Genomic DNA, 57671 nt, shown 5'->3' with positions numbered 1-57671 from the left:
TCTTGATGTAGAGGCTATTGCTGATTTTCACGAATGCGAGCCAGCACGTGCCTTAGTCCATACTCCTGAATTTCAGATACGGCTGGAAGGATTACGCGCAACCGATCTGGTCGATTACACTGGTGTTGCTGCACTTAAGCTCCCCATGCTGGAAATGTTGTACCATTATTTCTGTGAGCAGCATTTAGCGAACGGTAGTGAGCGTGCCACCGCATTTCGAGCCTTCCAAGCGCGCGAAGGGGATAGACTATACCGCCATACCCTGTTTGAGGCATTGCAAGAGCATTTCCATAACCAAGATCCCGCTATATGGGGTTGGCCGGTATGGCCGGAACCCTATCGCTATGCGGAATCGGCAGAGGTGCGTGAATTTGAAAGTCAACATCGGAAGCGCATCGAGTTTTTCACCTACCTGCAATGGCAAGCTGATTTGCAACTTGGGGCCGCAGGAGCGCGCTCGCTCGAATTGGAGCTTGGAGTAGGTCTCTATCTTGATCTTGCGATCTCTGTAGACAATGGTGGAGCAGAAGCCTGGTCGAATCAAACACTTTATGCCATTGGTGTAGGGGTTGGCGCGCCACCTGAGCTCCACAATCAACTTGGCCAGGACTGGGGACTGCCGCCTTTTGTACCAGACCGCTTGCGTGAAGCAGCTTATGCGCCTTTCATTGCGACACTGCGGAATAACATGCGGCATGCCGGTGCTTTGCGCCTTGATCATGTCATGGGATTAATGCGGCAATACTGGGTACCTGCTGGGGTTCCCCCTACCGAAGGTGCGTATGTGCGCTACCCTTTCGCCGATTTACTCGGTATCTTGGCGTTGGAAAGTCAGCGTAACGAATGTTTGGTAGTCGGCGAAGATCTTGGCACCGTCCCGGAAGAAGTGCGTACTGCCTTATCGCCTATGAATGTTCTTTCCTACCGGTTACTGCTATTGGAAAAAGAAGCCGATGGTAGTTTCGTTGCGCCCATGAATTATCCCGAACAAGCACTTGCAGCGATTTCCACTCATGATTTACCTACCCTGCCGGGCTTTTGGCAAGGGCGGGATATCATCCAGCGCACGGAATTGCAACTGTTCAGTTCCAATGAGGCTCGTCGCAGCGCGGTGATTACACGCGCCCAGGAACGTGCTCATCTTTTACTGATGCTAGAAGAAGCTGGATTGCTGCCGGAAGACGCGACGGTTAATCCGCTGTTATTATCTAGTGCAACATCGGAATTTATCCAGGCAGTCTATACCTATCTAGCCCAAAGTCCAGCCAAGATAATGATGGTACAGCTCGAAGATATCCTGGAAGTGTTGGATCAAATCAATATCCCTTCTACTACCACGCAGCATCCCAATTGGCGGCGTAAATTACCTCTTCAACTCGAAGTATGGGGGGCTGATCGCAGGGTGCTCGCGCTGGCTGCAGCAATGCGGCAGGAACGTCCTCATACCCGTTCTGCGCCTATACCGAAACGACGCTTACGTATCCCGCTTGCTACTTACCGCCTTCAGCTCAACCGGAATTTCACCTTTTCACAAGCGGCGCAACTAGTACCCTATCTAGCAATGCTTGGCATCAGTCATGTCTATTGTTCTCCCTATCTCAAAGCACGTCCCGGCAGTAACCATGGCTACGATATCGTGGATCACAACGCATTGAATCCGGAAATTGGTACCAAGGAAGAATTTGAAGCTTTTTGTACCGCTTTGCATGCGCATGGCATGGGACAAGTTCTCGATCTGGTGCCTAATCACATGGGAATAATGGGGTCGGACAACCAATGGTGGCTGGATGTGCTGGAAAGTGGCCCTGCCTCGTTCTACGCCCCTTTTTTTGATATCGACTGGCAACCCCTCAAAGAAGAACTACGCGGCAAGGTATTATTGCCTATTCTCGGACGCTCATATGGCGATACACTAGAAAGTGGTGAAATAAAACTCAGCTTTGACGAGGAATGTGGTAGCTTCAGTGTATGGTATTACCAGCACCGCCTGCCCATCGCTCCGCGTGAATATTCCCGGCTGTTGCGGCATCGCCTGCCTTTGCTGGAAGCACAATTGCGGCCAGATAGTCCGGATTTGCAGGAAATCGCCAGCCTGATTACAGCTTTCGACAATTTGCCACCACAGGAGGCCACGACACCCGATAAGATCCTGGAACGACACCGAGACCAGGAGTTGTTCAAACGTCGCCTGGCAGCATTGGTCAGTGTTTCCACGCCTATCAAGCAGATGGTACTGGATACGGTCAATGACTACAATGGTAATGTGGGCGATTTCGAATCATTTACTCTCTTGCATGAATTGCTGGAAGCACAGCCATGGCGTCTTGCTAACTGGCGTGTTGCTTCTGATGAAATCAACTATCGCCGTTTCTTTGACATCAATGATCTCGCTGGCTTGCGTATGGAAGACAGTTATGTATTTGATGCAACCCATCAGTTAGCGCTGGAATTAATTGCCGATGGCAAGGTGGATGGCTTGCGCATTGATCATCCAGATGGATTATATGATCCACTGCAGTATTTTCAACGACTGCAGGACCATGTCGCTGTACGGTCTTTACCGATGGAAGGAGAAAAGGCCATTTACATAGTGGTAGAAAAAATTCTTGCCGATCATGAACCATTGCGTGAAGATTGGGCTATTCATGGTACTACCGGCTATGACTTTTGCAATCTGGTCAATGGGCTGTTTATTGATCTTCGAGCTAAAACAATGCTGGAGCGCGCTTACCGTCTATTTACTCATACATGGCCTGATTTCGAAAGACTCGTCTACCGCAGCAAGCATAAGATCATGACACATGCTATGGCGAGTGAATTAAACGTCATGGCAGGACAATTGAGCCGTATTTGCGAATTACGCCCACATACACGTGATTTTACCACTAACAGCCTGCGCAATGCGCTTGCTGAAGTGATCGCCCGGCTTCCGGTCTATCGGACGTATGTGCGCGACGGGCAGGCTACAATGTTGGACCGCCGCTATGTGGAATGGGCGGTGGCTCAAGCGAAGAAATTCACACAAGTGCTGGATACCAGTATTTTTGATTTTCTCAGCTCCGTTCTCTTGTTGGATGCAGCGACTGACAAAGGCCCATCTTATGTCGCTGCTATTACTGCATTTGCCATGAAGTTTCAGCAGTTTTCCAGCCCGGTGATGGCGAAAGGATATGAAGATACTGCATTCTATCTATACCATCGCCTGGTTTCGCTTAATGAGGTAGGCGGTGATCCACGTATTTTCGGTCATTCTGTCAAGGCATTTCATGCTGAGAACGCCAAAAGGCTGGAACGCTGGCCCTATTCCATGCTCAATACTTCCACCCATGATAACAAGCGTAGCGAAGATGTGCGTGCCCGCATCAATGTATTGTCAGAAATACCGAGCCAATGGCTGGAGCAAGTGCGGCGATGGCAGCATCTCAACAAAAGCAAAAAGCTGCTGATCGATCGTGAGGAGATACCGAGTGCTAATGATGAATACTTGCTTTACCAAACATTGATTGGTATCTGGCCATTTGGAGAATTGGCTGAAGCTGAGCATGAAACTTTGCTAGCACGCATTGAAGCTTATATGCTCAAGGCAGTGCGTGAAGCAAAAGAGTATACTAGCTGGATCAATCCTAATACGTCTTATGAGGATGGCCTATCAGCTTTTATCAGGAAGATAATGGATCTGTCGAAAAAAAATACTTTCCTGGCTGATTTTCTTCCTTTCCAGCAGCGTGTGGCTTACTGGGGGATATTTAATTCACTCTCGCAGACCCTGCTCAAATTGACTTCACCAGGGGTGCCAGACATTTATCAGGGTAATGAGTTATGGGATTTAAGTCTGGTCGATCCAGACAATCGCCGACCTGTGGATTACGTTCAACGCCAACATCTGCTAAAAGAACTGGAAGTCTTTGAGACTGTGCCTCAAGATGCACTGGCCAAGCAAGTCCGACAGTTGCTTGATCACATTACGGATGGTCGTGCTAAGTTATTTTTAACCTGGCGATTGCTGCATAGCCGCAAGCAATGGCCACATGTTTTCCAGAATGGTGCATATGTACCCCTCACGACGACAGGGTCGCGCAAGGATCACCTGTGCGCTTTTGCTCGCCATGCCGATGACATTATGCTGATAGTGGTGGCTCCACGCTGGTTTTCCCGACTCATGCCTACAGCATCTGAACAGGTCCCTCTGAGCAATACTACGTGGAGTGCAACAACAGTGGAAGTGCCCATTCTTACCGCCGGAGCGCAGGGTGTGAATGTATTGACTGGTGAAACTGTGACAGTGGCTCAAACAAATGGCCTACCCGAGCTATTCGCTTCTGCGTTATTCACATCATTTCCGGTGGCGCTATTACAATTTCGGCCTCCAGAAGATTGAATTTAGGAATGGGGCTATCGTAAAGACTTCCCAATTTTGCACTATCTGTCTCGTAAAGCTTCCGCTAATTTTGCGATTTCCTTGGCTGACATTGCTGGATTCTTCTATCAATTTCTTTGAATTTTACGACAAACCCATTAAGTGCAAGCAAACCTCATTTTCTCTTGACATATCAATACGACCGGTCATATTATAAATATATGCCTAAAGTGACGAAAAAAGAGCTCAAGCGAGAAAATTTGTTAAATCAGGGGGTAGCCATGCTCATGGGGCATGGCTATCATGGTACGGGGCTACAGGAAATCCTTGATGCGGCAAGTATTCCTAAAGGTTCTTTTTATAGTTACTTTGGCAGCAAAGAAAATTTTGGTGCGGAAGTCATTCAGCATTATGTCGAGCCCTTTATTGCGCAATTAGCGGCACATTTACAACAATCCGAGATTGACGCGTTGAGCGCGATACGGCGTTATTTTGATGAACTCATCATAGAACTTGAAAAAAATGAGTTTAAAGGCGGCTGTTTACTAGGTAATTTGATGGGGGAAATAGGCGATACCAGTGAAATTTGCCGGAAATCTCTTCAGTCTGCCGTTGGACGTTATCGGGATTTATTGCAATCTGGGCTGGCTAAAGCGCAGCAACAGGGCACGGTAAGATCAGACAAATCGGCTGAAGAGATGGCGGATTTACTTATAAATACTTGGCAGGGAGCTTTACTGAGGATGAAAATAGAGAAATCATCTGTTCCAGTTAAGCAATGCTGCAAAGATCTGTTGGAAGGGTTTTTCAAACCTTAATTTTTTTGTGACAAAATAAGACGACCGGTCACATATTAAATATTTATTTTATAGGGGATAAAAAATGCCGAAATATATTATCGAACGTGACATTCCTGGCGCTAGCGCTCTTACGCCACAGGAACTTCAGACTATTTCTCAGAAATCCTGCAGCATTCTGAACAAGATGGGCCCACAAATTCAATGGCTGGAAAGCTACGTAACGGACAATAAAGTCTATTGCATCTACATCGCGCCTGACGAAGCTACCATCAGAGCACATGCTAATCAGGGTGAATTTCCCGCGAACCATATTTCTCGAATCAAAGACGTGATTGATCCGACCACTGCCGAGAATTAATTCCAAAGAGCACAGAAAAAAACTTATTAAGGAGGAGATCATGTTCATGCAACGCTATGCCATCAATCTAATAATAATGGATCTGACCTTAGCCGCTGTCGGTGTTTCTGGTGCATTCGCAGCGGCTGACGAAGCGGTTTCGGCCAAAAATTGTGCAGCTGCCATAGAATCTAGCGCGGGTCACAAGCATGATGTGCAATCCGGCATGATGGCTAAGTCAGGTCCGGATGATCAGCGTGCGCCAAGCTTGCTGAATCTGGGTTCTCACACATTTCCGGTCAGTACCCGCAACAAATTAGCGCAACAGTACATTGACCAGGGACTTAATCTTGCCTACGGATTCAACCATGCGGAAGCACATCGCGCCTTCCAGGAAGCGGCGCGGCTCGATCCCGCGCTCGCCATGGCTTATTGGGGCCAGGCACTGGTGCTGGGTCCCAATATCAATGCGCCGATGAATCCAAAAGATGAAGCACCGGCGCTGGAACTCATCCAGAAGGCTGTAGCAAGCAAGGCAGCAGCATCAGCGCGGGAACGGGCGCTTATCGAAGCGCTCGAAAAACGCTATACAGGAAAGCCTGAGCAGCGAGCAGCAAATGACCAAGCCTATGCGGATGCGATGCGGGAAGTGCATCAGCGTTTTTCGGACGATGATGATATTGCAACGCTTTATATCGAATCGATGATGAACATCCATCCATGGGATTATTGGATGCGTGATGGTTATTCACAAAAAGGGATGACTGAAATCGTTACACTCACTGAGGAAGTGATACGGCGCAATCCGCAGCATCCAGGTGCGCTGCATATGTATATCCACCTCATCGAGCCGACGAGTACGCCGGAACGGGCAGAAAAGGCGGCCGATACGCTGCTGACGCTGATGCCCGCCGCGGGGCACATGATACATATGTCTTCACACATCTATCTGCGCGTGGGCCGGTATGCCGATGCGATGAAAAGCAATCAACTGGCCATCGCTGCGGATGAGAATTATATCGCGCAGAGCCGCGCGCAGGGAATTTATCCGATGGTCTATTATCCGCATAACATCCATTTCCTGTCGTTTGCTGCAACGATGGATGGGCAAAGCAGAATTGCGATCGAATCGGCCCGGGAAGCAGCTAGCAGAATAGACGATGCTATACTAAAAGATTTGCCACTGACAGCACTATTCCGTATGCAACCATACTGGGCACTGGCAAGATTCGGACGCTGGCAGGAGGTCCTTGCCGAGCCTGCGCCGCCATCCACTAACGCATTTTTGAAAGGAAGCTGGCATTATGTACGCGGTCTCGCATTTGTCGGCACAGGACAATTGCAACAAGCCGGGCAAGAGCTGGAGACGCTGCGCGAGATTATGCATGATCCATCGCTGGATGGCCCGCTGCTATCGAAAAATACCCCGCGCACCATCTTGCGCACTGCACCCGAAGTGCTCGCCGGTGAAATTGCCGCTGCGCGCGGCCAATTCGATCAAGCCATCGCGCACCTTGAACGGGCGGTACGTTTTGAAGATGCCCTGGTGTACACGGAGCCATTGGAATTCCATTTTCCGCCAAGGCTGGCGCTGGGTGCTGTTTTGCTGGAATCAGGGCACCCGGACGAGGCGGAAACAGTGTATTGGGATGACCTGAGGAGAAATCGCAACAATGGCTGGGCACTTTATGGACTGATGCAGGCGCTGTACGCGCAGAAGAAAGACGATCAGGCAGCGCTCCTCGAAACACGTTTCAAAAAGGCTTGGGCACGTGCCGATGTGGAGCTCAGCGCATCCCGCTTCGGACGTCAGGCGGAAACGAGGTAAAACCTATCCACATTTCCAATTCTTCTACCGTGTAGCGTCTCCTTTTGGGGTAGCTGATTAACGTGAGTTCGGGATAAGAAAAGCAGCATAAGGAATCTGACTTCCTTATGATGAAATGGTTTTCAAAAAGATTTTCCTCATGAGAGGAGTCAGATTACGATGGATACTATACTATTGATTTTTTGTGCAATTGACGATTTTTGTAAAGAGTTTGAGCCGAGGTGGGAGCAACGCTTGTCGGGGTCATCGCTGAAACGGCGTCGTCGCCGGGGGGAGCTGTGTCTAAGTGAAGTCATGACTATCAGTGGGGTTTCATCTATCCGGTTACCGGACGTTTAAACACTATTACCTGAATGACCTGTTGAAGTATCAGCGGCCCCATTTTCCAGGGTTGGTGAGCTACCACCACTTTGTGGAGTTGATGCAAGGTAGCCTGGTGCCTTTGTGCTGTTTTCTAACCAGCCGCTTTGGGCAATATAGTGGCATCAGCTTCATTGATTCGACCAAGATCAGTGTGTGCCACAACCAGCGTATTTGGTCGCATAAAGTAATGGCAGAGTTTGCTGCCCAGGGAAAGACCAGCGTGGGTTGGTTTTATGGATTCAAGCTGCACCTGGTCATCAATGACCAGGGAGAATTGCCAAGGGTAAAAATCACGGCGGGCAGTGTGGATGACCGTGATCCGGTACCGGAATTGGCGCGCTCCTTGTCTGGGAAACTCTTTGGTGATCGGGGTTACATCTCGCAAATCGAGCATTCCCGTCATCGCAGTCCAGTTAACTTCTTTGTTAATCTGATAGCCGGGCTGGTGGCTTACACCTTTCGCGAGAAGAAGCTCTCCCTTAATATCAGACTCCCTCAAGCTCTTCCAGCTGTGGTAGCGTGATCCTTATGTCGAACTCACGTTAATTAATTTTGCCTTCATCAGATCTGACCAGATCATCTCTAAAATTAGTTATTCCAAAAAACGCTTTCTCAACCACAAAGCTGCGAATTAAGCATGTTGCTAACCACTAGCTAATTGAAACTGATTTTGTCAGCTTCTTCTTGCTGTATTATTTATACTGTCTGAGGCTCGCCTTCGCGTCATGTCTGATTTAGAAATGGAATAAGCTATAACGAAGCCGGAGTCAGTTTTCTTAATGAAAGAGTTAGCCGTCACGTTTGAGTACCTCTGCGACCCGGGCTTGAAGAACAGGAATAAGTTCCTGCTCGAACCACGGATTGCGCTTAAACCACAGATTGTTGCGTGGACTTGGATGAGGCAGGGGAACAATATCAGGCCAGTCTTTCCGCCAAGCGCGAACAGTCTCGGTTAACGATGCACCTGTATTTGGCAGGTGATAAGCCTGGGCATATTGTCCTAATACCAGCGTCAGTTTGAGGTTTTGTAAGTGTGACAGCAATGCTGCTCGCCACTTTAGCGCACATTCGGGCCGGGGAGGTAGATCGCCTGATTTACCCGTGCCAGGAAAGCAGAAACCCATAGGCAGGATAGCTACCTGCCTGGCATCATAAAATATCTCGCGCGAGACACCCAACCAAGCACGTAATCGATCACCGCTTGGATCATTGAACGGAATACCCGTTTCATGAACCTTCCTGCCTGGCGCTTGGCTTGCTAGTAGAATACGGGCTGACTCATGTATCTGGAAAACCGGACGTGGACCGAGCGGTAAGTGTTCGGCGCAAAGAGTGCAGGCATGCGCCTCATTAATCAGTGATATAAGGGAAGTCATGCAATATGAGCTAGGAATAATGGAGCTATCACCGTTTTTTCTATTATTATAAAATATTGCCCATCCGCAAAATTGCTCAAGTGAATGAACAAAAAGTATAGCTGGGCTCACAGTCCTGATGCTTTCGTCCAGCCGCAATAGACCCACAGCACAAAATACTCAGCATATTATTTTACTAAAGAGAAAAAATGATCAGTTTTATCGAACAAAGATGATGATACATGTCCAACTTCTAATTCCATTTCTAAATCAGAAGCGACTTGGTCGGCTTCACTTTGCCGTATGATGGATACTATCTGCGATTCACCTTTGCATCATGTTTGATTTATAAAGGGATAGTGATTTAACAATATGCGCGTAAAAATTTTTTTATCAAATAGAGTCTAATCATTAGAATCTAATTCTGTGCAGGAATTCATAATGAAGCAAAAGCAGATATTGAGAGCGGTTATCCCCCTATTGCTACTGCCGTTGTTATCCGGTTGCTGGACTTTGGTCGCGGCGGGCGCGGGTGCTTACGGGGGATATAAAATGAGAGAGAATGGCTACACTTTACAAAACCCGATTACTAAAGAAAAGGGTAGGAAATCAAGTCAGTAAGATATTAGATCTTGCTACGGTCAAGCAGATCGCGATTAGGTGGGCGCATTCATGAAACGGTGCAGTTCTATCATCCTCGACGGCATAAGAAATTTTCACCCGTCCTATTTTGCCATGGTGATGGCGACCGGCATCGTGTCGATTGCATTTGAAGCGATGGCTTTTACCGGTATTGCGAGAACACTGTTTGCACTGAATCTGGTTTTTTATCTGATTTTGTGCACCCTTCTAACCATACGAATAGTGTTTTTCCTACCAGATGTGCTGACAGATCTCAGGGCTTTACGGCGTGCCGTGCCTTTTCTGACGTTTGTGGTTGGCACCAATACCATTGGTATGCAGCTTGTTACCTTTCACCAAGCGACAGAATTAGCCATGTGGTTATGGCTGGTCGCACTGATTGGTTGGGTCGTATGCCTCTATTTCATTCTTCTTGGTTTTATCCTGATGCGAGGGAAACCGTTGCATGAAATCGTAAATGGCGCAACCTTACTGATTGTCGTCAGCACAGTATCAGTATCCCTGCTAGGCGTTCGTCTTCTGGAGGCAACGGGTAGTCATGCGGGCTATGCTTATTTTATGGCAGGGAGTGTCTGGGTACTGGCTTTTGTCTTTTATTTGATGATTGTGACGTTGTTAATTTACCGATTGTTTTTCCAACGATTTGAACCTGCCGAATGGGACGCCCCTTACTGGATTTGCATGGGAGCCACGGCCATCATTACCTTGGGAGGTGCCGAGTTTGTCTTGCGCATGCCAGGCTTATCAGCCTGGCAAGGCATCTGGTTGGTTATTTTGTGGATCACGGTGTTTGCCTGGATGATCGGAACGATGTGGATTCCTTATCTACTGGTCATGGATATCCTGAAATTCACTCGTGTGAACATCGCAGATTCAGCACCGCTATGGATAAAAACTTTTCCATGGGCCAGACTCGCATTTGGCGGACAGTGTCATGTCTACGATCCCCCCTGCTGGAGCAGAGTTTTCCCCATGGGGATGTATACCGCCAGCACCCTCTCTCTGGTAAAAGTGACCAGCTTTGGCTCATTGGCGATTATTTCGCAATACTGGGGCTGGTTTGCACTGCTCATCTGGTCGCTGACATTGATAGGCATGCTGCGTACTGTTTTCGCTGCCATTAACCTTGTGACGATTTCTACACGTTGAGATGAATTCATGTAATCTACTTTTTGGTTCGCGGATGAGTAGAGTGCTTTCGTTAATATTATTGCTTCTGCTAACTCCATTTCTAATCAAACCTGACATTATCAGCTTCTCCTTATCATAATATTTATATTGTCTAAGGCTCGTCTTCGCTTCATGTTTAATTTAGCATCGGTAGGATGCACTAAGTGAAACGTATTGCACCTGCTATTTTTCATACAGCGCACTCGCAATAATGTGCTGCATGGGCATTCAAGCGGAACCCAGGTAGAACAAAAAATCAGATGTTGTAATCAAATAAATTTGTAAAGGCATAACAATATTCATATGCCAAACCTCATCATGTCTACTCGAATCCATGTTTTATCACAGAGTGTCTGATACTTTGTGTTGTTACTACGACCCCAATGGTCGCTGTTGATAAGGAGGAGAAATCATGAAATTCCACACTTTTTGCTTTGTATTCGCTGCGATACTTGCATCTGCGCCCGCATTGAGCGGCTCGAACAATCATTCAAATAACGACAATCAGCTTCCTAAATCACTTGAGCAGAAGGTCAAGAATTTTCGGGCCGATCTTGAGGCAAGAGGGTATCAAGTCGCTCAGGGAAACTGGCATTTGTTTACGATTGAAGATTGCAAGTTTCCACTCGAAACGATCGGAATCTGTATGGGGAACAATCCTGCAGCCCCTTACGTCATCCCCACGCTTCCGCTTTGGCCAGATGAATTCGTGGACGATACGATGAAAGACCTGCTCGGGCCGACCCGGGGCGACACTTGGTGGACATACCGCCTCGACAAGCGCGAGGCACTGGTGGTGCTGGCACAGCTCCCACCACCCGGGAGGTATTTTTCATTAGAGACCTATGCCTTTACGCGCGAAGGGGAAATCAATACTGACGATGAGATCTATCAGTCCGTGCAAGCTGATCCTTTCATGCAGAGTATCCTCTTCAAGAAGTCGCCAAATTCGTCCCGCTTGCTGACGTTCGCGAGTATCGGTGACAACAACAATGTCGTCATTGAGCAGCAGTCCGGAGCGGCCTTTGATCAGCAGCGCTTCTTCATTATCACGCCGGATAAGGTAATGAAGCGCAAGCTAACTCAGGCGCTTTTGCGGGCGGGTGTGCCGGATCGCAACCAGGTATTCACCGAACCCGTCTCGCCTGATGTCGTCCGGTTGGGGCTTGCCGCTGAAGCGGATGACCTGATGATTATCGCCCGGTATGCGCATCCGGAGGACGAGGTGGCCGGTGATCAATGGCGCCAGCAACTTCCGCTCGCTGTGTTCCGGGTGAGGGATCCCGACACAGCGCGCGCGACCGAGCCCTTCCCGTTTCCTGTCCGGGACGAGCGAATCGCTCAATCCGAGCTGGAGCTGGAAGGCGATGTCAAAGAACTGGTCGCTGCGGTCAAGCAGCGCTGGGGCCAGCCCAATGCCAAGGTTGGAGAGTTCGAGAGTTTGCTACTTAAGGTGGATCTCCTCGGTGAGCACTGCCTCCCCCGTCCCATGAACTGCCTCGGCGACAACTCGGACACCGACTACCAGATCAGCCCGACGGCGCGCCTTGACTCGGGCGAGGTCCTTGCCGTCGTAGGCATTCTCGGCACGGCCACCGGCAATGCCACCTACGTGAGCCTGTCGCCCAATTGGATACCTCCCCTCGAGGGCGTCTTGGACGTGTCGGATGTCGATCTTGAGGGAAGTGCATCGGCCTTTGCTGGAATGGTTAACCATACCGGGAAGCTCTATGTCCACTACTTCGCGCGCGAGTGTACGGATCTGCCGAATTGCCACGAAATTACCAGGGATATGATTCCGCAAGATGGTGAACTCAAGCTCATCCAACGGAACTATGTCGTGCCGGGATCGACCCGGGGCCCCGATCCCACGTTGCTTGTGAACCCGTCACTGATCATTTTTGACGGAGCATCACGGCCTAAGAGCCAGGCAGATAAAAAATAGCGCAAAGACGCTGACTCATTTCTGTCGTTTTGGCGAGATTCTTTCTCACTGATCAGGTGATGAGTTTTGGTCAGTACTTGCGAGACGCTCTGTGAGTGAGCAGAAAGGAAGGGGGGCGTTGAGGAGCGGCTACCCTTGATTGCCTGGGCTTGCACGTTCCCACCCTTCTTTCTTACCCGGCACAATCACAAAAAGTGGATGCGGGTTGGCCCTGAGAACGTTCAGAAACTGCTTCAACCAGGTCGGATCGCGGGTTTCAAGTTTCTCCTTGAGGTGCAGCCATTCAACATCGAGTTGGCCCTCGGTCACAGGAATTCGTTCTACTGGGCCGGAATGGCCAATGAGTTTGGCGTTGAAGCGGTAATCCCGCCGGGCGGCTTCCGTATGCACTTCTCGCAGATACACCGCAATAGCCATCGCCGGGTTCGGTGCAGCCTTGAAGCGGGCCAGCTGCGGATGGTGCTGATACCCCACCGTGCGGCCGAGCAGCACTGCTTGAGCAAGCAGCGCTTCGCGCCAAAGTGCGGTCAGCCCACGTGCGTCCAGATATAATGGATGAAGCGTCCACAATCTCACACGGTTGCTCCAATCGCAATCTCATTTGCCAGCATTTCGGCCTGCTTGAGCACGGTCTCAGTTGCCAGTTTCTGTATGTCCGGCGGGTAGCCATACTGGCGCAATATATGCTTGACGATCATCTTCAGCTTGGCTTTTACGTTCTCCTTGATCGTCCAATCGATAGATAAGTTGGCCTTTACTCTTTCGAATAACACCACCGCCAGTTCGCGTAATTTGTCCACCGCTTTCCAGAGCTGCTTTTCGATGAGTTCTTCTTGGCTGACTTTTTGATTTTTCTTGCTGGCCATACTGTTTTTTTAATACTGGGCTATATCTTTTGAGCAGTTTGAGAAACTAACGGACATGGCGACATCATTTTACCCCAAACTGAATACATCTTTGAGCTCTGCATTGCTTAGCGTGCCGATCCATTTTTCTCCGATACCCACGGTCAAGTCAGCCAGATTGCGTTTGGATCGGATCATGTCGTTGATGCGTTCTTCGAAGGTGCCGCGGGTGATGAGGCGATGCACTTGCACATTCTGTTGCTGACCGATACGGTAAGCTCGATCGGTAGCCTGCGCCTCAACCGCGGGATTCCACCAGAGATCAAAGTGAATGACATTGACGGCTGCTGTCAGATTGAGTCCGGTCCCACCTGCCTTTAACGACAGCAGAAAAACGCGCTCGGTGCGGTCGTGCTGGAAGCGCTCGACCATACTATCACGCATTTTTCGCGTAACGCCGCCATGCAGGAATTGGGGCTCACGCCCGAAGCGAGCTTTGATCCATGCCACCAGCAATTCTCCTGCTTCGCGAAATTGCGTAAACACCAGTACTTTTTCATGAGCGGTATAGATGGGTTCGAGCAGATCGAGAAACAGTTCTGCCTTACCGGATAAACTTGCCTCGCTCTCTCCCGTTTTAAGATATTGTGCGGGGTGATTGCAGATTTGCTTTAAGGCCAGGATCATCTGCAGAATCAATCCCTCACGTTTGAACGTGTTTGATTCTCCGTTGATCACCTGCAAGGCTTCCCGCACCACGGTTTCATACAATGCCGTCTGTTTCTTGGTCAGCTCGCAGTATTGATTTTGTTCGATCTTGTCAGGCAAATCGCTGATAATGCTTTTATCCGATTTAAGCCGCCGCAGCAGAAAAGGGCTGGTGACGCGCTTGAAACGCTGCACTACCTGGTGATCATGATGGCTCTGGATCGGGACGGCAAACTCTTTGGTGAAATGGGTAAGGTTACCCAGAAAGCCGCGATTGGCAAAATCCATGATACTCCAGTATTCGGCCAGCCGGTTTTCCACCGGCGTACCGGTCAAGGCAACAAAGCTAGCAGCAGGAATAGATTTAACGGCTTTGGTTTGTGCAGCAGCCGCATTTTTGATGTTTTGCGCTTCATCGATAATGACGATGCGCCAGGAAAATTTCTTGAGTTTGGCTTGATCCGTGCGTACCATGCCGTAGGTGGTCAGTAGCACATCTGCCCGTTCGTTTGCCAATGTGCGCTCTGTGCCATGGAAAATATCTACTGTCAGGGTTGGAGCAAAACGCGCGATTTCCTTGGTCCAGTTGGTAAGCAGGCTGGTCGGTACTATGACCAGCGCCTTTGCCTCATTCAAGTTTCCTTCTTCTTTGAGTTTCAGCAAAGTGGTGATCATTTGCAGCGTCTTGCCCAAACCCATGTCATCAGCGATAACGCTGCCAAATCCAACACGAATGTTGCGATATAACCAGGCATAGCCGCGTTCCTGATACGGTCGCAGGGTGGCATTGAGCGTCGCCGGAAGTGGTACATTACCCACTTCAGTCAACTCACGAATAATGGCTCGTGCTTTTTCATCAAGGGTGATGGGCATACCGAGATATTCCTCGCTCAAGGCGATACGCAAGCGTTCTGCCGGGGTAGTGGAGGGTGGTTTTTCCAGCTGCAAGCGTAACTGCTCAATATCAGCAGGGTCAAGATAGACATACTCACCCTTGAAGCGCACGATGCCTTGGGCATTCTTGACTAATTCCTCAAACTCGACCTGGGTGAGCTGGCTATTGCCAATCGCCACCATCCAGTCAAAACCTAAAATATCGCCTGCATTGAGAAAGCCTGTGCTGCCTGTGTTTTTACCAGATAGCTTCATCGATAAATGTGGCCGCAGAACATGATCGAGCGCTCTGGGTAGTAATACACTGATGCCAAGCAGCCGGATAATCGGCAGCGTATCGAACAGAAAAGCAGGGAAGGCTTCAGGCTCTAGCGCGATCGGCTTGTAGCGCCAGCACTGATATAGTGATTGAGGGGTGGAAAAAATTCAGCCAGCAATGACACTGTTTGCAATACACTGTAGCGATTTGCCTGCCATACTTTATCCGTCAGCAAACGCGCCAGCGGTACCGGCTCCTGCAAGGAAGCATTACGTGCTACGACGCCCAGCGACAAGCTGAATCCGGCGCTATTATCTTCGAGCTGCAACACCGGCATATAAGTTTGCTGGCCGATATGGAAGCGCGACAACCACAATTGCACACCGGAAGCGATTTCGCCTTCCCCAGGCCCATCAAATCGAGTGACGCCCTGGCCGAAAAACAGGCTAAGCAGTTTGCTGCCATACGGCTTCTCAGTGCGGATATCGATCCCATAACGGATAAACTCACTCAGAAATAAGCTGCATAATGCAATAGCTTGTATTTCGCCGGAGAGATGGTTTGCTTTCTTGCCATTGCAGTAAGTCAGCAACCCTGTGGGCAGCAATGCTGCCAGTTGATTGATCAAAGCGTTTACCGTTCCATCCAGCATCGCGGGTAGCCAGCGCAGGCCTACCTCCGATTTGTCTACCTGGAACACTTGGGGTAAGACCGCGCCTTGCGCCAGCAGATGCAGGCTAGCCATACGGGCATGATACATAGCGGCTACTTCCGGCTGGAGATCGGGTAAATCAGCTTCGGCAAGCTGCTGCAGCGTAGCTGCCCATTCCTTCCAGTGTGCTTGCAGCGTTAAATTACTCGCTTCACTCCTTTTTCGTAAATCAACCGAAAATCGCCCGGTTGAAAGAAAGTTGGATTCGCAGGCAATACACTCACCAGGGAAGCAGCGAGATCGGACAAAAGGGAATAATCAAGTGCGCTATAGTCATTCATGTCAGACATATTCTGCACCAAGGGTTCATGATGATGCGGCTGACCCAGCAGATCCTCTACCAGCGGCAAAGTCACCTTGGCTTCGCGTTCGATTGAAATGTGACGCGCTGCCAGTTCCTGAGTAAGATCGACTCCCTTTAAAGAAAATACTATGAAGGGATTACCATCGATTTCCCGGCTGATCAGATAAATAACGGCAGCCAAGTGTTTACATGGCACTGCCCAATCCGGACAGGAGCAAGCCATGGAAAGATCTGTCCAGCGTGTCGGGAAAATAGCCATCTTGAGTCTTTTAGCATGCTCCAGCATCGCGGGGTCAAGCTCGCGATTGAGCATTTTCGAGATGATGACCGGATCAAGCGCCACGGCATCGAGCAAAGCCTTGGTCTGCTGCGAAGGCATGACAGGTACTTTAATTGTGACGACATAAGGGCGCGGACGGGAGCCTTTTACTTTGGCATGAATAGTTCCATGCTGAATCTCAATTTTTGTTACTGCCCCTTTGTTGGCATAACTGCGTCCGTGTGGTAGGCGGTTGTCATAGTCAATTTGCGAGAGTGAGTTAAGCCACTGCGCTCCCCACCAGGTCATTCCATAGCTTTTGTGTGGTGCCACTACTTAACGATTTTTGTGAATAGGATGAAAAAGAAAAAAGCAATTAATCGGTTGTCTCCATGTAATTCCATTTTCCAATCAAAACTGACGCGAAGGCGAGCCACAGACAGTATCAATCATACGGCAAAGTGAAACCGAAAAAGTCAGTTTTGATTTAGAAATGGAATAATGCAATGACTATTGCCATGTTCGATATTTTACCGCAGAGGCTTTACTACTTCGCATCGCTCGCCGATCCAGCGGCCCTGGGTATCGGCTTTAGCATAGAGCGGCGCGCCTCGCACAACGCTATCGAATTCTGTTCGCCCACTGAAACTTTCCGGGGTCATAAACATTCCTTCCGCGTAACCATTACCTTTAAATTGCGAGTTATCACACATCAGTTCCATCTGATAGCGATTGCCTGTTCGGCTGGCATTTGTAACTGTACAGCCAGATTGGTTTTCATACAAATAGGTGGGCACCTCTTGCTTTGCCATTTCCGGTGTAATACAGATATTGGAAGTAGCCGCACCATTGCGGATTTGCGGTATCTCTAATCCATACTGCCTGGCCAGGTTAGTCAACTGCTGCATTTGCTCCGAGGGAATGTGGGGCACCAAGGCCAACAAATCAGACTTGGTCGTTACCTCCCATAATCCCGGTCGAATAATGTCCTCCGCCCAGCTCAAGGTTGACAGGGTTCCTGATAATAAAATAAATAAAACAATCTTGTGCATAGTGATTCCTCAAACTACCTCAGCTATTATGAAATATGCGGATTGATGTATTCTGACCTACTCATGAATTGAACCAATGACTACTCAGAGCACAATAACAACGTACTGCTTTTATCCACTTTTCCATTCTTTTATTTCTTTTTCTGCGGTTATAAAAGTATAGCTGAAGATCCCTATTGACCATCGGGTACTGACTCCAGCCAAGTGCAATGCTCGGTCACCCCCGGGTCAATATCACTATGACCCATTCCTTTAGCGATAAGACCGATCACTCTTGGATCATTATCATATTCAGTATGAGCGGCCAAGGGGTTAGCAAACTGTCCCACAAAAATATCTGTAATACTGGTCACGTTCAGGATGGCATTAGTCAGGGTTGGGCAAAGACGTGAATCTACGTACTCATCAATAAAACTGGGAGGAAGCGCATAGCTGAATAAATCGTTGGGATCGCTGAAGGCGATGAGATGAGTTTTACTGAAAAGTTTTTCCGCTGCATGGGTAGCTTTCAGGCTACAGATATCAGGAATTCGACCAGTAACTTCCGGTTTGAGCTGTCCCATTTGCAAGAGAGGTAATTGGTTGGAAAGCATAAAAACCATAAATTCCTTTTGTTGTAAGAGGTGTCTCTTTTCCAGGAAATTGCTCATTGTATTTGTTTGAAGAGCAGTTGGGGCGGTGCTCTGGGGAATTTGCGCATTCTCTGCAAGAGCGGCATCTAACTTACTGATATCACTGAAGATATTCGCTATCCATTGCAATGCATCCACAGTAATTCGACTGCCAAGACTATGAGATATAAAGACAAATTCATCATCAATCTGATTCATTCTGTTGGGAGCGCTTGCATCACAGAATTGCGCCGTCTTGATCTGAAGTGATTCCCACTTTTCACTCATGAGCCAGCAGAGCGATTGACTAACAGAAACATTGATCTGTTGCCGCGAGGTGCCATTAAACATCATCACATCCGGGATAGTGTCATTGAGAAATACCTTCAAAGTATTGTTAATATGTGTGCGCCGAAAGGAATACTCACCAGAGTTATCAAAGTTAATGGTTTGCTTTTCTTTCGCTATAATTGGCTCCCACGTGAGTTCTGCGAAAATCATCTCCCTGTTTTTATTGGCATTCATGTAACGTGTCAAGCGGAGCAATCCAAGGTCCTGGTCTGGGAACGTCGGGTGGGTGATGGTAATCTCTTTGATTGTTTCCTGGACATGATTGAGTGAGAGGGCCTGTGCCAGGTTTTCGGCCAGGCGGGTAGAGTAGCCTGGCTGAGGAGAGCCGATACCATGTACCACAAGCACTTTGAGCACAGGATGGTCACCCTTGTTCGTTTGAGCCAGTTGTTCTTGCCGCTTTAACTTTGCTTCCAATCCCTCAAACGGGCGACCGCGTATATAGCACTTTCGGATATCTTCTTTCTTAATTTCCATATTCAATACGGCCTCAGTGACTCCTTTGGCGAGGTTGTCACAGCCTGAAGCAAGCATTACAAGGAGTAAAGGGCAAATCATAATAATGACCCTTGGAAGCTGAACCAATCGGCTTGTCATTATGTTTTTCTTCATGAAAAATTAACGAAAAAGACGTCGCGAATATCCCTTACCCATTTGCCAGTTAAAACAGAGATCACCACTGCTTGATTCGTTCTAGCAATTTATCGAAAGGGACAGAAAATTTTTGTACGCCTTCCCCTTCCAATTGTTCGCCAACTGCTTCCAGGTCAATGCCAATTTGATGAAGTTTCTCTAGCAAGCTACCAGATTCATCCACCTCCTGCTCGATACGCACTGCTGGTTGACCATGATCACGATAAGCGTTCAGTGTTTCAAGTGGCATCGTGTTAATCGTATCCTTGGCAATTAAAGGTTCCACGTATTTAATATCGCTGTAGGCGGGATCTTTAGTGCTGGTACTCGCCCATAACAGCCGCTGGGCGCGTGCACCATGGCTCGATAAAGATTGCCAGCGATTATCTCTCATCCATTTCTGGTAATACTGATAGGCAAGGCGTGCGCAGGCGATAGCAGCTTTACCTCGTAAAGCACTCACAGATTTGTCACCAGTAATCTGGACAAGCTCATCCAGACGTTTATCTACCAACACATCAATACGACTCAAGAAAAAACTGGCAACGGAAGTAATATGATCAACAGGTTTATGCTGAGCCACACGGGTTTCCAGCCCTGCCAGGAAAGCATCGACCACCTGCCGATAACGTTCCAGGCTGAACAAAATCGTTACATTAATGTTGATGCCCGCAGCAAGCAGATGCGTGATGGCCGGCAGCCCTGCCTGGGTTGCCGGCACCTTGATCAGGACATTAGGTCGGTTAAGTGCTGCCCATAACCGCTCAGCCTCGCTGATGGTTTGTTCCGTATCATAAGCAACATGGGGTGAAACTTCCAGGCTGACAAAACCATCGCGGCCATTTGATTCCTCGTAGAGTGGCCGAAACAGTTCGGCAGCCTGAGCGACATCTTCCAAAGCGAGTGTTTCATAAATTTCTTTGGGCGGCTTGTCATGATGCGTAAGCGATGTAATGGCTTCATCGTAGTCATGGTGTTCGTTAATCGCCTTTTCAAAAATGGCCGGATTGGACGTTATCCCTGCCAAGCCGTCTTTCTCTATCATTCTGGCAATTTCACCATTTTTCAGCATATTACGTTGGATATAGTCGAGCCAGATGCTCTGGCCGAGTGCTTTGATCTGAAGTAATGGATTAACATTCATAACCTACCTCCTAATTTTAGTCCATGGCATTAAGTCAGGTTCCAGTGATTGGTAGCCATTGCCATTACTGAGCCCGATACATAACGCCTGCTCAATCTCTGGTTAAACCCTATCTGGTTAAACCCTATTATGGTGAATTCCCATGCAGCATTGCCATACCTGACCACCAATGAATCAGGTTGCTCTCAATGGGCGTGCAAGCATCTGGGTGATAGGCCACGCAGCGAGGGGTAAAATCAGTATAAGGACGTGTGGGAACTACCTTACCTCTATAAAGGTAACCATTTAAAGCACCCGGGATGCTGGCGTAGTGCTGCATCGTCTCGCAAACAGGCGTTTCGCTATCTTGCGGGTCTGCATATAGCTGGATCTGGACAGAATCGGGTAAAATTTCCCCTAGATAAATCTGGACCTCAAATGCCCAGCCGTCTTTTTCTTCTGATATCGTCAAATTACCCCAATGTATTTGATGCCAATTTCGTCTTAACTGTTCCTCCCACAAGCGAAGTTTTTTAGCAAGGACGCTTCCTTGGGCTGTTCGTTGTTGAAAGTGGAGGGCAGCGGGAAGGTACAACTTTTCAACATATTCGCGTACCATGCGATTGCTGCTGAACCGCGGAGCGAGATGAGCCATACTGGCACGCATGCGAGCAACCCAGCTTCCCGGAATACCCGTTGCGTCGCGATCATAGAACATCGGTACAATCTCTTCTTCCAGAAGGTGATAAAGTTGTTCAGCTTCCACGGCGTCCCAACCGGCTTCAGTATGCTCTTTGCCATCACCTAACGCCCAGCCAACTTCCGGTGTGTAGGCCTCGGCCCACCATCCATCCAATTCCGAGAGATTCAAACCACCGTTCACCAATACTTTCATCCCGCTGGTACCACTGGCTTCCCACGGTCGACGTGGGGTGTTTATCCATACATCCACACCTTGCACCAGTTCCTGGGCTAAGGCAATGTCGTAATCTTCGAGAAAGACAACTCGTTTACGGACAACCGGTTGAGCAGCAAATTGAGCCCACTGCTGAACGAGGCATTTTCCTTCCATGTCGGCAGGGTGAGCCTTGCCAGCGACAACGATTTGTACGGGTCGTTGCGTATCAGTAAGTATTCGGGTCAGACGGGTAGGATCATGCAGCAACAGGTTGGGACGCTTGTAAGCAGTGAAGCGTCTTGCAAATCCGATGGTTAATACATTGGGGTCAAGAATCTGGTCAACCTGATCAATAACCTCTTGCTCTGTACCTCGTTGGCTCAATTGCAAGCGAAGCCTTTGTCGCGCTTGACGCACTAAATCGGCGCGTTCCTGACCGCACAAAGTCCAAAGCTTGGCGTCATCCAATTGGTTAATTGCGGCAGTAAGCATTTTTTCCGTGCCGAGCCAGCGGTTTTTGCCGCAAGATTGTGTCCAGATCTCATCTGCCCAGGGAGAATCCCACGAGGGGACATGCACGCCATTGGTGACGTAACTTATGGGCACTTCACATTCAGGCCAATGGGGGTAGAGATCCTGGAAGATACTTTGGCTGACTTTCCTATGCAGATGGCTGACCCCATTTATTCTGCCGCAGGATCGTGCCGCCAGGTAGGCCATATTGAAGGGCTCATTATCATCTTGCCCATTCCGGAGGCCTAGTGCCAATAGTTCAGCAGGCGCTACGCCTAGTTTCTTGGCATAAATCAAGCCATATTTTGCGAGCAATTCACGTGGAAAGGTATCGAATCCTGCTGCGACGGGGGTGTGCGTAGTGAATATGTTGCCAGGACGCGTCGCCCAAAGCGCTTCCCAAAAATCCACTTGCCATTTTTCCTGAAAACAGTGAGCACGTTCCAGTGCTACGAAAGCAGCATGCCCTTCATTCAGATGGCAGATATCAATTTCCAGTCCTAATGCTTCAATTAACCGCCAGCCACCTATTCCCAAAACAATTTCCTGCACCAGCCGGATTTCCTTTCCGCCACCATAGAGTTTGCCAGTAATACCACGATCAGGCGCGCTGTTCAGCAGGTTGTTGCTATCGAGTAAATACAAGCTCACTCGTCCCACTCGTGCTTCCCAGACTTGCAGGCGTACCGTTCGCCCTGGCAATTCGATGGGGATGTGTAACCAAGCACCGTTATGAGCCATTACTGGACGTAACGGTAGACTGCTAGAGTCATTGTAAGAATAAATTTCCTGCTGCCAGCCATTTCCGTCCAATACTTGGCGAAAATAACCTTCCTGATAGAGAAGGCCGGTCGCGGTTACAGGCACGGCCAGATCACTGGCAGCTTTGAGATAGTCTCCCGCTAGAACACCCAGCCCGCCTGCATACAGTGGCAAGGCCTTACCCAAGCCAAATTCCATACTGAAATAGGCGATCCCTTTAAGTTTAGCTTCGGCATGCACTTCTCCAAACCAACCACAGCAATCACAGTAGCCATTGCGCGCCTTGGTTAAACTATCAAGGTGTTGTTTAAATTGCGTACTTCGATTTAATTCATCTAGTCGTTCGCGCGACAAGTTTTGCAATACTACAAATGGATTTTCACTCTGTTCCCATAATTGTGGGTCCATTGTTTTCCATACCTCATCGCCAGCATGGCTCCAGGTCCAGCGCAGATCTGTAGCCAAGTCTGTAATTTGTTCAAGCAGTGGCAACAGCTCAGCGGGCAAATCCTGTAAGTAATGCATTATTAAGCGGGGTATTTTCATGAGTTTTTTGTACTCTTTCTTTTACCGATAACATGCTGATAAATTATTCCACTTCTAAATCAAAAATAACGCGAAGCAAGCCGTAAACAGTATCAATCATACGGTAAGGTGAAGCTGACAAAGTCAGATTTGATTTTGAAACGGAATATCAATTTACTGCTCCTATCTTGCTCTTAATGATGGCTCAAGGGCATGATAAAGGGCGCTTTCGGCCAATAATTTTCGTCTCTGTGTTCCGTCCACCTCGCGCTCGATGAAGTTATGATGTTGTTTTAGCAAAACTTTGTTTTTACCATACTGGAATAGTTCGCCTGGGGCGACATGGTGCCCAAAAAACAAGCGGTAATGAATACATAAATATTGCTGGAATACCAAGTAGATGAAATCCGCTCATCCAATGGTACTAACTTGCTTGGTTTTTTAATGCAAAGTTTTTTCTTGAAAGATCGGAGAGATCATGATAATCAGACGATGTAGGCCGCGATTTTTTACATCACTGAAAAATAGTTTTCCTGCAAAACGTACTCCACTCATATTGACTACTTCAAAATGATGCCCTATGCGTGAAAGAAAGCGCAAATAGGGATTAGTCCGCTCTCCTTTTAATAGCTCGATTTTCGCCAGTTTTGGCAATAACTTGGAGATATGGAGTTTCGGAAAATTCTTGGGTGAATAACCCAATAATTTTGCGCCAGCTTCATTGCAATCGCGAATCAAGCCATCATCAGACAGTATCAAAACTGCCTGCTCGTTTTCGATATTGTCAACTTTAGTGCCGAAATTATTTCCTGGTTTTATTGTACGAGTATTCATTGTTTCACCTCCGTTTTTGCAGCCCGCCTTAGCGTCATATTTGATTGGGAAATTGGATAAGATTCACTGCCTGTAAGCGATGGTTTCTTCCTTCCGACCACGTTTTGCAAAGAGGCAATGGTTTAATAGGTTTTATCTCTGTCTCTTCTTTAATAAAGCAACTACAAATTACTAGATAATGGACAAATATAATCTTGAGATGTCATGAGTATGCTAACAACCCAATTTGACAATTTATCGGAAAATAGAAGGCAATTAAATACGTGTAAACACGTAGTCATTATCTTATTCCATTTCTAAATCAAAACTGATTTTGTCGGCTTCACCTTGTCGTATGATTGATACTGTCCGTGGCTCGCCTTCGCATCATTTTTGATTTGAAAATGGAATAAGCTACTTAAACCAAGAAGTACAGCAATTAAACTACTCATGTATTTTGAGATGATTTTCAGTCGCTGAGTAGTTTTCAGGATAAGCTTGGATAAAACAGCTGCTTTATGTAGCAAATTATTCAGCCGACGCCAAGAAGTGACGTGGCTGAATCGGGTTTGTAAGCAGGTGGCTAACAGTTCTTAATTATTTGTTTTTCTCGTGCTTGGCTTGTTCTGAAATGCCTGCTAAAACGCCAGCAGCAATTTTATGCAGCAGGTCGGCTGTTGCTTGAGAAAGCTGCAATCCAGCTTGAAACTGAGCCTGCCCGACAGAAGATATCTGATGGGTAAAGGTAGCGAGAGTTTCCTGGAGTTGAGCACCGATCGTGGTGCCATTATGTTTTGCATGAGTGAATAAATCATTTAACGTTTCAGCAATGACACCTTTTGCAATAGATGCAGTTTGTTGCAATATCTCTATAAATAAATCTTCCAGAGTTGCTAAATCAGCGCGCGTCTTTGTGAGTTCTTCACGCGAAAAATGCATGGCTTTTCCGGCCGCTTCTTCCACTACCAGTTTTGAAGCTTCAGCAAATTGTGCAAAAGCAGTGTCTAGCCCTGAAACTGCATGGGATATTTGAGTCTGAGCAGTATTGGATTGTTCCGATGCCTGCGCTAATTTCTGCTGCGCACCATCGTGCACACCTTGCATCACAGCGGTAGCAATTCGGCCCAACGATTGAATATCTAAACGATGTGCTTGCATTGACTGGAGCGTTAACCGTCGTACAGCTTCCTTGACGTCACCGTCATGTATAATTGCTTCGCGTACATCGGCTTCAAGTTGCGCCATATCATCCTGGTCATGCACCGTTCTATTGCTTTCATTCTGCATTTTAGATACCTCCGGATTTAAATAAATGTGTCATATAGCAGGTTCATTTTCCGTCTTCAATGGTAAGCCGGTCAAGGCCACCCATATAAGACTGTAAAACAGATGGAATAGTTAGGCTGCCATCCCTATTTTGGTAATTTTCCAGAATAGCCACCAATGTTCGTCCAATTGCCAGACCAGAGCCATTTAGTGTGTGGAGTAATTCCGGTTTTCCTTTCTCGTTGCGAAAACGTGCCTGCATGCGTCGTGCCTGAAAAGCTTCGCAATTGCTACATGAAGATATCTCCCGATAAGCTTTTTGTGCAGGTAACCATACTTCAATATCATATGTCTTTGCAGCCGAAAAACCCATATCGCTCGTACATAATGTCATCACTCGATAAGGTAATTCCAATTTTTGCAAAATTTTTTCTGCATGGCTGACGAGCTGTTCCAATGCCTCATAGGATGTTTGTGGATGTACGATATGCACAAGTTCAACTTTTTCGAATTGATGCTGGCGAATCAAACCACGGGTATCCTTGCCATAACTGCCTGCTTCAGAACGAAAGCAAGGAGTATGAGCAACCAATTTCAGCGGAAGCTGTTCAAGCGGAATAATTTCATTACGCACTATATTGGTTAAGGGCACCTCAGCAGTAGGGATCAGGTATAATTTGAATGAATCATGTCCAGTTGATGTGGTTGCACCCATATGCCCGCTGGTTCCCGCATGCACGGCAAACAAATCTTCCTCAAATTTCGGCAATTGTCCTGTGCCTTGCAAGCAGTCCGCATTGACCAGATAGGGGACATAAATTTCAGTATAACCATGCTCCTGAGTATGCGTGTCTAGCATAAACTGCGCCAGCGCACGATGCAGGTGAGCAATGCCACCTTTCATCACGTTGAATCGCGCGCCACTTAGTTTTGCTGCGGTTTCAAAATCGAGTAAACCCAATTCTTCACCTATGCTGACATGGTCCTTAATGGTGAAATCGAATGATCTGGGCGTTCCCCAGCGCCGTATTTCAAGATTATCCGTTTCACTTTTCCCCTCTGGAACACTGCTATGTGCTAAGTTAGGGATAGTTAATAATAGCTGCTGCAGCTCGGATTGAATGCGCTCGAGCTGGCTTTCAGCCTGTTTGAGTTCATCTCCTAGATGAGCAATCTCTGCCATGATCGCAGTCGCATCCTCGCCTTTTTGTTTGGCAATGCCAATTTGCTTAGAAGTGGCATTGCGCTTTGCCTGTAATTCCTGTGTTTGAGTTTGGATCGATTTGCGTTGCGCTTCAAGCCATTGGAATTGTGCTGCCGGAAAAGTGTAGCCACGTTTGGCTAAGCGAGAACCGATATTTTCTGGATCGGCGCGTAATTGTTGAATGTCTAGCATGTATTACTCCAAAAGAAGTGGCTCATCTTAACTGACCGGGCAGATTAATGTCTGTAATTACGGTATTTCTTATGTTTTAGGTCTAATTCCATTTCCAAATCAAAGGTGACGTGAAGGCGAGCCGCAGACGGTATCAATCATAAGGCAAGGTGAAGCCGGCAAAGTCCGTTTTGATTTAGAAATGGAATAAAGTCTGCTCACACTGAATCGGGAAAAATTTGGGCTGGCCTGGACTGGTTCAGCCAAACAGCACCGAGGCTTCTCCATAATGGCTTGATCAATTTGAGTCACATAGAATTTGACAATTCTGTCAAATAGATAATGGTCAGTTCAATTAAGTCAATATACGAAGTAAGTAAGTTCGCTCAACTTCCCTCAAATTGGCATAATGCGAATACCTTTTGCCCTTGCTTTTCTAAACGATCTCTGCCGCCAACTTCAGGCAGATCGACCACAAAACAGCATTCGATGATTTCTCCGCCCATCTCCTGGATAAGCTTGACGGCTGCCTCCATAGTGCCACCGGTAGCAATAAGATCGTCCACCAGCAATATCCGTTCTCCTTTTCGGATCGCATCGGTATGAATTTCAATCCGATCACTGCCGTATTCCAATTGATAGTCACAACCTATGGTTTCAGCTGGCAATTTGCCTGGTTTGCGTATCGGCACAAAACCAACGCCCAACGCATACGCAACGGGAGCACCAATGATAAAGCCGCGCGACTCAATACCCACAACTTTGTCGATATTGCTCGTTCGGTAGCGATTAACAATTTCCTGGATGGTGGTGCGTAAGCCAACAGCATCTTTCAGCAGTGTGGTAACGTCGCGAAACATGATGCCCTCATGAGGATAATGAGGAATGGTACGAATACGGGATTTAATAGGCATGACAATTTAATTAAAGCAAATGTATAAATCTATGGATCAGAGCAAAGTTGATATTTGGTATTCATCTTAGCGTATTTTATCCAATCTGGCAGTGGGTTGAATATGCAGATATACCCTATTTGGGTATGATAAAAGGTAAATCTACTCCTCTTCACAAAAGCAAGGCGTTATTATGAATTTTACCCGGATTTGCAACGATGGAAAGAAAAGAAAAATACACTTGCTTTGCTTAAGCAAGCGTTAGATTCTTTAAGTTTGAAGTGCCAAAATTGAGATCGTTCTTCAAGGCTTTTCAGAATACTTATTCCGTTTCTAAACCAAAACTGGCTTCGTTGTTTCACCTTGCCATATGATTGATACTGTGCGGCTCACCTTCGGATCACCCTTGATTTAGAAATGAAATAAAATGCAGAATGAAAATAGCATCGATCATGATGTGGTGCTGGAAATTATTTATGTGGATCAGCCAGTACCGTAATAAGCTGGAAAGCAGGAAAATCTATTTGAGAATAATGAACTCTCGCTGTTCCAATTGGCTTTGCCCGTGCATTATTTTTTTAGTAAATTATCTTGTCTGATTTTGCTGACCACTCTGAGAGAACTTTCAGTGCTTTTGGTCTGAGTATTTGTTCCATTGGAATTTTACGCTGTGTCAAATCAGACATGATTTCTTCATAAATAAATTCATCGTCGAATCCGATTTCGGTGGAGTCGGCCCTGGTACATGCATAAAATACTTTTTCTGGACGCGCCCAATAGATAGCACCTAAGCACATCGGACAGGGTTCGCAGGAAGTAAAGATGTAGCACCCATCAAGCCGAAAAGTGCCTAAATGCCGACAAGCATTTCGTATCGCGACAATTTCAGCATGAGCAGTAGGATCATTTAAAGAGATGACTTGATTGCTACCTCTTCCAATGATAGTGTTATTTTTGACGATGACACAACCAAACGGCCCACCCTCATTATGGATCATTCCATAAGCTGAAAGACTAATGGCTTCCAGCATAAATTGGGCTTGCTGGATTCCCTTCATGACCTGCTCATTATTTTTTCGCTTAGCTTGCTGTAAGGATCAATTTATTTATGCGGCAGAGTATAGTCTTACCAATAGCGCACATGCCCGGTATCAAGGTGAATAAAGTTGGAGTCGGGATAATATCCAACACCACCGATTTTTAGCGATAAAGCTGCTTTTCTCAAATCAGCCAGGGAAAATTCAGGTAATCGAATATCAATTGCCTTGCCTTGCATGTGCAGACTCTGTTTTGCTACGCTACTATTATGCAAGGCGAGCATTTTATTGGTCTCAGGCGAGCGATAGCCCGAAACGACCTGAAATTCCTTCTTTGCCCCCATTCGGCTAGACAAAAGCTGCAATATGTCGAGTAATCGAAGATCAATAGCATGAGTTCTACCGGTACGATGATCGCGTAAAATTTTTTCGATATCTCTGAGTACGCTAGGGATATAACGCCCTTTTTCCCAGTAAACAGATTTTACTCTTTCCCCTGTATGTAAATTAAGTAGGGCCAATTGTTTAACTGGTTGTTTAATGGGTGTTTTTGGCTTGCGGGCATAAGCTGCTGGTAACGCTAGCAGTGTGCAGGCACTTAACCCTGTTTTAATAAAAAAGCGCCGACTAGCACCTAGTTTTGTTAATTGATGATTATAATTATTAACTCCTTGTGCAAACACTTTGAGTCCTCCCATAAGAGATCAAGATTATATTTAAACTAGATATGCTCGCTTACCAGCGAGCATGCTTTAGAATTCGTTTGTCACGTCCATAAATATCTGATGCGAAATATATATTGTTTGTATCATCAACCCATGTCGTGAGATAGATTAAATAAATGGGTAAGTGTTTAGATAAATTAACCGTAATTGTTTTACCGCTTTCTATTTTGTCAACGATATCAGTCACTGCATTGGGTTCGTTCAAAATAAACCCAGCTAATTGCAATGGTTTCTCTAACCGAATACAACCCGAACTAAACATTCGAATATCTTTCTGAAATAATTGCTTAGAAGGTGTATCATGCAAATATATACTGAAAGGGTTCGGAAACATAAATTTTATAGTGCCTAACGCATTTTTCTCTCCTGGCTCCTGCCTTAACACATAAGGAAAATTCTTGCCAACCGCATGCCAGTTAATCAAATCCGAATCAATTTCTTCGTAATGACCAGCATTGTTTACATAAACTCTAATTTTCTGTGAAGTAAAAAAATTAGAATTGTTTTGTTGTTTAGGTAGTAGATCCTGCTGCGCAATACTGTTCGGAACATTCCAGTATGGATTCAGGATAAGGTGAGAAATGCGGCTATTGAAGCTGGGTGTTGAGCGATAATCACGTCCTACGATAATGCGCATATTTAAAACATGCTTCCCATATTCAATCGCAGTCAAACGAAATCCAGCAATATTGACCAATAAATAGCGATCGCCTAATTCTCTTGGCATCCATCGCAAACGTTCCATATTGATACGTAATTGCCTGATTTTCTGCTCGGGTGTTTTATTTAATGCCGCGCGTGTATTTGGTCCGATCACCCCGTCAGCATTCAGTCCATGCTGTTCCTGAAATACCCTAATCGCGTTTACCAATTGACTATCATACTTTTCGCTTTCGTTTTCACTCGAAACGATATCATAGCCAGAATTGCCGTGCATGGCAAAAATTTGCGCAATTCGGGAACGGATTAGCGGAATAATCGCGTGATTCATGTTGGGCCGAATTAAGGGCGTTTCCGGAATCATGGTCCAATTAACGCCACATTTTACTAACTCACGGTGTTTGGCTAAAGCTTGCTTCATCAGCTGATACTCCTGGGTTTTAGGAGGTAAATCTGCCAGAGATGATTTTAAATTTCCAGAAGTAATAGCCTTTTGCAAATAAGCTGCTGGATCGAATTTTGGCTGTTGAATATGCCAATCCGGATCAACTTCTGATGCTATCAGGCGGCCTCTACGTAAATCTCGAGCAAGCATCAAAATTGATTGAGTCGTGCGCAATTCGAGTTCAAGTAGAATAGAATACTCGTTGCTTTGTTTGCGTAAGTGCAATAGTTGTTCAAACTGATAATCTCTGCTATCTAAACCTTCCTGTTCGGCAGTTGCAATAAATGCTATAGCTATATCAAATTCAGGTGATAATCCGTTATTCTGTACCCAGGCCGGTCGATAACCGCGCATCGCATAAAAATGTTTTAAAATAGCTACATCAATCTCATTCGACACCGAAGAAGAATTATTGAGCTGGTTTTGCAATGCTTCAGCATTAATTGAAGGGAGATTGTTAGCAGTTGCGGGGAGTAAGCAAACTATCCCAATAGTAAAGAAAACTGCTTGAAGTACTCGAATTTTAGTAAGTTGAGATATCTTTATAATGTGGAAATAAAAAAAACTCCTTTTACTTTCTAATAGACTGCTCATGAAATAACGATAAAATGACTTGCACCCATTTATATTAACCCCGTTTTTTACCATAAATCGACCAAAATTACTAAAAAAGAACTGATATATTTTGAGCTTAATGAGAAGATTAAAGAGAACGAAGGTAAATCATTACCCTTACAATAGGGGGTAAAGCGTTATAACTCGATTATTGATCCTAATGGTACTGTTACATAAAGTTAAATATTAACTGTAAGATAAAAATCTTCTTATCTAGATAAAGTAAAGGGTATTCGGAAAATCATGAATATTAATAAATGGACTGATGAAGAGCTTTCTTCGACGCGCGATAAGCTCGATGCCTGGTGCCTCAAGCATGCCACTCCAAGCTGGGGAAATCGAATGTGGTTATTAACTGCGCTACTCGGAGCCGTGGCAATTTCAACAGGGGTGGTATTTATTTTCTTTGATGGTATTAGCGCGATGAGTATTATTTTGATCATCCTTGGTGGGATCACTTGCTACAGCTGGTACAGAAGTGAAAAGCAGCGCAAGATCAACATGAATTTCCTTGAGGAAATTAAGGTGGAAATCGCGCGTAGGGCTAAACGTAAAAATGAAAAACCAGTAAGTTAAATTTTATTTGCGCTATATTTTTTACATGCTATTAGTAGCAACTCTCTGCTAAATACTTTATCAGAGAATTGTTGAGAATAAAGTCCTATTAATTCTAATGTAGCGGTTAATACAGAAGAAATTGATTGCTTTAATGTCCTTATTCGATTTGTCTGAGAGCAGCATGGTCTGGTAGGGGTAAGCGCCTGTTTTATGAATGAGATTAACGGTTAGTTGTGTGGTTCTCTACTCAATTAATAAATTATTCCTTTTCCAAAGCCTCCCTGATTTCTGCTAATTCTTTTCGATGAGCTTCAGTTGCAATAGGGTAGTTCATTTGGAGCGTTTTCATTGTTTCCGTTACAATTTTAGATACAAGCAGTTGGGCATTAAGCTTGTCATCTGCCGGCACGATATGCCAGGGTGAATGCTCTGTACTGGTAGCGCTCAGGCATTCAGCATAGGCTGTTTGAAAAGCTTCCCAATGTTGGCGAGCTTCTATATCAGCACGGCTGATTTTCCAGTTCTTTTTTGGCTCATCAATGCGCTCAAGCAAGCGCTGCCGTTGTTCTTCTTTTGATAAATGAAGGAAAATTTTGACAATGCGCGTGCCATTGCGATGTAAGTAGCTTTCTAGGTTGACAATATCCTGGAAACGTTCCTGCCAGAATTTTGTTGGGTCGAGAAGTTCCATGGGTAAATGTTGCTGCTCCAATAACCCTGGGATAACGCGGACTGCAGTGACTTCTTCGTAGTAAGACCGATCAAAAATACCAATACGTCCTCTTTCAGGAAGGCGATTGTTGCTTCGCCATAAAAAATCATGATCAAGATCCTCTGCGGTGGGTTGTTGAAAACTGTATACCTGGCACCCTTGTGGATTGATACCCGTCATAACGTGCTTGATAATGCTTCCCTTGCCTGCTGAATCAATGCCTTGCAGAATGAGTAATAGGGCATAGCGATTGTGCGCATAAAGCATATCCTGGAGCGCACCTAGTTCTTCATGTAATTCATTTAAAAGTTCTTGGTGCTTCTTTTTGGACGAATAGAGTGGTTTAATGCTAGTTGCCCAATCGACTAAATCTACCTGTGTGTTTGGATCAACCTTCAACTTGGTAAGTTTTGAATTAAGCGCCATGTTAACTCCTGTAATAAATTCCCCATTTGAGGCTACTTCTGGAAGTTACTTGATCAATCGAATTGAGGCATTCGCATGTCGTATCTGATTATTAAGATTACCTGCTATGCGATCAATAAATCAATAAGGTATAGATATTCTTTGTTTGTTTGTTCGATCTAATACAGAAATCCGGTGAGTGATTTTATAGCGATTGAGCCGATAGTGATAAAAGTTGCGCCACCTATCATCAGAACTAGTGGCCAGTCATACTTGGTATGAAAATGCTCATACGCAAAATGACGGATAGACTGTTATAAAGGAACATGAACAATGTCCAGTCGGGTCGGCAGTCACATTCCACTTTGTGCAGCCGTACAGATATAAATAATAAGCGTGGGAATACTCCAATAGGTTCAAAGGAAATACTATGAAAGACAAGATTGCGCTTATTTGCTTTTTAATTGTGCTATTAATAGACCGCTTTTCCGTATAGATGGCTTTTTATTTTTTGGTATTTCATTTTCTATTTAATCTTATGATTGAGTTAAGGTCTGCTTTAAAAAAATTGTTGAATCATGCAAAGCAACCTTACTGAAAGAAAAATAAGCTGCCAACAAAAACAGAGATGAAAAAGCAGAAATAAACCGTTTGTTAGTTCCTTCTTCATTCATTTTTTTTATTGCTAATCTCTAAGTATATTGACATATACCCGTATGGGGTATACGATGAATTTATTTTTGTAATAAAAGTGAGGGGATCAAGGTGAGCACACTTCTTACGCATAAACACATTGAGTTACCAATAGAAGGGATGACTTGTGCAGCCTGTGCGGCGCGAATTGAAAAGAATCTCAACAAGTTACCGGGTGTGCATGCAGCAGTAAATTTTGCCAGCGAGAAAGCGGTGATAGAGTTTGATGATGCCGCCACGCATGCTGAAGATCTGATTCGCTCGATTGAAAAAGCTGGTTTTCATGTTATTCCTCTGACTGTACAACTGCGAATTAGCGGCATGACATGTGCAGCATGCAGTGGGCGCATTGAACAAGCGTTGAATAAAATCCCTGGAGTTACAGCTACTGTTAATCTGGCGACAGAAGTTGCTCATGTCCAATTCAATCCGGCTGCAGCAAACGTGAATGATTTGATTGCGGCTGTCGCCAAGGCAGGCTATAGTGCGAGCGAGATCAGCGAAGCAAGCCGTAATGAAGAGAAAGCCAGGCGGCTGGCAGCTTATCAGGCAGAGCTTCGTATCTTCTGGTTATCCGCTGCACTGACCTTACCATTCATACTGCAAATGGGTGTGATGTTAACGGATCATACTGATTTGCTGCCACGCTGGCTACAGTGGTTATTGGCAACACCTGTCCAGTTCTGGGTGGGGAGACGTTTTTATGTGGGTGCCTGGCATGCCTTACGCGGTGGTGGAGCGAATATGGATGTATTGATCGCTTTGGGCACTAGCATGGCTTATTTCTTCAGTGCAGTCGTTACGCTGTTCTCGCTGGACCAACACGTGTATTTCGAGGCGAGTGTCGCCATTATTACTTTAGTGCTGTTAGGTAAGTTAATGGAAGCCCGCGCCAAAAGCAAAACTTCTGCCGCCATTGAGGAATTGATTAAGCTACAACCTAAAACCGCACGAGTTGAGCGAGAGGGTGAAATTATCGAAGTTGATGTCGATACGCTTAAAGTAGGTGACATTTTTATTGTACGGCCCGGCGAGAATTTGCCTGTTGATGGGGTTGTCATTGAAGGTATATCCAGTGTGAATGAGGCCATGTTAACGGGAGAGAGTCTGCCGGTAGCTAAGCAGGTGGGTGCCAAAGTGTTTGCAGCCACTCAGAATCAACAAGGAGTATTGAAATGCCGGGCTACCAGTGTGGGGGCGCATACGCAGCTTGCCGCCATTATTCGGCTAGTAGAGGAAGCACAGGGTTCCAAGGCGCCGATCCAGCGTATGGCTGACACCATTTCAGGGATATTTGTGCCGGTAGTGGTCGTCATCAGTATCTTGGCCCTGCTATTAACGTGGTGGTTGACAGGAAATTTCGTATTGTCGCTGATCAATGCAGTGGCAGTACTAGTTATTGCATGCCCATGTGCACTAGGGTTAGCCACACCCACAGCCATTATGGTAGGCACCGGGCGTGGTGCTCAAATGGGTATTCTTGTGAAAAATGCTGCCGCGCTCGAGCATGCGGAAAAAATTCAAGTATTAGTCGTAGATAAGACAGGCACTCTTACGGAAGGGAGACCTGTTGTGACCGACGTCATTCCGGTAGGCTCAGTTACTGAACAAGCATTATTACAGACCGCCGCTACCTTGGAACAAGGTTCAGAGCATCCACTTGCAAAAGCCGTGCTCGAGTACACAGCCGGCAGGGCTATACGGCCTCAGACGATGAGTAATTTTACATCCGTGACTGGGAGTGGCGTCAAGGCTCAGATCGGTGACGCTGAATTTTTATTGGGCTCGCCAAAATTTCTGCAAGCACATGGTGTAACCATGGACCCCTCTCACTTGGCAGTGCTTCAGGCTGAAAGCAAAACCGTGATTGGAGTGGCTGTTCAGTCCGAAGAAACCTACCAGATGCTGGGTTATCTTGCGATTGCCGATCGGTTACGCAGTACCTCAGCGCAGGCGGTTAGGCGATTACAGGCAATGGGTGTTGAAATTATCATGTTGACTGGCGATAATGCTGGAACCGCTGCTGCCATTGCCAAACAAGCAGGCATCAGCCACTATCGTGCCGAAGTGTTGCCCTCAGACAAAGCAGCCGAAGTGGTCAAGATAAAAGCACGCGGTCAATTTACTGGTATGGTCGGAGATGGCATTAACGATGCTCCTGCACTTGCTGCAGCTGACGTGAGTTTTGCTATTGGGGCAGGTTCTGATGTGGCAATTAAAGCAGCGGATATTACGCTGATGCATAATGATCTGATGAGTGTAGCTGATGCCATTGCGCTTTCCCGTGCGACTTTGAGCAAGATCCGCCAGAATCTGTTCTTTGCTTTTATCTACAATGTGCTCGGTATTCCCTTGGCTGCCATTGGCATGCTTAACCCGATCATCGCAGGTGCCGCTATGGCGATGAGTTCGGTATCGGTTGTTAGTAATTCCCTGCTGCTTAAGCGATGGCAGCCAGACACACAGATTAACTCATATTAAAGAGGAACCATTAAATGCAAACATCCATCATCCCTATCAAAGGCATGACCTGTATGGGTTGTGTTAAAAGTATTAAAAATGTGCTGGAACAGATTCCTGGCGTGATGAGTACGGAAGTTTCACTGGAGGATGCACAGGTTACCATTCAGTATGATGCAACTATTACCGGGGTCGATCAGTTTAAACAAGCCATCGAGGAAGCAGGTTTTGAAGCCTTTATCTAATAATAAAAGAGAGTTATGCCACGTGCCTGATCACGTGATACAGCCCAATAAGGAAGCATTAATCAAGCGTCTTAACCGCATTGAAGGTCAGGTACGCGGTGTAGCGAAAATGATCGTGGAAGACCGCTATTGCGTCGATATCCTGAATCAGGTTTCAGCACTACAGTCTGCGCTGGATGCTGTGGCAATGCAATTACTTGAAAACCATACGCAGGGTTGTATGCAGTCGGCTATTCAATCAGGCAGCGGGGATGCTGCTATTGATGAGCTTATGGCTGTGGTGCGTAAATTTGCACGATAAGAAGACTGTCAATTTTGTTATTTGATGGGAATTTGTACTGTCGGGCGCCCAAAGTAATATCCCTGTGCAAGATCAATGCCCATACTTTTGATCATGCTTAGTGTGGCAGCATCTTCAACAAATTCTGCTACTGTCATCTTTCCGAGTCCGTGTGCCACTTCTACCATAGCTTTAACGATAATCTGATTATCCCGGTTTTTAGGAAGATCGCGAATAAATAAGCCATCTATTTTTATTATTTTTACGTCCAGATATTTCAGATAGCCAAAAGTGGAAAAACCACTCCCAAAATCGTCCAGACAAACTCGGCAACCAGTGTGTTGAATTGCTTCAATGAAGCGTTGGGCATCCTGGATGTCTGATACCGCTACAGTTTCGGTCAGCTCTATAAGAAGGCGTCGGGGATCCACATTAAATTTGTTCAGTAAATTATGGATATAGTTTGGGATAGCTGGATCACTAAACGTGCGGCCTGAAATATTAATTGCTATCGGTGGCATAGTTGGATTTTGGCTAAGTAACTCGATACTGCGTTTTATTACCCATTGGTCTATGTGGACTATTTGTCCATTTTTCTCTGCAACTGGTATGAATTGACCCGGCATTATCAAATTAACGGAACGGTTTGAGTTCCGCATCCTGATGAGTGATTCTAAATGCGTCAGGGTATTCCGGCTGGTTTCATATACACCTTGGAAATGAATTTCGAACAAATTTTGATCAAGAGCTTGTTTTATCCGGTTATGCCAAGTTATTCGGTTTAACGTGGCTTCAGAATTATTATATATAGGATCATAGATGATCCAAGTATTTTTACCTTGATTCTTGGCTTGATACATGACGGCGTCGGCATGAGCGATCAGGTTCTCAGCTGTTTCTCCATGTTCTGGGAAAATAGCTACACCTACACTACTGGTGAGCCGAATGTTTGTATTATGAAAACGTAGAGAAATAGATGAAATGGTTGTTAGGATACGGACAGGCAGTGCGCTGATATCATCTTTTGATTGAATAAGACTTAGAATAGCAAATTCATCGCCTCCTAATCGCGCGAATAATTCAATATGGCGAACAATGCTGGAGATTTCTCTGGCAGCACGAACTAACACCCTATCACCTGCCCGATGACCAAAAGTATCATTAATATATTTGAAATCGTCTAGGTCAAAATAGAGCAATGCAAATTTGCTTTGATTGCGTAAGGAAGTTGCGATTAAATTATCTAGCTCCTCCTGAAAACGATGCCGGTTGTATAAACCTGTCAGCGGATCTCGTTCAGCAAGATAAATGAGTTGTTCGGCTGTTTGCCGCTCCTTGGTAATGTCTTCATAAATCCACAGTCGCCCTATAGATTGACCTTTCACATCATTTACTGGGTAAGACAGCTGGGTAAGTATTCGTCCATCAGTGAGTTGAAGCTCAGACTGTTCGCTAATTTCATGGGTATCGAGAGCATCTCGTCTAAATTTTGCTGCATGGCCGGATTGGACAAAATGCTTGGTAAATCGATCAAATACTGTTTTGGTCGGTATATTCAATAAGTTTTCATAGGAGCAAATATCCCACATATGAAGAAAAGCTGGATTAAAATACTCGACTTTCTGTTTATCATCCTCAAACAGGATTCCGATATTCATGACGGAGAGTAAAGCTCTCATACGGCTTTGCTCTCGCTCCGCCAAAGTGCGGAGCTCACGTTGATGCTTTTCAGAGATACGCAGTTCTTCTATGGCTGATTTCAGGTTTTCTTCAGCTTGTCTTTGATTCGTGATATCAAACAGGACCCCTTGAAACAATATTGGTTTTCCCGCTGCATCTTTCAGCGTAATGGCATCATCCCGAACCCAGGCAATAGCGCCATCCTTTTTAACAAGACGATATTCCAGATTGTAGGGTTTACCCGTCATAGAGTTGGTTGTCAAGCTACCGATGATTTTTTCCCTGTCATCTGGATGAATCTGTTTTATCCTGAGTTGTGGATCATCAAGACATTCTTGAACGCTAAAGCCGAGCTGTGATTCGATTTGTGGGCTAATGTAGAGAGTATCTACAGAAGAATTGATGTTGGCGATATAAGTCACCGCTGGAATTTGTTCGATCAGTATTCGATATTTTGACTCAGCATTCAAGCGATCAGTAATGTCTCGTGCATACGCCAAGACACCAATTACTTCACCATTGGCATCACGCATTGGCAGCTTCCAGGTATCAAACCAGCGTAGCTGCCTATCTGCCAGCGTCGTAGGATCAGCAGGGTTATGTACTGTTTGACCGGCGATCGCTTCATCGTCATCCGTGTGAAAACCTCTGATTCCCTTAGCTAGGTCGCCATAGCACAGATACTCTGGCCAGAAATCAGTATCGGGTTTACCTATCATCTCAGCTGGTTTAAGTCTTTGACTACTAGCAAATGCCTGATTTACCAATATAAAACGATGCTGTCTATCTTTTGCGAAAATCCAGTCTGGGGTTGTGTCAATAACTGTTTGCAGTAATGTCTTTGCTTGCTTGATTATCTCTTCCGCAAACTTGCGTTCGCTGATATCCTGAGCTGTACCAAGTAATTCAATCGCTCTGCCACTACTATCAGATATGATCTCAGCCTGCTCTTTAATCCATTTAATTTTTCCATTGGCATTGATTTGGTATTCGATATCGTAAGGCACACCTTGCAAGGCTGCACACCAGGCACAATCAACCCGCTGCCGGTCTTCTGGGACAACACAGGCCAGAAAGTCCTCATAATTGAGGGGAGTACGATCTTTTACGCCAAAAATTCTGAAAGTTTCCTTAGACCAGTTAAATGCATTATTTTTCAGATCTAGCTGCCAGCTCCCTAGTTTGGCTAGGGATTGTGCACGGCGAAGTGCAGCTTCGCTTTGGCGTAAAGCGAACTCCTTAGCTTTCCGCTCACTGATATCAGTATGAGTACCCAACATGCGTAGCGGATGTCCTTGTTTGTCCCATTCGACAACCTTGCCCAGAGAAAGTATCCATTTCCAATCACCTTGCCGGGTGAGCTGCCGATATTCAGCTTGATAATCTTCGCGTAAGCCATTGAGGTAATCCTTGTAAATTTGAAAGGTTGTTTCATGATCCTCCGGATGAAGGTGATCACGCCAGCGGTCAATGGATTCCAGGAAAGTTTGTGGATCATAATCCAGCATACGAGCATATTCAGGACTGATAGTCACTAAACCTGTCTGCACATTGAGATCATAAAGGCCTTGGTTAGATGCTGCCAAAGTCAGACGGAGGCGTGATTCACTGTCACGCAAGCTTTGCTCTGCTTGACGCCAACTAGTTTGAATTCCAATCATCATGTGCAAGATGAGCGCAACAGTTGCCACAAAGACACATAAGGCCAACTGATCTAGCTGGGGATGGCCTTGTGAAAAAGGACCGAGGTTTTGTGCGGTTCCCCATATGGCAAGTAAAGTAACTGCTATCGCTGCAATAGAAACTTCTACGACATTAAAGCGCAACCCTGCCCAAATCAAGGGTGGAAACAGGAGGAAAGCGAATGATAACTTGAGGTGACCCAGCGCCAGAGCATCGCCGAATACTAGCCAGGTTATAGCAATACAGCTACTTATGATGAAAAAGAATTCTAATCCGAGTCGAGGATGACGAAGATCAGGATTTGCTGGATTGGCTACTCAGGCTAACAGTAGAGGTGAAAAAATCATTACCCCGATTATGTCTCCTAACCACCATCCTAGCCAGGCTTTAAGTACCAAGTCGCTTGATAGCAAGCCATTAAAGTACAGAGAGAGTATGCCACCCGTCGCGCTCAATAGCATCGAACCAGCGGTAATCAGAATAAAAGTGACTATATCTCGACCTCGTCTAAAAAAGTTTTGAGATCCTATGGTTCTTTTAAGCATTAGCGCTCCGAATGCCGGAGCAAGAGTATTGCCTATTGCGATCTCAAGTGCAGTGGAAAAGGTGGGTTCGCCCGTAGTTAAGTTAACTAAGAACGCGCCGAGAAAAATGCCAAACCAGCATGAAGGTCCCCATATCAAGGCGGCAGCTAGTGCAATGCCGGTGGGTGGCCAGAACAAGGTAATGTTAGAACCAATGAAGGGCATGCTTAGTCCCAGCTTTCCGGCTATAAAATAAGCTGTCGTTAGCGCTATAATTCGTATCATGAAGACTTAGAAGAGCTTAGTAAGTGCAGTTTTATCCTAAATTTAACTGCGAGCAGGAGTAGGGTAATGATCAGATATTTATGAGGTAGATTGAGAACTACTTTTTATATGTGCGCTAAATAGTTCCATCAGCTGGTGACATATTGTTATGCAGATGGCTTTTGCCCTTGCTTGTATTCCTTTACTGCTTGCCATGAACATGCCATCCTTTATATTCAATACTAATTGATTGAAGTTTGATTATATTATTTGAGCTTGATTGTATGTCATATAAATTCTTTGGTTAATCATAGATGTGCTGTAATAAAATGAGTAATGCCGGTTAAAATAGTAGAGCGATAAATAATTGTTAATTTTTTAATTTTTCTTAAAATAATCAATGATGATCCGCCAGTATGGCGATAAAGAAAGGAATGTCTCATGTCAAATTGGTATCAAGACAATTCAAAATCGATTGGAAGAACACCGTTAGTTCGACTTAATCATATTACTGATGGGGCAGCAGCAACAGTACTGGCCAAGATAGAGGGGCGTAATCCGGCATATTCAGTCAAATGCCGTATTGGAGTTGCAATGGTCGATGATGCCGAGCGACGAGGATTACTTGGCCCTGGTAAAGAATTAGTAGAGCCAACAAGTGGTAACACCGGCATTGCTTTGGCATTTGTTGCGGCTGCACGCGGTATCCCGTTGACCCTGACAATGCCGGAAACCATGAGTATCGAGCGCCGGAAATTACTTGTCGCGTTTGGCGCCAAGCTGGTTCTGACGGAAGGTCAGCGAGGTATGGGGGGCGCTATTGCCAAAGCCAATGAAATCGTTGCTGCAGATCCTGATCGTTTTGTTTTACTGGAGCAATTTAAGAATCCGGCCAATCCAGCAATACACGAGCTAACGACAGGTGCTGAGATCTGGCAAGATACTGATGGGGCAATTGATATTTTTGTTGCAGGGATAGGAACAGGTGGTACGATGACAGGTGTTTCCCGTTATATAAAACAAGGTAAAGGGAAAGCCATTACGTCAGTTGCAGTTGAACCAGCGGCAAGCCCTGTTATTACTCAGCAGCGATCAGGTCAGCCTTTAACACCTGGCCCTCACAAAATTCAAGGGATTGGCGCTGGATTTGTGCCGGATAATCTTGATCTCTCCCTGGTGGATGAAGTCGAACAGGTGAGTAATGAAGATGCTGTCTTGTACGCTCGTCGCCTCGCCAGGGAGGAAGGCATCCTTTCCGGTATTTCCTGTGGTGCTGCAGTTGCAGCAGCTGTACGACATGCCAAGCGTGCGGAAAATGCTGGCAAAACAATTGTGGTGATTTTGCCGGATTCTGGTGAACGTTATTTGAGCAGTATTCTCTTTGAGGGGATGTTCAATGAACAGGGGTTGAATGTAGAGTGACTAACGTCAATAGAATCAGCGATCTTCAAATAAGAAGTACTTTTCTTGAGGTTGATCATATCGTTGAAGAATTACGTGATTTGCGGATTGCTTCGCTGGAAAATAGACAAGGGCATACCAGGCCTCCTAAACTTCCTTTACGCAAAATTCTGGTTAGTGTGGCAGAGGGCTTAAGTGCTGCGATGTTTCCTAATCGTTTGGGCCCGGCCGATCTCGCGGATGAGGGAATCGACCATTATGTCGGGCACACTTTGAATAGCGCTCTGCGCACGTTGCTGGTACAAATACAGCATGAATTACATTTTAGCTCGGGTTTGGAAAACCTGGGTGACGCTGATCGTGAACGGGCAGTAGAGATCACGCAAGCATTCGCCAAACGCTTACCTGCGATTCGCAGTTTACTGGAAAGCGATATTGTGGCGGCTTACGAAGGGGACCCGGCAGCACACAGCGTTGATGAAGTATTGGTATGTTATCCGGGCATTATGGCCATTACCTACTATCGGCTAGCGCATGAGTTGCACCGGCTCGGTGTGCCACTAATTGCGCGCATGATTTCAGAAATAGCCCATTCAATGACTGGGGTAGAAATACATCCAGGTGCTCAGATTGGTGGCAGTTTTTTTATTGATCATGGTACGGGTGTGGTCATCGGAGAAACTGCCATTATAGGTCGCAATGTGCGGCTATATCAGGCTGTTACTTTAGGTGCAAAACGGTTTCCGGTAGATGAGCACGGGGCGTTGGTAAAAGGCATACCGCGGCATCCGATCGTCGAGGATGATGTTGTGATTTATGCAGGGGCAACTATCTTGGGACGTATCATTATCGGGCGGGGCTCAATAATAGGTGGGAACGTCTGGCTGACACGCAGCGTGCCAGCTGGCAGTCATGTGACCCAAGCACAAATGCGTCATGAAATATTCGAAGGTGGGTCGGGGATATAGCATTATATGTGAGAGAGGGAGATGGCAAATAGCAAACTTTTTCTGACACTTGAGGACGCCAAAAAGATCGCCGCAGCGGCAGAAGCGGAAGCCAGGCGCAATAATTGGCCCGTCGTCATTTCTATTGTTGATGAAGGAGGGCATTTACTTTATTTAATGCGGTTAGATAATACGCAATATGGCAGTATTGAGGTTGCCATACAAAAGGCAAGATCAGCCATCGCTTTTCGAAGGCCAACTAAGGTGCTGGAGGAGCAAGTCAATCAAGGGCATGTGCGTTACTTAAATTTACCTGGAGCAATATCCATTGAAGGTGGACTACCTATTGTACTCAGTAATCAATTTGTGGGTGCGATCGGCGTGAGTGGCGTAAGATCTCATCAAGATGCACAAATTGCGCAAGCGGGCATCGATGCACTTAATTCAGATTCTTTTTAATCTGTAATTTTGACAGAAGAAATAGTGTGTCGATAATGGATTATGGAATAACTATTTCTTATCAGGTTGTGATAGGGTTTTGATTCGCGCAATCTATTGTATTATCTATGTTTTATGACAATCAAACGATCTGGAAATGTAAAGAAAGGGTTTGCAAAGAGTTTACTATGTATACTGTTTCTCGAAATAACACCCCCAGTTTGTCCGTGACTGCGCTCACTTCAGTAAAACCTTGCTTAATACCTTTTAATTCCATTTCTAAATCAAAACTGACATTGTCGGTTTCACCTTGCCGTATGATTGATACTGTCTGCGGTTCGCCTTCGCGTCATTTTTGATTTGGAAATAGAATAACACGGAGATTTAGCCAGTACCTGTAAAGGCAGACGATACGTTTGGTTTTGCGTAAACCGATCTCCGAAGCGCTTGTTCCTCAGTTATTGCATTGCAAACCATTGCCATTAAGAACAGGAAATGTATGGATATATTTTACTTCTCAATTGTTTTTAAAGAATAGTAGGTGTTGGGTAATTTCCAGTTCAACGGCCATTTATCAATCAAATGAGATAAACTAGCCATCTGTTTTCTGTAAATATTTGTGAAATATGGATCTACTTACTCAAGGATTATTGGGTGCCAGTCTTGCTCAGTCAGGTACGCGACAAAATGAAACGCGTTTAGCGACAGGTGTGGGATTTTTCGCTGGGCTGCTTGCAGATGCGGATATTCTGATTCAGTCAGTGAATGATCCTTTATTAACTGTGGAATTTCATCGCCATTTTACGCATTCCATCTTCTTTGTTCCGTTCGGTAGCTTGATTGCAGCACTTATTCTGTGGCCATTTCTCCGGAAGCGGTTATCTTTTTCACGCTTATACTTATTCTGCTTTTTGGGTTATAGCTTAAGTGGCGTGCTAGATGCGTTAACCAGCTACGGTACTCATTTATTTTGGCCGGTGAGTGAGGAACGAGTTGCGCTTAATATTGTTTCTGTCATTGATCCTATTTTTACCTTGATACTGCTAATCGCAGTCATCTTTGCCTACAAGAAGAAAGCAGTCATGGTTGCGAAAATTGGCTTAATTATCGCAGGTTTTTATCTTGTGCTTGGTTGGGTACAGCTCCAACGTGCAGAAGCCGCTGCGGCTGACTTGATTGCCTCCAGGGGGCATGTTGCCGAGCAATTGATGGTTAAACCGACTTTAGCCAATTTAATATTGTGGCGTTCGATTTATGAAACCGAAGGAAAATTCTATGTCGATGCGATTCGGGTTAGCCTGTTTTCGCAATCCCGCATCTATCCAGGAGAGTCCATCAAAAAATTCACGATTGATCAGTTTCTGAATCAAATGCCTGAGGAATCCATTTTAGCGAAGGATATTGCGCGTTTTACCGTTTTTTCTGCTGGTTTTGTTGCGATTCAGCCTGATCATCCTGATCTTCTGATTGACGTGCGTTACTCAAATTTACCTACTACCGTTGCACCCTTATGGGGGATAGAAATGAATCTACAGGATCCTGATCAACATGCAGTGTATCGATTATTCCGGGACACTTCCAAAGAAACACGTCAGAGATTTCTAGCTTACTTGACGGGTGAATCTGTCGATGAATGATCGAGTAAAAATGATGATGTGTGATGATTTCCGTTTATCTTTTGACATCAATTTGAAGGTGTTTTTTCAGGAATGATGCTGCGTAATTCCTGAAATAGGGCCCGGAAGTTTTTAGGAGGTTTTCCTGCCAGCTTTTCTTTGATGGTATTGCGCACAAGTATTCGCAAACGCTGTAAATCAGCGTTCGGATATTGCTGTCCAAATTCAGTAAAAGCTGTTTCATCCGCTAGCAGACGCTCGCGCCATCGTTCCAGAAGATGTAACCATGCAGTATGGTGTATGCTTGTACTTCGTACAGAATTAATTTTCTCCTGAATAGGCGCAACGTCAATTTTTCGCATCAGCTTGCCAATATATTGGAGCTGGCGCCGATGCGCTTCATGCTTGGTAATACGTTTAGCTTCAAAGAGGGCATCCTTGAGTATTTCTGGTAAATCAAGCTCAGCTATTTGTTGGAGATCAAGCGTCACCAACTGCTCACCGATATCCTGTAATGTATGCATGGCACGTTTGCGCCGTGTTTTACTGAGCGGAGATTCCTGGTCAGCATCATGTTTTATGTTATTTTGCATGGCGAGCTATGTAATGCAATAACGAGAAGCTGTTATCATATCGCTCTTTGAGCGCTCATTTTATTAAATTTACCTTAAAACGATTATATAACGATTATATTAACTTCGTTGCGGGTTGATTTTCATCAAGCTAATTTATATGAATAACGATATCTCGCCATCTCTACATTTCTCTTATCCTTTTGGAACGCTTCAGCAGATTGCACGTGATATTCTGGACCATGCCCGGAAAGGGGGCGCCAGCGCATGTGAAGCTAATGTCTCTGATGGTTGTGGTTTGAATGTTACAGTTCGACAGGGTGCTGTGGAAACGATTGAGCACACTCGAGACAAAGGATTGTCTGTTACAGTATACATTGGCCAAAAACGTGGTCATGCAAGTACTTCAGATTTTTCTCCACAAGCCATCGGGGATACAGTAACCGCTGCACTTTCTATTGCACGACATACTGCTGCAGATGATTGCGCAGGATTAGCTGACGCGAAGTTGCTGGCTACTTCATTTCCTGATCTCGATTTATATCATCCATGGGGGTTATCAGTCGAACAAGCGATTGAGCTTGCACAAGGCTGCGAAGCAGCGGCGTATGCAATCGATACGCGCATTAGCAACTCGGAAGGGGCGACTGTATCCATGAATACATCACAGTTCGTCTACGCGAATAGCCATGGGTTTATAGCGGGATACCCGCTTTCCCGACACAGTATGAGTTGCGCGGTCATTGCAACAGAGCATGATGCGATGCAGCGCGATTATTGGTATACCGTGGCGCGGGATGCAGCTGATCTGGAATCTATCCATGATGTGGGTAAAAAAGCAGGCAAGCGTACTGTCGCGCGTTTGGGAGCGAAAAAAATTGCGACCTGTGAAGTTCCTGTATTGTTTGAGGCGCCAGTGGCCTCGAGTCTGATCGGACATTTTACTCAGGCTGTTAGCGGAGCCAGTCTTTATCGTAAATCATCATTCTTGCTGGATAGCCTTGGGAAGCAGGTATTCTCGCCAGATATTCGAATACGTGAAATACCCCATATCAAGAAAGGACTAGCGAGCTGTGCATTTGATGATGAAGGCGTAGTCACGCAGGAACGGAATGTGGTTGAGAACGGGATGGTGCAAGGTTATTTTCTCGGTAGTTATTCAGCACGTAAGCTCGGTTTGCAAACCACTGGCAATGCAGGAGGTAATCATAATTTGATCGTGGAAAACACCGCCCCATTGTCATTTCCTGATTTGCTGAAGAAAATGAACAAAGGATTGTTGGTAACAGAATTACTCGGTCAGGGTGTGAATGGGGTAACAGGAGATTATTCACGAGGTGCTACCGGTTTCTGGGTCGAAAACGGAGAGCTAAGTTATCCAGTTGAGGAAATCACTATTGCTGGTAATTTAAAAGAAATGCTGCGTGGAATAATAGGGGTGGGCAGCGACAGGATTGTTCGTGGCTCTAAGCAATGTGGCTCGTTGCTGATAGAGCGTATGACAGTTGCAGGGCATTAAGCCTGATTTATCAGTTGACTGCTTGTTTGAGTAATTGAATCCATAAATATAGAAGCATTTTTGAAATAGTCTCATTTGCCAGAATGGTGAAGCCGCAACGAGGCCTATCAGACGCACCTTATACCGCTCCAGACATGAATGTGGCGTTGTTCCCGGCTGCGGGGAACGGTGCTGCGGCCTCATTGCGCTAAGCCTTGCACCTGGACTATTACACGCTACACTCTTCAATTTTGGTCTTTGAGTCACATAGAATGCGGAAGATGACTGAAAAGTTATGAGCATTGAATTTTTAACCTTATTTTTGATGCTCCGATGGAAATAATCATTTCTTTTTTAAGTAAAATAAAAATTCACCGCTCGCTTCAGCTGAGGATAATAGCTGGTTACCCGTCTGTTCGGCAAAAACTTGGAAATCAATGAGAGAAGCAGGATCGGTAGCGACGATTTTGAGTATTTGTCCGCGAGTCATATCTGTCAGAGATTTTTTTGTGCGTAGGATGGGTAATGGACAGACGAGTCCGCGTACATCAAGTTCTTTATCAAAATTCATACTTCTCCTTTTTTAAAAATGTTTACTTAATTTTACCGACTATGACATAAGGTACCAACTCCCCTGATTTCAGATTGTTGGAACCTCCAGCTCAAGATAAGTTACGATAATGCATTTTTTAATCATTTTATTATATGCCAGTTAATATTCCTCCCTTGTTACCTCAACAATTATTACCGATTCGGGGCATATCTCTGGGTATTGCTGAAGCAGGAATTAAACGACCTGATCGGAAAGATCTCTTGGTGATTGCGCTTGATGACAATGTAAAAGTAGCCGGTGTGTTTACTAAGAATCGCTTTTGTGCGGCACCTGTCGCCGTGGCAAAGGCACATCTCTCGGCAGCCAGCTCAATTCGTGCATTGGTGATTAATACCGGAAACGCTAATGCCGGTACCGGAGAAGAAGGTGTCGCCCATGCACGCGTGACTTGTACTGCGCTGGCCAAGCTGCTTGGCTGCGAGCCCCAGCAAATATTACCGTTTTCTACAGGCGTTATCATGGAACCCTTACCGGTTGACAGAATTATTGCGGGTATGCCTCGAGCCGTGAGCGAACTTAAATGTGATAACTGGTTTGCTGCCGCGCAAGCGATTATGACGACCGATATTGTTCCCAAAGGTATTTCCAATCAGATTCAAATTAATGGCACCACCATTACAATAACGGGTATAGCCAAGGGTTCGGGTATGATTCATCCAAATATGGCAACCATGCTGGGATATATCGCCACAGATGCCAAGATATCTCAATCGCTATTACAGGAGATGGTGCGCCATGTGGCGGATCATTCCTTTAACCGGATTACGGTGGATGGGGATACCTCCACCAATGATGCGTTAGTATTGATAGCAACAGGCAAAGCCAATCACTCGCAGGAGATTGATCGGAAAAGCCCGGAGGTTAACTTGCTGCAAGATGCCATAATGGAAATAGCTGTGAAGCTGGCTCAGATGATTGTACGCGATGGGGAAGGTGCAACTAAATTTATTACAGTGCAGGTAGAAAAAGGTCGCACACTGCAAGAATGTGCACAGGTTGCTTATGCCATTGCACATTCGCCATTAGTCAAGACCGCTTTCTTTGCATCTGACCCTAATCTGGGGAGAATACTTGCTGCGATTGGGTATGCTGGTATAGACGATCTCGATGTTAACAATATTGAGCTTTACCTGAATGAAGTGTTAGTCGCAGAGAAGGGGGGTAGAGCAAAAAACTATTGTGAGGAGGAGGGGCTGCGCGTCATGAAGCAATCTGAGATTACCGTGCGGGTGATATTAAACCGGGGTGTGGCCGCAACTAGCATATGGACGTGTGATTTCTCTTACGACTATGTGAAAATCAACGCAGATTATCGCAGCTGATTTGTTATGAATAAGCTTGATTTATTCTACAATCGCTTGGATGAGCTGCTTAGTCGTATCGAAGCCGTGCTTCCTGCTCAGCAGCCCAATACCGATCTTGATGCTGCGATCGCATTTCGATGGCGCAAGCAAGCAAATACTGGGTATCTTCAACCCGTTACCCACCCGCATAACATTGTACTGGATGCATTATATGGCATTGATCAACAAAAGCAGTTAATTGATCAAAATACGTATCAGTTTGTCTTGGGCTATCCCGCTAATAACGTTTTATTGACTGGCGCACGCGGCACCGGAAAATCTTCTTTGGTGAAAGCGTTGTTGAACAAATACGCAGACAAGAGATTGCGGCTCATCGAAGTCGAAAAACACGATCTCATCGATTTGCATGATATTGTTGAACGAGTTTTTCATCGGCCAGAGCGTTTTATCGTGTACTGCGATGATTTGTCATTTGAAAGCGATGAACCGGGTTATAAGGCACTGAAAGTTGTTTTGGATGGCTCAATCGAGATGGCATCTGATAATGTACTTATTTATGCGACTTCCAATCGCCGACACCTGCTGCCTGAAGCTATGCGGGATAATCTTGAGACGCGCCATGTGGATGGCGATATCCATCCCGGTGAGACGATTGAAGAAAGGATTTCATTGTCCGAGCGTTTTGGTATATGGCTGTCATTTTATCCCTTTGATCAAGCCCAATACTTGGAGATTGTGCGTTATTGGCTTGCTTTTTACGGTATCAAAAAAATGACTGTATCAGCAAGAGAAGAAGCGTTGCGATGGGCGCTTACGCGTGGTTCACGCAGCGGTCGAGTCGCCTGGCAATTCGCGCGAGATTGGGCTGGCAAACGTAAGCTTCATCAGTTTTCTCAAAACAACTCAATGTAACTTTTAGGTAAGCAATTTCATGGCTCATTCTACTCCATTGGTTGAAGTGGCTGCGGCAGTCATCATTCGACCGGATGATCATTTTCTGCTAACAAGCAGACCGGAAGGGAAGCCTTATGCGGGTTATTGGGAATTTCCTGGTGGGAAAATGGAGGCGGGGGAATCTGCTTTGCAAGCACTTGACCGGGAGTTGCAAGAAGAGCTCGGTATCCAGATTAAGCAAGCTTATCCTTGGATGAAACGAATATTTACTTATGCGCATGCCACGGTGCGTTTGCATTTTTACCGAGTGGTTGATTGGTCTGGGGAGCCCTTTGGGCGCGAGAATCAGCTGTTATCCTGGCAAACGGTCGATAATCTGTCAGTCACGCCTTTGTTGCCTGCTAACTTTCCGGTGCTTCATGCACTTGCTTTACCCTCCATTTATGCGATTACCAATGCATCGGAGTTAGGTGAAGAAGTTATGCTACACAAGCTTGAGCAGGCTTTGCAGCAAGGCTTGAAGTTTCTGCAGATTCGTGAAAAGACACTGGCAGGGGATAGGTTGCGCTGGTTAGCACGTGAAATTATTCAACGCGCGCATTCTTTCGAGGCGAAGGTGGTCATCAATAGCGATATTTTGCTATCTCGGGAATTGGGGGCGGATGGTGTGCATTTAACTTCTGCACAGTTAATGTCGCTTACTAGCAGACCTGATGTCAATTGGTGTGGCGCGTCATGCCATAATGCCGAGGAGCTTTATCAGGCAGAGCGCATCGGTGTCGATTTTGTGGTGTTAGGGCCCGTATTGCCCACTGTAAGCCACCCGGGATTAACAGTGTTAGGCTGGCAAAAATTTTCTGCCTTGGTACGCGATTACTCTTTGCCAGTTTATGCGCTGGGTGGCTTAGTGCAGACGGATTTGGCTATTGCCTTGCAACAGGGAGGTCATGGTATTGCCATGCTGCGAGATGCCTGGACAGATAAATAAACGGCATCATTTGAACTTATTCGCGACTATCAAATTGCAGAATTAACTAAAAGTATCAGAATTCTGGTTAAAAACCTCGTGTTCTTCTTCCTGCTTAGCCTCTGATACACGATAAGATTCTGTTGCCCATTGCGCGAGATCGTGCATTTTGCAACGTTCGGAGCAGAAAGGTCGATAACGGTTTGTTGTGCTCCAGGTGACTGATTTGCCGCATTGAGGACAATTAACAATTGTTGGTTTCATGACTTTAGAGAATTACAAATTACAATAAGCTAACTCAAAATCAATATCTTCTTCGTAGGTATTCATTTTCTGATCTGGTCCAAACGGAATAAAACGAATATTAAGCGCATACTTATTAGCGCTGATTTCAGGTACACATGGAATTTCTTTCTCGATTTTCAGGCGCAGTAGCTGTGCTAAGTGACCTGAATCAGTCTGTTGAAATAAACCTTGATAAGCAGTATAGCGAAAAATCCTTCCGCTATTTCTCAGCAGCTTCAATATGATGTTAGAACTACTGCGTATAGGAAGCAAAGGCGCGATCCATTCGCTAAAATCATGATGACGCATCTCAGGCGTTATACTTAGCCAGTAATGATAAGATGGTAAATCAAATTCACATGCTCCGCCTGGTAAATTCATACGTTGTTTGATACTCATTAGCCATTCATTATCACGTAAATGCCCTCCTATACGGCCTGAGATATTCAGTAAATCTCGGAATGTAACGGTAATATCATTAAGTACACGGTTCAATGCCTCTTCAGAGATTTCCGGATTTTTGCGTAAACCTTCCAACAAGCCTCTTTGTCGTTCCAGCTCCTGCAGCAAATCCGATTTAATATCGGCACGCCCGGTTACATCAAGAATTTCAAATAACGCGACAAGCGCCGCATGATGTTCAACCGGTGTGTCGCGCGCTAAAAAAAAGTCAACTTTGTTAAATAAATCTTCAAGTCGCAACAAAGTGCGAATACGTTCATTAAGCGGGTGTTCGTAGCAAATCACGGTAATTATGATACTGAAAGTAATAATAGCAGAATAGAATCATACGCGATCAAACATCATTTCTGTAGAAAGTTTGATGCTTAAGCTAATACGAATAAGGTTGATTAAGCAGGTTTATTCAATTTATCCTTTGATAAGGCAAGGTATTTTAGGTGGAGCCTTTCCACTTGTTTTTGCAGATGATCAAGATCCTGATCATTGATAATGATGTCATCCGCTTGCATGAGACGTTCTTTTCGTGAAACTTGTGTTGCCATAATAGCGTGTATTTCTCGTTCGTCCAACTTACTGCGAGCAATGGTACGTGAAATCTGTAATTGCTCCGTACAATCAATGACCAGAATTCGATGGACTAGTTCTTGAAAAGCCTTTGCTTCCAACAGTAATGGCACAACAATGAGAAGATAAGCAGAAGTCGCTAACTGAATACGACGGACCACTTCCTGGTAAATAAGCGGATGTAGGATAGCTTCCAGTTCGTTCTTGAAAATAGGATTTAAAAACACCAGCTTACGCATTTTATCGCGGTCTAGAGAACCATCATTGCTAATAAAGCTTGTGCCAAATGTTTTTTTGATGAGGCTCATTGCTTTGCCTCCAGGCAAGGTTAATTCATGTGCGATTTCATCCGTATCAATGATGTCAATACCATGGGCAGCAAAATATTTTGTAGCCATAGATTTACCACAACCAATTCCGCCAGTTAAACCGATGATCAAAGGCATGCACTAGAATAAACCAAAGTAAGCGTGATTAATCTTATTCCCCCAGAATAAGGCAATCAAACCTCCGCCAGCTAGATAGGGGCCAAATGGAATGGTAGTATTTCTTTGAAATTTCTTGGTAATTATCAATATGAAACTAATGACTCCTCCTGCAAATGAGGAAAATAGAATGACTAATGGTAACATTTGCCAGCCTAGCCACGCACCAATTGCGGCGAGTAATTTGAAATCGCCATAACCCATTCCTTCTTTGCCCGTGATCAGTTTGAATCCCCAATAAATGGTCCATAGAACAAGATAACCGGCAACTGTGCCTATAATAGCTGATCGAATGTCAATAAAACCATTATCCAGATTAAATAAAAGCCCGATCCAGAGTAAAGGTAATGTAATCGTATCAGGTAATAATTGGCTGTCCAAATCGATAAAGGTAAGGGCAATCATCGCCCAAATAAATAACAAGGCGGCGATAGCAGTCAAGCCAAATCCGAAGTGCCATGCCGTAAAACCGCTCATAATGCCTGTCAATCCTTCGACAATGGGGTAGCGAAGGGAAATACGCGCATTGCATTGGGAACAGTATCCTTTTAGGAATAAATAACTGATGAGGGGAATATTTTCGAATACGGTAATTCTATGCTCACATTGAGGGCAAGTAGAGCGAGGCATGACCAGATTGAAAACCGGTGAATGATGAATATTCTCTCCCCGTAATTCAGCACATTGTTGGTGCCATGCTCGTTCCATCATTCTGGGAAGCCGGTAAATGACTACATTCAAAAAACTACCCACGATTATTCCAATGATAGTGCTAAAAGCGATAAAAATTGCCGGTGAATGCTGAAGAGAATCGGTTAATGTCATGTATTGATTATCTGATTGGTTATAAGCGGCAACTAGCCAACGACTTGGCCCATTTTGAAGATAGGTAAGTACATGGCGACAACCATGCCCCCGATGAGGGTGCCAAGGACTACCATGATCACGGGTTCCATCAGGCTGGAGAGCGCTTCCACCGCATTATCTACCTCTGCTTCAAAAAAATCTGCGATTTTACTTAACATCGAATCCAGAGAACCAGATTCTTCTCCAATGGCTACCATTTGTAGAACCATGTTAGAAAAGACGTTGGTCTGCGTCATCGCGTCTACTAAGCTACTCCCTGTACTTACTTCTATCTGAATTTTTTTAGTTGCATCAAAATAAATGTGGTTCCCTGCAGCGCCTGCAACTGAGTCCATTGCTTCAACGAGTGGAACGCCTGCAGCAAACATGGTGGAAAGCGTGCGAGCCCAGCGTGCTACCGTCGCTTTCCTGATCACCTCTCCAAAAACAGGTAATCTCAATACAAGCCGGTCCATAATACGTTGCATAGCTGTTGAACGTTTCCATATATAAAAGAAAGCATAAAGACCCAACCCTATTCCGCCAAATATTGCCCACCAATAATCGACAAAGAAATCCGAAATAGCCATAATCATTAACGTCGGTGCTGGAAGATCCGCGCCAAAATTCTGGAATAATTCTTTGAAGGCAGGAATAACAAAAATCATGATGACTGCTGTAATGATAAAGGCAACTACTATAATGGATATAGGGTAAAATAGCGCGGATTTAATTTTTCCTTTGATTGCCTGAATTTTTTCCTTATAAGTCGCTAAGCGATCTAACAAATCATCAAGGATGCCCGCTGCTTCTCCTGCTGCCACAAGATTACAAAACAAGGCATCAAAGTAGAGTGGATATTTTCGAAAAGCATTTGCCAGACTACTCCCGGTTTCAATATCCATTTTTATATCCATCAATAATTTACCGACTGCCTGATTGCTATGCCCCTTGCCTACGATATCGAAGGCTTGTAACAAAGGAACGCCAGATTTCATCATGGTGGCAAGCTGGCGCGTAAACAAAGTAATATCTTTATCCCTGATATTTCCCTTTATTTTGGTTTTAGCTACTTTTGTGATGCGGATACCCTGGCGGCGTAGAGTAGAGGTAACCACGATAGCGCCTGCTGCGCGCATTTCTCCTTTAACTACTTTGCCAGATCTGTCTTTACCTTCCCATGAGAAGCTCGTTTCTTTGACTTTCTTATCCGGGCGCCCTATCACAGCCGACATACTAAACCTCCTTGTTATCCCAATATTATTTATTATCTTAAAGGCAGTTTCTTAGGATAATTCCATAAAATTTAAGATTGCTGAGTTTACTCATTTCATTAAAAATACTGCCAGATATTGGAATTTAACGGCAATTTTTAATAATTAGTTTAGCTTCTCTGCGTGAAGGAAATGGTTTTTACCACTTTCAATGTTCGTCAGATTCACGTTGTATCCCATTTCTAAATCAAAACTGGCTTTGCCGGCCTCACCTTGCCGTATGATTGATACTGTCTGCGGCTCACCTTCGCATCATTTTTGATTTAGAAATGGAAGTAAACATGCCTTGGCAATACCGCTACTAATAGTAGGATAAAGTAACTTGATATGTAGTTCTTGTTTTATGCGAGCATTGGTTAAGCGGCGCGATTCATTCATGAAGGACATCAGGCTGGGCGATATATATTTATTTGCTTGGAAGCGAGCAATTCTGGGTGGGCGTGGTAAGCTAAAATGATCGGCCACCAGATCAAAATAATCACCCATTTTTAAATGTGAATCATCGCTTGCATGATAAACTCTGCCTGCTTTTCCATAATGAAGAGTTGCGACAATAATACGTGCCAGATCATCTGCATGAATATGGTTGGTATAGCTGTCTTCATCTGCTATAAGTACGGGGGTACCTTGTCGTAGACGTGCAAGAGGCAAGCGATCAGCCGCATAAATTCCAGGGACGCGAATAATGGAAACTGACACACCATTGCGTATTCCCCAATTTCTAACTTGTCTTTCTGCATCAACACGCCGCCAGGCGCGCTCGTTAGTTGGATTGAGTGGATGGTTTTCGCTTACCCATTCGCCTTGGCAATCACCATAGACTCCACTGGTACTGATATAGATTAGCCGTTGTGGTAGTATTCTCCTTTTTGCTAATGTTCGCCGATGCAGAGTTGCTAACAGATGGGTGGTGCGTGAATCTTTTAAACCATAACCGGGCGGTGGAGCCAAATAGAGTATCGCTTGTGCCATGCCCGCAAGTCTGCCGAGGCTGTCGGGTTGATCGAGGTCACCGGCTATGGGTGTAATTCTGTGAGTACGTAATTTACAGAAATTTTCCGGTTTTCGACACAAACCTAGCAGTCGGTAGCGTTTATGTAGCAGCGGCGCTATTCGTAAGGCGATGTCGCCACATCCTATAATCAAAAGCGTTTTTTTCATTATTACTTATTTTATCAATAGTTTTTTCATTTATTCACGAGAAAATGTCGTATCAAATCATTATTAAGCCGAGTGATCATATTTTTACTGTAGAACCCCACGAAACGATACTTGAAGCTGCATTGCGGCAAGGATGCTCCCTTCCTTACGGTTGTCGTAACGGTTCATGTGGGGCATGCAAAGGAAAAATCATGCAAGGTAGGGTTGATTACGGCAGATATAATCAAGAAACGCTTACAGATACTGAGAAGCAGCATGGTTTGGCATTGTTTTGCTGTGCCAAGCCTTTATCTGATTTGGTTATCGAATGCCGTGAAGTAGATGCTATTAAGGATATTAAAATCAGGATTATGCCAAGTCGCGTGCATAAACTAGAGCGTGCTGCACCAGATGTGATGATTATATACTTAAAACTACCTACAAACGAACGATTGCAATTTCTTCCAGGTCAATATATCGATATTCTGTTGAAAGATGGAAAGCGTCGAAGTTTTTCGTTGGCCAATGCGCCCCATGATGATGAATTTTTGCAGATTCATGCACGTAAATATCCTGGCGGCGTATTTTCAGAGCATGTTTTCTCGCATATGAAAGAGAGAGATATCCTCCGTTTCGAAGGCCCCCTGGGTTCTTTTGTTCTGCGCAATAATTCTGTTGCTCATCCCATTATTTTTCTTGCCAGTGGTACTGGCTTTGCTCCTGTAAAAAGCATACTCGAGCATATTTTTTATACTGAAAACAATCATAAGCACAACAGAAAAATGATCCTTTACTGGGGAGCGCGTACCAAGGCAGATCTTTATCTGGAAAAATTAGCAAAGGAATGGGAACAACAGCATAAAAATTTTACTTTTATTCCGGTACTGTCAGATGCCCTACCGACAGATAACTGGGCTGGCCGGTCTGGATTGGTGCATAAAGCAGTACTTGAGGATTTTGAGAGCCTGGCAGACTACCAGGTATATGCTTGTGGCTCGCCGCTTATGATTAAAGCTGCTTATCAAGATTTTACACAATTTAAAAATATGCGAACCGAAAATTTCTTCTCTGATATATTTTCCCCTTCAACAGGCAATCCTGTCGAATAAGTTTAACTATTCAATTTCTTTAATGTAAACCCTAATCCTTTATGATAATGATCTGCAGCCAGCTCAGTTTTATCCAGTTTTTCGAATAATTGTGCTAAAGCCAGATGAGCGGCACGGCTTGGCTCAATTGACAAGCTTGCTTCGAGATAATTTTGTGCTTTACCCCATAGTTCACAGTAAGTGCATAATTTTCCTAGCGTGAGTAATAATTCAGCATTGTTAGGATGCTTGCTTAGCCAACCTTCCGCTCGCTGGATTTGCCAGCTCACACTGCCATACAGGCAATTAGCATAAAGTGTAATTAATTCTGGATCTAACTTGGCATCAATGCTTTGTTCAATAATCTTTTGAGCGGTTGATACCTCATTCAATGCCATATAAGCACGAGCGGCTACTGCAGCCAGTCTGCTATCCAGTCTTTCTGCCGGGTATAATTTGTTCCAGTATTTATTAAGTAATTCTAAATTCGAACCATATTTCTTAATATTCTCTACATGAGCATGATGCTTGATGTGTTCAATTAATGTCCTGTCAACGGGATAGCGTTTTTCAAGAATATCCGTCAACTCTAAAACTTCATCCCAATGTTGGGCCATCTGCTGTGCTTTTAATTCCAATTGAAGAACAGCGGTGCTTTGTAGTCCACCCATTGAGTAAAGGGATTGTAAGGCGTTTAA

At 45.3% G+C, this 57671-nt stretch carries 47 protein-coding genes and 2 pseudogenes (2 of these 49 cut by a window edge); 20 read left to right on the top strand and 29 right to left on the bottom strand.

The window, feature by feature from the left end:
* The 5 genes and pseudogenes from BM283_RS00745 to BM283_RS00725 form a co-directional block, all read left to right on the top strand.
* Positions 1-4378, top strand: partial view of a malto-oligosyltrehalose synthase gene (locus tag BM283_RS00745; protein WP_090687843.1) — the 3' portion only. Its footprint begins 758 nt before the window's first position; 4378 of the gene's 5136 nt are visible here — the last part of the coding sequence; its start codon lies beyond the left edge, outside the window; its stop codon occupies positions 4376-4378.
* Between the two features lie 200 nt (positions 4379-4578).
* A complete protein-coding gene (locus tag BM283_RS00740; protein ID WP_090687841.1) occupies positions 4579-5175 on the top strand; it encodes a TetR/AcrR family transcriptional regulator in 597 nt (198 codons plus the stop codon).
* Between the two features lie 64 nt (positions 5176-5239).
* Positions 5240-5515 carry a DUF4242 domain-containing protein gene (locus BM283_RS00735; RefSeq protein ID WP_090687838.1) on the top strand — a complete coding sequence of 92 codons (276 nt, stop codon included), beginning with the start codon at positions 5240-5242 and terminating at the stop codon, positions 5513-5515.
* A gap of 46 nt (positions 5516-5561) precedes the next feature.
* Entirely contained in the window at positions 5562-7322 is a 1761-nt protein-coding gene (locus tag BM283_RS00730; RefSeq protein ID WP_090688011.1) for a tetratricopeptide repeat protein, read from the top strand.
* 159 nt (positions 7323-7481) lie between these two features.
* Positions 7482-8208, top strand: a pseudogene (locus tag BM283_RS00725) (IS982 family transposase).
* Between the two features lie 265 nt (positions 8209-8473).
* On the opposite strand, the gene BM283_RS00720 reads toward BM283_RS00725, so the two are convergent.
* The gene (locus BM283_RS00720; protein WP_090687835.1) at positions 8474-9061 is read right to left on the bottom strand and encodes a uracil-DNA glycosylase family protein; all 588 of its coding nucleotides are present in this window, start codon (positions 9059-9061) and stop codon (positions 8474-8476) included.
* Positions 9062-9712: 651 nt separating this feature from the next.
* On the opposite strand from BM283_RS00720, the gene BM283_RS00710 reads away from it, so the two are divergent.
* Both BM283_RS00710 and BM283_RS00705 read left to right on the top strand, forming a co-directional pair.
* Positions 9713-10831, top strand: a complete 1119-nt coding sequence (locus BM283_RS00710; protein ID WP_090687830.1) for a tellurite resistance/C4-dicarboxylate transporter family protein — start codon at positions 9713-9715, stop codon at positions 10829-10831.
* Between the two features lie 433 nt (positions 10832-11264).
* Positions 11265-12797, top strand: coding sequence for a hypothetical protein (locus tag BM283_RS00705; RefSeq protein WP_090687829.1), 1533 nt, complete (start codon positions 11265-11267; stop codon positions 12795-12797).
* Positions 12798-12926: 129 nt separating this feature from the next.
* Here the strand turns inward: BM283_RS00705 and BM283_RS00700 are convergent, their stop codons facing one another.
* From BM283_RS00700 to BM283_RS00635, 16 genes are all read right to left on the bottom strand, one after another.
* Entirely contained in the window at positions 12927-13373 is a 447-nt protein-coding gene (locus tag BM283_RS00700; RefSeq protein ID WP_090687826.1) for a pyrimidine dimer DNA glycosylase/endonuclease V, read from the bottom strand.
* Positions 13370-13663, bottom strand: coding sequence for a type I restriction enzyme endonuclease domain-containing protein (locus BM283_RS00695; RefSeq protein WP_217646394.1), 294 nt, complete (start codon positions 13661-13663; stop codon positions 13370-13372). The genes BM283_RS00700 and BM283_RS00695 overlap by 4 nt, the downstream gene beginning before the upstream one ends.
* 69 nt (positions 13664-13732) lie before the next feature.
* Positions 13733-15571 (bottom strand): DEAD/DEAH box helicase, encoded by a 1839-nt coding sequence (locus BM283_RS19185; RefSeq protein ID WP_254776070.1) that lies wholly within the window; start codon positions 15569-15571, stop codon positions 13733-13735.
* Positions 15572-15612: 41 nt separating this feature from the next.
* Positions 15613-16263 (bottom strand): hypothetical protein, encoded by a 651-nt coding sequence (locus BM283_RS19180; RefSeq protein ID WP_217646392.1) that lies wholly within the window; start codon positions 16261-16263, stop codon positions 15613-15615.
* Between the two features lie 89 nt (positions 16264-16352).
* The gene (locus BM283_RS19175) at positions 16353-17087 is read right to left on the bottom strand and encodes an SWIM zinc finger family protein (protein WP_217646391.1); all 735 of its coding nucleotides are present in this window, start codon (positions 17085-17087) and stop codon (positions 16353-16355) included.
* Between the two features lie 221 nt (positions 17088-17308).
* Positions 17309-17830, bottom strand: coding sequence for a DUF3617 domain-containing protein (locus BM283_RS00685; protein ID WP_090687824.1), 522 nt, complete (start codon positions 17828-17830; stop codon positions 17309-17311).
* 173 nt (positions 17831-18003) lie between these two features.
* A complete protein-coding gene (locus BM283_RS00680; RefSeq protein WP_139225155.1) occupies positions 18004-19350 on the bottom strand; it encodes a hypothetical protein in 1347 nt (448 codons plus the stop codon).
* A gap of 115 nt (positions 19351-19465) precedes the next feature.
* Positions 19466-20569 carry a transaldolase gene (gene tal / locus BM283_RS00675; RefSeq protein ID WP_090687818.1) on the bottom strand — a complete coding sequence of 368 codons (1104 nt, stop codon included), beginning with the start codon at positions 20567-20569 and terminating at the stop codon, positions 19466-19468.
* Positions 20570-20696: 127 nt separating this feature from the next.
* Positions 20697-23267 (bottom strand): alpha-glucan family phosphorylase, encoded by a 2571-nt coding sequence (gene glgP / locus BM283_RS00670; RefSeq protein WP_090687816.1) that lies wholly within the window; start codon positions 23265-23267, stop codon positions 20697-20699.
* 420 nt (positions 23268-23687) lie between these two features.
* The gene (locus BM283_RS00665; protein WP_090687814.1) at positions 23688-24080 is read right to left on the bottom strand and encodes a PAS domain-containing protein; all 393 of its coding nucleotides are present in this window, start codon (positions 24078-24080) and stop codon (positions 23688-23690) included.
* Between the two features lie 576 nt (positions 24081-24656).
* Positions 24657-25346: a DUF6781 family protein gene (locus BM283_RS00660; protein ID WP_090687812.1), complete on the bottom strand. Its 690-nt coding sequence runs from the start codon at positions 25344-25346 to the stop codon at positions 24657-24659.
* 43 nt (positions 25347-25389) lie between these two features.
* The gene (gene serS / locus BM283_RS00655; protein WP_090687809.1) at positions 25390-26721 is read right to left on the bottom strand and encodes a serine--tRNA ligase; all 1332 of its coding nucleotides are present in this window, start codon (positions 26719-26721) and stop codon (positions 25390-25392) included.
* 365 nt (positions 26722-27086) lie between these two features.
* A complete protein-coding gene (locus tag BM283_RS00650; RefSeq protein ID WP_090687807.1) occupies positions 27087-27614 on the bottom strand; it encodes an adenine phosphoribosyltransferase in 528 nt (175 codons plus the stop codon).
* A gap of 557 nt (positions 27615-28171) precedes the next feature.
* Positions 28172-28651: a nucleoside deaminase gene (locus BM283_RS00645; RefSeq protein ID WP_090687804.1), complete on the bottom strand. Its 480-nt coding sequence runs from the start codon at positions 28649-28651 to the stop codon at positions 28172-28174.
* A gap of 68 nt (positions 28652-28719) precedes the next feature.
* Positions 28720-29328 (bottom strand): peptidoglycan L,D-endopeptidase MepK, encoded by a 609-nt coding sequence (locus BM283_RS00640; protein WP_090687802.1) that lies wholly within the window; start codon positions 29326-29328, stop codon positions 28720-28722.
* Between the two features lie 37 nt (positions 29329-29365).
* Positions 29366-30889 carry a L,D-transpeptidase family protein gene (locus BM283_RS00635; RefSeq protein WP_254776058.1) on the bottom strand — a complete coding sequence of 508 codons (1524 nt, stop codon included), beginning with the start codon at positions 30887-30889 and terminating at the stop codon, positions 29366-29368.
* Between the two features lie 429 nt (positions 30890-31318).
* Here BM283_RS00635 and BM283_RS00630 point away from each other — a divergent pair, with 429 nt between their 5' ends.
* Positions 31319-31651, top strand: coding sequence for a hypothetical protein (locus tag BM283_RS00630; RefSeq protein WP_046850000.1), 333 nt, complete (start codon positions 31319-31321; stop codon positions 31649-31651).
* A 241-nt stretch (positions 31652-31892) separates the two neighbouring features.
* Here the strand turns inward: BM283_RS00630 and BM283_RS00625 are convergent, their stop codons facing one another.
* Complete coding sequence (locus BM283_RS00625) at positions 31893-32771, bottom strand: PPK2 family polyphosphate kinase (protein ID WP_090687798.1); 879 nt, start codon at positions 32769-32771, stop codon at positions 31893-31895.
* A gap of 744 nt (positions 32772-33515) precedes the next feature.
* On the opposite strand from BM283_RS00625, the gene BM283_RS00620 reads away from it, so the two are divergent.
* From BM283_RS00620 to BM283_RS00610, 3 genes are read left to right on the top strand one after another with little or no spacing between them, the layout of a single operon-like run.
* On the top strand, positions 33516-35924 hold the full coding sequence (locus tag BM283_RS00620; protein ID WP_302848270.1) for a heavy metal translocating P-type ATPase: 2409 nt from the start codon (positions 33516-33518) through the stop codon (positions 35922-35924).
* Positions 35925-35938: 14 nt separating this feature from the next.
* Complete coding sequence (locus BM283_RS00615) at positions 35939-36148, top strand: heavy-metal-associated domain-containing protein (RefSeq protein WP_090687792.1); 210 nt, start codon at positions 35939-35941, stop codon at positions 36146-36148.
* A 22-nt stretch (positions 36149-36170) separates the two neighbouring features.
* Positions 36171-36449, top strand: coding sequence for a metal-sensitive transcriptional regulator (locus BM283_RS00610; protein ID WP_254776057.1), 279 nt, complete (start codon positions 36171-36173; stop codon positions 36447-36449).
* Positions 36450-36466: 17 nt separating this feature from the next.
* Here BM283_RS00610 and BM283_RS20405 read toward each other — a convergent pair whose 3' ends face one another.
* Positions 36467-39769, bottom strand: a complete 3303-nt coding sequence (locus BM283_RS20405) for an EAL domain-containing protein (protein ID WP_368086390.1) — start codon at positions 39767-39769, stop codon at positions 36467-36469.
* 18 nt (positions 39770-39787) lie between these two features.
* Positions 39788-40600, bottom strand: a pseudogene (locus BM283_RS20400) (MASE1 domain-containing protein); the annotation flags it as partial.
* Positions 40601-41020: 420 nt separating this feature from the next.
* Here BM283_RS20400 and cysK point away from each other — a divergent pair.
* The 4 genes from cysK to BM283_RS00580 all read left to right on the top strand — a co-directional run bounded on the left by cysK (position 41021) and on the right by BM283_RS00580 (position 45002).
* A complete protein-coding gene (cysK, locus tag BM283_RS00595) occupies positions 41021-42001 on the top strand; it encodes a cysteine synthase A (RefSeq protein WP_090687783.1) in 981 nt (326 codons plus the stop codon).
* Positions 41998-42948, top strand: coding sequence for a serine O-acetyltransferase EpsC (gene epsC, locus BM283_RS00590; protein ID WP_090687778.1), 951 nt, complete (start codon positions 41998-42000; stop codon positions 42946-42948). The genes cysK and epsC overlap by 4 nt, the downstream gene beginning before the upstream one ends.
* A 21-nt stretch (positions 42949-42969) precedes the next feature.
* A complete protein-coding gene (locus tag BM283_RS00585; RefSeq protein WP_090687777.1) occupies positions 42970-43386 on the top strand; it encodes a GlcG/HbpS family heme-binding protein in 417 nt (138 codons plus the stop codon).
* A 605-nt stretch (positions 43387-43991) separates the two neighbouring features.
* The gene (locus BM283_RS00580) at positions 43992-45002 is read left to right on the top strand and encodes a metal-dependent hydrolase (RefSeq protein WP_090687774.1); all 1011 of its coding nucleotides are present in this window, start codon (positions 43992-43994) and stop codon (positions 45000-45002) included.
* Positions 45003-45049: 47 nt separating this feature from the next.
* Here BM283_RS00580 and yjgA read toward each other — a convergent pair whose 3' ends face one another.
* Complete coding sequence (gene yjgA, locus BM283_RS00575; RefSeq protein ID WP_090687772.1) at positions 45050-45574, bottom strand: ribosome biogenesis factor YjgA; 525 nt, start codon at positions 45572-45574, stop codon at positions 45050-45052.
* Between the two features lie 139 nt (positions 45575-45713).
* On the opposite strand from yjgA, the gene pmbA reads away from it, so the two are divergent.
* Positions 45714-47072, top strand: a complete 1359-nt coding sequence (pmbA, locus tag BM283_RS00570; protein ID WP_090687769.1) for a metalloprotease PmbA — start codon at positions 45714-45716, stop codon at positions 47070-47072.
* Positions 47073-47394: 322 nt separating this feature from the next.
* On the opposite strand, the gene BM283_RS00565 is transcribed toward pmbA, so the two are convergent.
* Positions 47395-47622 (bottom strand): sulfurtransferase TusA family protein, encoded by a 228-nt coding sequence (locus tag BM283_RS00565; RefSeq protein ID WP_046850009.1) that lies wholly within the window; start codon positions 47620-47622, stop codon positions 47395-47397.
* 134 nt (positions 47623-47756) lie between these two features.
* Between BM283_RS00565 and argJ the strand changes: the two genes are divergently transcribed.
* From argJ to BM283_RS00550, 3 genes are read left to right on the top strand one after another with little or no spacing between them, the layout of a single operon-like run.
* Positions 47757-48986, top strand: coding sequence for a bifunctional glutamate N-acetyltransferase/amino-acid acetyltransferase ArgJ (argJ, locus tag BM283_RS00560; RefSeq protein ID WP_090687767.1), 1230 nt, complete (start codon positions 47757-47759; stop codon positions 48984-48986).
* A gap of 6 nt (positions 48987-48992) precedes the next feature.
* Positions 48993-49880: an ATP-binding protein gene (locus BM283_RS00555; protein WP_090687764.1), complete on the top strand. Its 888-nt coding sequence runs from the start codon at positions 48993-48995 to the stop codon at positions 49878-49880.
* A 19-nt stretch (positions 49881-49899) separates the two neighbouring features.
* Positions 49900-50850 carry a Nudix family hydrolase gene (locus BM283_RS00550; RefSeq protein ID WP_090687761.1) on the top strand — a complete coding sequence of 317 codons (951 nt, stop codon included), beginning with the start codon at positions 49900-49902 and terminating at the stop codon, positions 50848-50850.
* A 42-nt stretch (positions 50851-50892) separates the two neighbouring features.
* Here the strand turns inward: BM283_RS00550 and BM283_RS00545 are convergent, their stop codons facing one another.
* The 6 genes from BM283_RS00545 to BM283_RS00520 all read right to left on the bottom strand — a co-directional run bounded on the left by BM283_RS00545 (position 50893) and on the right by BM283_RS00520 (position 55906).
* Entirely contained in the window at positions 50893-51093 is a 201-nt protein-coding gene (locus BM283_RS00545; RefSeq protein ID WP_090687759.1) for a DNA gyrase inhibitor YacG, read from the bottom strand.
* A 12-nt stretch (positions 51094-51105) separates the two neighbouring features.
* Positions 51106-51861 carry a cell division protein ZapD gene (gene zapD, locus BM283_RS00540; protein ID WP_090687755.1) on the bottom strand — a complete coding sequence of 252 codons (756 nt, stop codon included), beginning with the start codon at positions 51859-51861 and terminating at the stop codon, positions 51106-51108.
* A 104-nt stretch (positions 51862-51965) separates the two neighbouring features.
* On the bottom strand, positions 51966-52586 hold the full coding sequence (coaE, locus tag BM283_RS00535) for a dephospho-CoA kinase (RefSeq protein ID WP_090687749.1): 621 nt from the start codon (positions 52584-52586) through the stop codon (positions 51966-51968).
* A gap of 3 nt (positions 52587-52589) precedes the next feature.
* Positions 52590-53450: a prepilin peptidase gene (locus BM283_RS00530; RefSeq protein ID WP_090687748.1), complete on the bottom strand. Its 861-nt coding sequence runs from the start codon at positions 53448-53450 to the stop codon at positions 52590-52592.
* 32 nt (positions 53451-53482) lie between these two features.
* Positions 53483-54706, bottom strand: coding sequence for a type II secretion system F family protein (locus tag BM283_RS00525; protein WP_090687745.1), 1224 nt, complete (start codon positions 54704-54706; stop codon positions 53483-53485).
* 291 nt (positions 54707-54997) lie between these two features.
* On the bottom strand, positions 54998-55906 hold the full coding sequence (locus BM283_RS00520) for an SDR family oxidoreductase (protein WP_090687743.1): 909 nt from the start codon (positions 55904-55906) through the stop codon (positions 54998-55000).
* 44 nt (positions 55907-55950) lie between these two features.
* Here BM283_RS00520 and BM283_RS00515 point away from each other — a divergent pair, with 44 nt between their 5' ends.
* The gene (locus tag BM283_RS00515) at positions 55951-56994 is read left to right on the top strand and encodes a CDP-6-deoxy-delta-3,4-glucoseen reductase (RefSeq protein ID WP_090687740.1); all 1044 of its coding nucleotides are present in this window, start codon (positions 55951-55953) and stop codon (positions 56992-56994) included.
* Between the two features lie 2 nt (positions 56995-56996).
* Here BM283_RS00515 and BM283_RS00510 read toward each other — a convergent pair whose 3' ends face one another.
* Positions 56997-57671 carry the 3' portion of a heme biosynthesis HemY N-terminal domain-containing protein gene (locus tag BM283_RS00510; RefSeq protein WP_090687738.1) on the bottom strand. It continues 504 nt past the right edge of the window, so only the last 675 of its 1179 coding nucleotides appear in the window; its start codon lies beyond the right edge, outside the window; its stop codon occupies positions 56997-56999.

Source organism: Nitrosomonas sp. Nm34, assembly GCF_900113925.1.
In the GTDB taxonomy this organism is placed as follows: Bacteria; Pseudomonadota; Gammaproteobacteria; order Burkholderiales; family Nitrosomonadaceae; genus Nitrosomonas.
This window is presented reverse-complemented; position numbering and strand designations above follow the sequence as displayed.

Coding starts and splice junctions, on each gene's coding strand:
- BM283_RS00740 (WP_090687841.1), top strand. CDS start 4,579: ATGCCTAAAGTGACGAAAAAAGAGCTCAAGCGAGAAAATTTGTTAAAT.
- BM283_RS00735 (WP_090687838.1), top strand. CDS start 5,240: ATGCCGAAATATATTATCGAACGTGACATTCCTGGCGCTAGCGCTCTT.
- BM283_RS00730 (WP_090688011.1), top strand. CDS start 5,562: ATGCAACGCTATGCCATCAATCTAATAATAATGGATCTGACCTTAGCC.
- BM283_RS00720 (WP_090687835.1), bottom strand. CDS start 9,061: ATGACTTCCCTTATATCACTGATTAATGAGGCGCATGCCTGCACTCTT.
- BM283_RS00710 (WP_090687830.1), top strand. CDS start 9,713: ATGAAACGGTGCAGTTCTATCATCCTCGACGGCATAAGAAATTTTCAC.
- BM283_RS00705 (WP_090687829.1), top strand. CDS start 11,265: ATGAAATTCCACACTTTTTGCTTTGTATTCGCTGCGATACTTGCATCT.
- BM283_RS00695 (WP_217646394.1), bottom strand. CDS start 13,663: ATGGCCAGCAAGAAAAATCAAAAAGTCAGCCAAGAAGAACTCATCGAA.
- BM283_RS19180 (WP_217646392.1), bottom strand. CDS start 16,263: ATGTATCATGCCCGTATGGCTAGCCTGCATCTGCTGGCGCAAGGCGCG.
- BM283_RS19175 (WP_217646391.1), bottom strand. CDS start 17,087: ATGACCTGGTGGGGAGCGCAGTGGCTTAACTCACTCTCGCAAATTGAC.
- BM283_RS00685 (WP_090687824.1), bottom strand. CDS start 17,830: ATGCACAAGATTGTTTTATTTATTTTATTATCAGGAACCCTGTCAACC.
- BM283_RS00680 (WP_139225155.1), bottom strand. CDS start 19,350: ATGATTTGCCCTTTACTCCTTGTAATGCTTGCTTCAGGCTGTGACAAC.
- tal (WP_090687818.1), bottom strand. CDS start 20,569: ATGAATGTTAATCCATTACTTCAGATCAAAGCACTCGGCCAGAGCATC.
- glgP (WP_090687816.1), bottom strand. CDS start 23,267: ATGAAAATACCCCGCTTAATAATGCATTACTTACAGGATTTGCCCGCT.
- BM283_RS00665 (WP_090687814.1), bottom strand. CDS start 24,080: ATGAATACTCGTACAATAAAACCAGGAAATAATTTCGGCACTAAAGTT.
- BM283_RS00660 (WP_090687812.1), bottom strand. CDS start 25,346: ATGCAGAATGAAAGCAATAGAACGGTGCATGACCAGGATGATATGGCG.
- serS (WP_090687809.1), bottom strand. CDS start 26,721: ATGCTAGACATTCAACAATTACGCGCCGATCCAGAAAATATCGGTTCT.
- BM283_RS00650 (WP_090687807.1), bottom strand. CDS start 27,614: ATGCCTATTAAATCCCGTATTCGTACCATTCCTCATTATCCTCATGAG.
- BM283_RS00645 (WP_090687804.1), bottom strand. CDS start 28,651: ATGAAGGGAATCCAGCAAGCCCAATTTATGCTGGAAGCCATTAGTCTT.
- BM283_RS00640 (WP_090687802.1), bottom strand. CDS start 29,328: ATGGGAGGACTCAAAGTGTTTGCACAAGGAGTTAATAATTATAATCAT.
- BM283_RS00630 (WP_046850000.1), top strand. CDS start 31,319: ATGAATATTAATAAATGGACTGATGAAGAGCTTTCTTCGACGCGCGAT.
- BM283_RS00625 (WP_090687798.1), bottom strand. CDS start 32,771: ATGGCGCTTAATTCAAAACTTACCAAGTTGAAGGTTGATCCAAACACA.
- BM283_RS00615 (WP_090687792.1), top strand. CDS start 35,939: ATGCAAACATCCATCATCCCTATCAAAGGCATGACCTGTATGGGTTGT.
- BM283_RS20405 (WP_368086390.1), bottom strand. CDS start 39,769: ATGATTGGAATTCAAACTAGTTGGCGTCAAGCAGAGCAAAGCTTGCGT.
- cysK (WP_090687783.1), top strand. CDS start 41,021: ATGTCAAATTGGTATCAAGACAATTCAAAATCGATTGGAAGAACACCG.
- BM283_RS00585 (WP_090687777.1), top strand. CDS start 42,970: ATGGCAAATAGCAAACTTTTTCTGACACTTGAGGACGCCAAAAAGATC.
- BM283_RS00580 (WP_090687774.1), top strand. CDS start 43,992: ATGGATCTACTTACTCAAGGATTATTGGGTGCCAGTCTTGCTCAGTCA.
- yjgA (WP_090687772.1), bottom strand. CDS start 45,574: ATGCAAAATAACATAAAACATGATGCTGACCAGGAATCTCCGCTCAGT.
- pmbA (WP_090687769.1), top strand. CDS start 45,714: ATGAATAACGATATCTCGCCATCTCTACATTTCTCTTATCCTTTTGGA.
- BM283_RS00565 (WP_046850009.1), bottom strand. CDS start 47,622: ATGAATTTTGATAAAGAACTTGATGTACGCGGACTCGTCTGTCCATTA.
- argJ (WP_090687767.1), top strand. CDS start 47,757: ATGCCAGTTAATATTCCTCCCTTGTTACCTCAACAATTATTACCGATT.
- BM283_RS00555 (WP_090687764.1), top strand. CDS start 48,993: ATGAATAAGCTTGATTTATTCTACAATCGCTTGGATGAGCTGCTTAGT.
- BM283_RS00550 (WP_090687761.1), top strand. CDS start 49,900: ATGGCTCATTCTACTCCATTGGTTGAAGTGGCTGCGGCAGTCATCATT.
- BM283_RS00545 (WP_090687759.1), bottom strand. CDS start 51,093: ATGAAACCAACAATTGTTAATTGTCCTCAATGCGGCAAATCAGTCACC.
- coaE (WP_090687749.1), bottom strand. CDS start 52,586: ATGCCTTTGATCATCGGTTTAACTGGCGGAATTGGTTGTGGTAAATCT.
- BM283_RS00530 (WP_090687748.1), bottom strand. CDS start 53,450: ATGACATTAACCGATTCTCTTCAGCATTCACCGGCAATTTTTATCGCT.
- BM283_RS00525 (WP_090687745.1), bottom strand. CDS start 54,706: ATGTCGGCTGTGATAGGGCGCCCGGATAAGAAAGTCAAAGAAACGAGC.
- BM283_RS00520 (WP_090687743.1), bottom strand. CDS start 55,906: ATGAAAAAAACGCTTTTGATTATAGGATGTGGCGACATCGCCTTACGA.
- BM283_RS00515 (WP_090687740.1), top strand. CDS start 55,951: ATGTCGTATCAAATCATTATTAAGCCGAGTGATCATATTTTTACTGTA.